Annotated in this window: 57 protein-coding genes (2 of these 57 cut by a window edge); 36 read left to right on the top strand and 21 right to left on the bottom strand. The window is 34.2% G+C overall.

The window, feature by feature from the left end; genetic code table 11:
• Nucleotides 1–19 carry the beginning of a M56 family metallopeptidase gene (locus LZQ00_RS00515; protein WP_234510910.1) on the bottom strand. 1,919 nt of this gene lie to the left of the window's left edge, so only the first 19 of its 1,938 coding nucleotides appear in the window; the start codon lies at nt 17–19; its stop codon lies beyond the left edge, outside the window.
• Between the two features lie 2 nt (nt 20–21).
• On the bottom strand, nt 22–387 hold the full coding sequence (locus LZQ00_RS00510; protein WP_234510908.1) for a BlaI/MecI/CopY family transcriptional regulator: 366 nt from the start codon (nt 385–387) through the stop codon (nt 22–24).
• Nucleotides 388–741: 354 nt separating this feature from the next.
• Here LZQ00_RS00510 and LZQ00_RS00505 point away from each other — a divergent pair, with 354 nt between their 5' ends.
• The 17 genes from LZQ00_RS00505 to LZQ00_RS00425 all read left to right on the top strand — a co-directional run bounded on the left by LZQ00_RS00505 (nt 742) and on the right by LZQ00_RS00425 (nt 18,754).
• Nucleotides 742–1,647, top strand: a complete 906-nt coding sequence (locus tag LZQ00_RS00505) for a LysR family transcriptional regulator (protein ID WP_234510906.1) — start codon at nt 742–744, stop codon at nt 1,645–1,647.
• Nucleotides 1,648–1,726: 79 nt separating this feature from the next.
• Entirely contained in the window at nt 1,727–2,707 is a 981-nt protein-coding gene (locus LZQ00_RS00500) for a c-type cytochrome (RefSeq protein WP_234510904.1), read from the top strand.
• A 4-nt stretch (nt 2,708–2,711) separates the two neighbouring features.
• The gene (locus LZQ00_RS00495) at nt 2,712–3,182 is read left to right on the top strand and encodes a DsrE family protein (RefSeq protein WP_234510902.1); all 471 of its coding nucleotides are present in this window, start codon (nt 2,712–2,714) and stop codon (nt 3,180–3,182) included.
• A gap of 11 nt (nt 3,183–3,193) precedes the next feature.
• A complete protein-coding gene (locus LZQ00_RS00490; RefSeq protein WP_234510900.1) occupies nt 3,194–4,111 on the top strand; it encodes a molybdate ABC transporter substrate-binding protein in 918 nt (305 codons plus the stop codon).
• Nucleotides 4,112–4,434: 323 nt separating this feature from the next.
• Complete coding sequence (locus tag LZQ00_RS00485) at nt 4,435–5,721, top strand: citrate synthase (protein WP_234510898.1); 1,287 nt, start codon at nt 4,435–4,437, stop codon at nt 5,719–5,721.
• Nucleotides 5,722–5,978: 257 nt separating this feature from the next.
• Nucleotides 5,979–7,052: a complex I subunit 1/NuoH family protein gene (locus LZQ00_RS00480; RefSeq protein WP_234510896.1), complete on the top strand. Its 1,074-nt coding sequence runs from the start codon at nt 5,979–5,981 to the stop codon at nt 7,050–7,052.
• 17 nt (nt 7,053–7,069) lie between these two features.
• On the top strand, nt 7,070–7,633 hold the full coding sequence (locus LZQ00_RS00475) for a NuoI/complex I 23 kDa subunit family protein (RefSeq protein WP_234510894.1): 564 nt from the start codon (nt 7,070–7,072) through the stop codon (nt 7,631–7,633).
• A 5-nt stretch (nt 7,634–7,638) separates the two neighbouring features.
• On the top strand, nt 7,639–8,181 hold the full coding sequence (locus LZQ00_RS00470; RefSeq protein ID WP_234510891.1) for an NADH-quinone oxidoreductase subunit J: 543 nt from the start codon (nt 7,639–7,641) through the stop codon (nt 8,179–8,181).
• Nucleotides 8,178–8,483 carry an NADH-quinone oxidoreductase subunit NuoK gene (nuoK, locus tag LZQ00_RS00465; protein WP_234510889.1) on the top strand — a complete coding sequence of 102 codons (306 nt, stop codon included), beginning with the start codon at nt 8,178–8,180 and terminating at the stop codon, nt 8,481–8,483. The genes LZQ00_RS00470 and nuoK overlap by 4 nt, the downstream gene beginning before the upstream one ends.
• Nucleotides 8,484–8,485: 2 nt before the next feature.
• Nucleotides 8,486–10,528 (top strand): NADH-quinone oxidoreductase subunit L, encoded by a 2,043-nt coding sequence (nuoL, locus tag LZQ00_RS00460; protein ID WP_234510887.1) that lies wholly within the window; start codon nt 8,486–8,488, stop codon nt 10,526–10,528.
• A 3-nt stretch (nt 10,529–10,531) separates the two neighbouring features.
• Complete coding sequence (locus LZQ00_RS00455; RefSeq protein ID WP_234510885.1) at nt 10,532–12,133, top strand: NuoM family protein; 1,602 nt, start codon at nt 10,532–10,534, stop codon at nt 12,131–12,133.
• Between the two features lie 4 nt (nt 12,134–12,137).
• Nucleotides 12,138–13,628, top strand: a complete 1,491-nt coding sequence (locus LZQ00_RS00450; RefSeq protein WP_234510883.1) for an NADH-quinone oxidoreductase subunit N — start codon at nt 12,138–12,140, stop codon at nt 13,626–13,628.
• A gap of 34 nt (nt 13,629–13,662) precedes the next feature.
• Nucleotides 13,663–14,268 (top strand): DUF4254 domain-containing protein, encoded by a 606-nt coding sequence (locus LZQ00_RS00445; RefSeq protein WP_234510881.1) that lies wholly within the window; start codon nt 13,663–13,665, stop codon nt 14,266–14,268.
• A complete protein-coding gene (locus LZQ00_RS00440; RefSeq protein WP_234510879.1) occupies nt 14,268–15,293 on the top strand; it encodes a glycosyltransferase family 9 protein in 1,026 nt (341 codons plus the stop codon). The genes LZQ00_RS00445 and LZQ00_RS00440 overlap by 1 nt, the downstream gene beginning before the upstream one ends.
• Nucleotides 15,294–16,535: a glycosyltransferase family 4 protein gene (locus tag LZQ00_RS00435; RefSeq protein WP_234510877.1), complete on the top strand. Its 1,242-nt coding sequence runs from the start codon at nt 15,294–15,296 to the stop codon at nt 16,533–16,535.
• Nucleotides 16,536–16,541: 6 nt separating this feature from the next.
• Complete coding sequence (locus tag LZQ00_RS00430) at nt 16,542–17,666, top strand: glycosyltransferase family 4 protein (RefSeq protein WP_234510875.1); 1,125 nt, start codon at nt 16,542–16,544, stop codon at nt 17,664–17,666.
• Entirely contained in the window at nt 17,663–18,754 is a 1,092-nt protein-coding gene (locus tag LZQ00_RS00425) for a glycosyltransferase (protein WP_234510873.1), read from the top strand. The genes LZQ00_RS00430 and LZQ00_RS00425 overlap by 4 nt, the downstream gene beginning before the upstream one ends.
• Nucleotides 18,755–18,757: 3 nt before the next feature.
• Here LZQ00_RS00425 and LZQ00_RS00420 read toward each other — a convergent pair whose 3' ends face one another.
• Nucleotides 18,758–19,513 (bottom strand): glycosyltransferase family 2 protein, encoded by a 756-nt coding sequence (locus tag LZQ00_RS00420; RefSeq protein WP_234510871.1) that lies wholly within the window; start codon nt 19,511–19,513, stop codon nt 18,758–18,760.
• A gap of 150 nt (nt 19,514–19,663) precedes the next feature.
• Here LZQ00_RS00420 and LZQ00_RS00415 point away from each other — a divergent pair, with 150 nt between their 5' ends.
• A complete protein-coding gene (locus LZQ00_RS00415; RefSeq protein WP_234510869.1) occupies nt 19,664–20,461 on the top strand; it encodes a glycosyltransferase family 2 protein in 798 nt (265 codons plus the stop codon).
• A gap of 26 nt (nt 20,462–20,487) precedes the next feature.
• Here LZQ00_RS00415 and LZQ00_RS00410 read toward each other — a convergent pair whose 3' ends face one another.
• From LZQ00_RS00410 to LZQ00_RS00395, 4 genes are all read right to left on the bottom strand, one after another.
• Nucleotides 20,488–21,657 carry a glycosyltransferase gene (locus LZQ00_RS00410; RefSeq protein ID WP_234510867.1) on the bottom strand — a complete coding sequence of 390 codons (1,170 nt, stop codon included), beginning with the start codon at nt 21,655–21,657 and terminating at the stop codon, nt 20,488–20,490.
• 17 nt (nt 21,658–21,674) lie between these two features.
• Nucleotides 21,675–22,919, bottom strand: a complete 1,245-nt coding sequence (locus tag LZQ00_RS00405; RefSeq protein ID WP_234510865.1) for a glycosyltransferase — start codon at nt 22,917–22,919, stop codon at nt 21,675–21,677.
• Complete coding sequence (locus tag LZQ00_RS00400; RefSeq protein ID WP_234510863.1) at nt 22,916–23,956, bottom strand: glycosyltransferase family A protein; 1,041 nt, start codon at nt 23,954–23,956, stop codon at nt 22,916–22,918. The genes LZQ00_RS00405 and LZQ00_RS00400 overlap by 4 nt, the downstream gene beginning before the upstream one ends.
• A gap of 68 nt (nt 23,957–24,024) precedes the next feature.
• A complete protein-coding gene (locus LZQ00_RS00395) occupies nt 24,025–25,257 on the bottom strand; it encodes a hypothetical protein (RefSeq protein ID WP_234510861.1) in 1,233 nt (410 codons plus the stop codon).
• Between the two features lie 214 nt (nt 25,258–25,471).
• On the opposite strand from LZQ00_RS00395, the gene LZQ00_RS00390 reads away from it, so the two are divergent.
• The 3 genes from LZQ00_RS00390 to LZQ00_RS00380 are packed head-to-tail and all read left to right on the top strand — an operon-like array spanning nt 25,472 to nt 28,515.
• On the top strand, nt 25,472–25,960 hold the full coding sequence (locus tag LZQ00_RS00390) for a SixA phosphatase family protein (RefSeq protein ID WP_234510859.1): 489 nt from the start codon (nt 25,472–25,474) through the stop codon (nt 25,958–25,960).
• A gap of 23 nt (nt 25,961–25,983) precedes the next feature.
• Complete coding sequence (locus tag LZQ00_RS00385) at nt 25,984–27,987, top strand: thioredoxin domain-containing protein (RefSeq protein ID WP_234510857.1); 2,004 nt, start codon at nt 25,984–25,986, stop codon at nt 27,985–27,987.
• Nucleotides 27,988–28,017: 30 nt separating this feature from the next.
• Nucleotides 28,018–28,515: a peptidylprolyl isomerase gene (locus tag LZQ00_RS00380; RefSeq protein ID WP_234510855.1), complete on the top strand. Its 498-nt coding sequence runs from the start codon at nt 28,018–28,020 to the stop codon at nt 28,513–28,515.
• A gap of 560 nt (nt 28,516–29,075) precedes the next feature.
• Here the strand turns inward: LZQ00_RS00380 and mnmD are convergent.
• Complete coding sequence (mnmD, locus tag LZQ00_RS00375; RefSeq protein WP_234510853.1) at nt 29,076–29,741, bottom strand: tRNA (5-methylaminomethyl-2-thiouridine)(34)-methyltransferase MnmD; 666 nt, start codon at nt 29,739–29,741, stop codon at nt 29,076–29,078.
• Nucleotides 29,742–29,796: 55 nt separating this feature from the next.
• Here mnmD and LZQ00_RS00370 point away from each other — a divergent pair, with 55 nt between their 5' ends.
• Nucleotides 29,797–31,047: a dicarboxylate/amino acid:cation symporter gene (locus LZQ00_RS00370; RefSeq protein ID WP_234510851.1), complete on the top strand. Its 1,251-nt coding sequence runs from the start codon at nt 29,797–29,799 to the stop codon at nt 31,045–31,047.
• Here LZQ00_RS00370 and LZQ00_RS00365 read toward each other — a convergent pair.
• Nucleotides 31,036–31,983 carry a lipid A deacylase LpxR family protein gene (locus LZQ00_RS00365; protein ID WP_234510849.1) on the bottom strand — a complete coding sequence of 316 codons (948 nt, stop codon included), beginning with the start codon at nt 31,981–31,983 and terminating at the stop codon, nt 31,036–31,038. The genes LZQ00_RS00370 and LZQ00_RS00365 overlap by 12 nt on opposite strands.
• Nucleotides 31,984–32,194: 211 nt before the next feature.
• Between LZQ00_RS00365 and LZQ00_RS00360 the strand changes: the two genes are divergently transcribed.
• The 4 genes from LZQ00_RS00360 (at nt 32,195) to LZQ00_RS00345 (ending at nt 37,641) form a co-directional block, all read left to right on the top strand.
• Complete coding sequence (locus LZQ00_RS00360; RefSeq protein WP_234510847.1) at nt 32,195–32,605, top strand: cytochrome c maturation protein CcmE; 411 nt, start codon at nt 32,195–32,197, stop codon at nt 32,603–32,605.
• Between the two features lie 21 nt (nt 32,606–32,626).
• Nucleotides 32,627–35,098 carry a heme lyase CcmF/NrfE family subunit gene (locus tag LZQ00_RS00355; RefSeq protein WP_234510845.1) on the top strand — a complete coding sequence of 824 codons (2,472 nt, stop codon included), beginning with the start codon at nt 32,627–32,629 and terminating at the stop codon, nt 35,096–35,098.
• Complete coding sequence (locus LZQ00_RS00350; RefSeq protein ID WP_234510843.1) at nt 35,098–35,862, top strand: Rossmann-like and DUF2520 domain-containing protein; 765 nt, start codon at nt 35,098–35,100, stop codon at nt 35,860–35,862. Before LZQ00_RS00355 ends, LZQ00_RS00350 begins: the two co-directional genes overlap by 1 nt.
• A 228-nt stretch (nt 35,863–36,090) precedes the next feature.
• Entirely contained in the window at nt 36,091–37,641 is a 1,551-nt protein-coding gene (locus tag LZQ00_RS00345; RefSeq protein WP_234510841.1) for an FMN-binding glutamate synthase family protein, read from the top strand.
• Between the two features lie 34 nt (nt 37,642–37,675).
• On the opposite strand, the gene LZQ00_RS00340 is transcribed toward LZQ00_RS00345, so the two are convergent.
• Entirely contained in the window at nt 37,676–38,122 is a 447-nt protein-coding gene (locus LZQ00_RS00340; RefSeq protein WP_234514833.1) for a MarR family winged helix-turn-helix transcriptional regulator, read from the bottom strand.
• 183 nt (nt 38,123–38,305) lie between these two features.
• Here LZQ00_RS00340 and LZQ00_RS00335 point away from each other — a divergent pair, with 183 nt between their 5' ends.
• Nucleotides 38,306–38,686, top strand: coding sequence for a hypothetical protein (locus LZQ00_RS00335; protein WP_234510839.1), 381 nt, complete (start codon nt 38,306–38,308; stop codon nt 38,684–38,686).
• A 4-nt stretch (nt 38,687–38,690) separates the two neighbouring features.
• On the opposite strand, the gene LZQ00_RS00330 is transcribed toward LZQ00_RS00335, so the two are convergent.
• Entirely contained in the window at nt 38,691–39,467 is a 777-nt protein-coding gene (locus LZQ00_RS00330) for an amidohydrolase (protein WP_234510837.1), read from the bottom strand.
• 89 nt (nt 39,468–39,556) lie between these two features.
• A complete protein-coding gene (locus LZQ00_RS00325; RefSeq protein WP_234510835.1) occupies nt 39,557–40,525 on the bottom strand; it encodes a polyprenyl synthetase family protein in 969 nt (322 codons plus the stop codon).
• 126 nt (nt 40,526–40,651) lie between these two features.
• On the opposite strand from LZQ00_RS00325, the gene LZQ00_RS00320 reads away from it, so the two are divergent.
• Together LZQ00_RS00320 and LZQ00_RS00315 are read left to right on the top strand one after the other, a co-directional pair.
• The gene (locus LZQ00_RS00320) at nt 40,652–41,821 is read left to right on the top strand and encodes a glycosyltransferase (RefSeq protein WP_234510833.1); all 1,170 of its coding nucleotides are present in this window, start codon (nt 40,652–40,654) and stop codon (nt 41,819–41,821) included.
• Nucleotide 41,822: 1 nt separating this feature from the next.
• Complete coding sequence (locus tag LZQ00_RS00315; RefSeq protein WP_234510831.1) at nt 41,823–42,152, top strand: metal-sulfur cluster assembly factor; 330 nt, start codon at nt 41,823–41,825, stop codon at nt 42,150–42,152.
• A 33-nt stretch (nt 42,153–42,185) separates the two neighbouring features.
• Here the strand turns inward: LZQ00_RS00315 and LZQ00_RS00310 are convergent, their stop codons facing one another.
• From LZQ00_RS00310 to LZQ00_RS00300, 3 genes are all read right to left on the bottom strand, one after another.
• The gene (locus LZQ00_RS00310) at nt 42,186–43,427 is read right to left on the bottom strand and encodes a cation:proton antiporter (RefSeq protein ID WP_234510829.1); all 1,242 of its coding nucleotides are present in this window, start codon (nt 43,425–43,427) and stop codon (nt 42,186–42,188) included.
• A gap of 23 nt (nt 43,428–43,450) precedes the next feature.
• Nucleotides 43,451–43,930, bottom strand: a complete 480-nt coding sequence (locus LZQ00_RS00305; protein WP_234510827.1) for a cation:proton antiporter regulatory subunit — start codon at nt 43,928–43,930, stop codon at nt 43,451–43,453.
• A 206-nt stretch (nt 43,931–44,136) separates the two neighbouring features.
• The gene (locus LZQ00_RS00300; protein ID WP_234510825.1) at nt 44,137–44,916 is read right to left on the bottom strand and encodes an MBL fold metallo-hydrolase; all 780 of its coding nucleotides are present in this window, start codon (nt 44,914–44,916) and stop codon (nt 44,137–44,139) included.
• A gap of 113 nt (nt 44,917–45,029) precedes the next feature.
• On the opposite strand from LZQ00_RS00300, the gene recJ reads away from it, so the two are divergent.
• The 3 genes from recJ to LZQ00_RS00285 are packed head-to-tail and all read left to right on the top strand — an operon-like array spanning nt 45,030 to nt 49,052.
• On the top strand, nt 45,030–46,730 hold the full coding sequence (recJ, locus tag LZQ00_RS00295; RefSeq protein ID WP_234510823.1) for a single-stranded-DNA-specific exonuclease RecJ: 1,701 nt from the start codon (nt 45,030–45,032) through the stop codon (nt 46,728–46,730).
• Between the two features lie 48 nt (nt 46,731–46,778).
• Nucleotides 46,779–47,519, top strand: a complete 741-nt coding sequence (gene lptB / locus LZQ00_RS00290; RefSeq protein WP_234510821.1) for an LPS export ABC transporter ATP-binding protein — start codon at nt 46,779–46,781, stop codon at nt 47,517–47,519.
• 18 nt (nt 47,520–47,537) lie between these two features.
• Nucleotides 47,538–49,052, top strand: a complete 1,515-nt coding sequence (locus LZQ00_RS00285; RefSeq protein WP_234510819.1) for a GH3 auxin-responsive promoter family protein — start codon at nt 47,538–47,540, stop codon at nt 49,050–49,052.
• A gap of 65 nt (nt 49,053–49,117) precedes the next feature.
• On the opposite strand, the gene LZQ00_RS00280 is transcribed toward LZQ00_RS00285, so the two are convergent.
• Nucleotides 49,118–49,264, bottom strand: coding sequence for a hypothetical protein (locus tag LZQ00_RS00280; RefSeq protein ID WP_234510817.1), 147 nt, complete (start codon nt 49,262–49,264; stop codon nt 49,118–49,120).
• Between the two features lie 384 nt (nt 49,265–49,648).
• On the opposite strand from LZQ00_RS00280, the gene LZQ00_RS00275 reads away from it, so the two are divergent.
• Entirely contained in the window at nt 49,649–50,719 is a 1,071-nt protein-coding gene (locus LZQ00_RS00275; RefSeq protein ID WP_234510815.1) for a branched-chain amino acid aminotransferase, read from the top strand.
• Between the two features lie 113 nt (nt 50,720–50,832).
• Here the strand turns inward: LZQ00_RS00275 and miaA are convergent, their stop codons facing one another.
• From miaA to LZQ00_RS00250, 5 genes are all read right to left on the bottom strand, one after another.
• Nucleotides 50,833–51,750, bottom strand: coding sequence for a tRNA (adenosine(37)-N6)-dimethylallyltransferase MiaA (gene miaA, locus LZQ00_RS00270; RefSeq protein WP_234510813.1), 918 nt, complete (start codon nt 51,748–51,750; stop codon nt 50,833–50,835).
• Nucleotides 51,750–52,334: a plasmid pRiA4b ORF-3 family protein gene (locus LZQ00_RS00265; RefSeq protein WP_234510811.1), complete on the bottom strand. Its 585-nt coding sequence runs from the start codon at nt 52,332–52,334 to the stop codon at nt 51,750–51,752. The genes miaA and LZQ00_RS00265 overlap by 1 nt, the downstream gene beginning before the upstream one ends.
• Nucleotides 52,335–52,408: 74 nt before the next feature.
• Nucleotides 52,409–53,839, bottom strand: a complete 1,431-nt coding sequence (locus LZQ00_RS00260) for a CCA tRNA nucleotidyltransferase (RefSeq protein ID WP_234510809.1) — start codon at nt 53,837–53,839, stop codon at nt 52,409–52,411.
• Between the two features lie 116 nt (nt 53,840–53,955).
• Nucleotides 53,956–55,011, bottom strand: coding sequence for a 4-hydroxythreonine-4-phosphate dehydrogenase PdxA (gene pdxA / locus LZQ00_RS00255; protein ID WP_234510807.1), 1,056 nt, complete (start codon nt 55,009–55,011; stop codon nt 53,956–53,958).
• A 69-nt stretch (nt 55,012–55,080) separates the two neighbouring features.
• Nucleotides 55,081–55,572 (bottom strand): GNAT family N-acetyltransferase, encoded by a 492-nt coding sequence (locus tag LZQ00_RS00250; RefSeq protein WP_234510805.1) that lies wholly within the window; start codon nt 55,570–55,572, stop codon nt 55,081–55,083.
• A 61-nt stretch (nt 55,573–55,633) separates the two neighbouring features.
• Between LZQ00_RS00250 and rsmA the strand changes: the two genes are divergently transcribed.
• The 3 genes in view from rsmA to LZQ00_RS00235 are tightly spaced (at most 14 nt apart) and all read left to right on the top strand, a layout consistent with a single transcriptional unit that may run on beyond the window.
• The gene (gene rsmA, locus LZQ00_RS00245) at nt 55,634–56,410 is read left to right on the top strand and encodes a 16S rRNA (adenine(1518)-N(6)/adenine(1519)-N(6))-dimethyltransferase RsmA (protein ID WP_234510803.1); all 777 of its coding nucleotides are present in this window, start codon (nt 55,634–55,636) and stop codon (nt 56,408–56,410) included.
• 14 nt (nt 56,411–56,424) lie between these two features.
• Nucleotides 56,425–57,582 (top strand): FAD-dependent oxidoreductase, encoded by a 1,158-nt coding sequence (locus LZQ00_RS00240; RefSeq protein WP_234510801.1) that lies wholly within the window; start codon nt 56,425–56,427, stop codon nt 57,580–57,582.
• Nucleotides 57,582–57,671 carry the 5' end (the start) of an NAD(P)-dependent oxidoreductase gene (locus tag LZQ00_RS00235; RefSeq protein WP_234510799.1) on the top strand. 840 nt of this gene lie beyond the right edge of the window, so 90 of the gene's 930 nt are visible here — the first part of the coding sequence; it begins with the start codon at nt 57,582–57,584; its stop codon lies beyond the right edge, outside the window. Before LZQ00_RS00240 ends, LZQ00_RS00235 begins: the two co-directional genes overlap by 1 nt.

Here is a 57,671-nt window from a genome sequence, read left to right as displayed (position 1 = left end):
AATTTAGGATATTTTCCATCGTTATTCGCTTTTATTGTCCTTAATCATTTGTACGATTTCTTCCAATTCAGATGCGGAGAGTTTTTCCTCTTTCACAAAAAAAGAAACCATGTCTTTATACGAATTCTTAAAATAATCACCAACAAAGGAATGCATAAATTTGTCCTTGTAGTTCTCCTCAGAAATCAATGGTTCATATCGGTTTGCATTGGCATACTTCACCGATTTTACAAATCCTTTTTTTTCTAGGTTTTTTACCGTAGAAGCCAAAGTTGTATACGGCATCTTCTCTCCTTTGATATTATCCAAAATTTCTTTTACAAAACATGCCTTAAGATTCCAAATGGCTTGCATTGCTTGTTCTTCTTGTGCGGTTAACTTTTCCATATCTGATTACTAAGCTACTATTTATACGCAATAATACGAAAAATTCGTAATAACAAAAGAAATTATTTTTATTTTTTGAAATGGAACTAAAAAACAATGCCACTTCATTAGAATAACATAAAGTTTTTCAAAACCATTGTATTTCTAAAAACCTAAAAAAGATGTTGTTTTATTCCATTTTAGAGCGCTATATATACTATTGTTCGGTAGTACTCATTCGAGCTGAGTCACGCTATTCCAAAAAATAATTATACCGCTTAGATTGTGACAATTTTGTTAACACAACAAAGCGCATCTATTTTTTAATAGATTTGATAATACTAGGTTTCAGTTACGCATTAAATTAGCTCTTGTATGGATTTCGATTTTAGGTTAAAAGTTTTTTATGTCGCGGCAAATACGCTCAACTTTACAAAGGCTGCATCCGAATTATTTATATCTCAACCCGCAGTCAGCAAAAATATTCAAGAAATAGAAAATTCGATTGGAACACCTTTATTCGAACGATTAGGAAATCGACTAGCACTTACTTCTGCAGGAAAGATGCTCTATCATCATGCCCAGATCATATTGGAACAATACAATCAAGCGACTTATGAGATTAATGAAATAATCGGAAAACAAAATGGTAACCTTTTTTTGGGGATAAGTACAACAATATCACAATATGTTATTCCAAAACTGTTAGTAGCGTTTAATTTCCAATTTCCGAAAAATGAGATAAGAGTAATTCAAGCAAACTCAAAGCGAGTGGAAGAACTCCTCATCAAGAATGAGATCCATCTGGGTATCACGGAGGGTTTACCAGACAATCGCTCACTAAAATTTACTCCTTATATAAAAGACGAAATTGTCTTGGTTACGAGAAGCGACAACCCTGAATTGGACAACGACAAATATATGATCAATGATCTATATAAAATACCTCTCGTCTTTAGAGAGACTGGTTCAGGAACACGTGATATCATTGACACCAAACTGAAAGAAGCCAGCATCTCCATACAACATTTAAATATAGTGATCACATTATCTTCCTCCGAAAGTATCAAACGTTATCTTAAATATAGCAACACAGCTGCTTTTCTATCCATTCATGCCATACAGGAGGAGCTTAAAAACCAGGAGCTTCAAATTATCGAATTAGAAAACTTGAGTATGGAAAGATATTTCTATATCACACACTTAGTTGGAGGATTAACGAGTTTGCCTCTCAAATTTATGAACTTCATACAACAACATAAAAGTAAAATCTATTCATAACTTTTCATTATAGGTGATAATAATTATGAATTATAACAGCGTGACATTATAGTCTACTTTTGTATAAAACCTAACGCTGATGGAAGAAGAATTGAAAAAAATTAGAAAGAGTAGCAATACCATTATACTAGTGACCTCTGTATTGTTATGTTTCATTGTTTTATCAGCTTACATTACCAATGGGTTACCTCGTAATATAGAGAAAATTGTCCCCAATAAAGAACAACTCATCACCCATGTAGATGATTTAAAATTGAGTCCTTTTACAGATAGCGAAGAAGATAAGCTTGCAAGTTATGGTGAGAAGCTAATCAAAGAAACGTACAATTATTTCTATGAAAAAAATGGTAACAAGATTGGTAATCACTTAGCATGTACAAATTGTCACCTCAATGGGGGAACGAAAGCTTTTGCTGCTCCTTATGTTGGACTTACGGGAGTTTTTCCAGTATATATTGGAAGAGAGGATAAAATTGAATCGTTGGAAGAGCGTATCAATGGTTGTTTTGAACGTAGTATGAACGGTAAAGCCATCGATGTAAACAGTATGGAAATGAGGGCAATTATCACCTATATCAAACACATTAGTAAGAATACTCCTACTGGAAAACGAATTGTAGGACAAGGTTTTGTCAAAGTAAAAACACCTAAACGAGCAGCTGATCCAAAAAGTGGTGCTATAGTTTTTCAACAGCAGTGTCAAAGTTGTCATGGACAACAAGGAGAAGGGAAAAAATTAGCAACCAATAAAGGTTATCAATATCCACCGCTATGGGGAAAGGACTCATACAATGATGGTGCTGGAATGGCACGAGTGCTTACTGCGATGCAGTTCATCAAAGGGAATATGCCCTTAGGTGCCACACATGATAATCCGATATTAACAGATGCTGAGGCTTATGATGTAGCAGCTTATATCAATTCTTTTTCAAGACCAATAAAAGCAAATAAAGAAAAGGATTATCCAAACTTGGCCAAGAAACCTAAGGATTCTCCTTATCCACCATTCCATGACAACATAAGTGCAATACAACATAAATACGGTCCCTTTAATTTTTAAAAAAATGAATAAAACAGTTATGATCATGATCCTTGCTTTATTAAGCATGGGAAAATTGTCCGCACAAACCCAAGAAGAGGCATTAATTAAAAATGCGGCGTTTCAAGGAGCAATTGCCGAGAAAAAATCTTATCACGCCATTTACCAATTGGATAGTAATGATCCAAAAACGATTGAAAAAGCGATCCGTAATATCAATAATGCCTTAGATGATCCTCGATTAAAAGGAAAATTACATATTGAGTTGATTGCTTTCTCAGGAGGAACTGAAGCCTTCTTAAAAAGCACTTCCAAATTTGAAGAACCGTTTAAAAAACTGATCAAAAGAGGTGTTCTTGTAGCACAATGTCTTAACTCATTAAAAGAACGAAATTTAACAAAAGAAGAGCTCTTTGACTTCATCGGTTATGTTCCAAGTGGTAATGGGGAACTTATTATACGTGCGCATCAAGGATGGAATATTGTAAAACCATAAGTTAAACTATCATGAAACGATTATTAAGAAGTATACTTGTACTATTAGTAGGAATAAATGCTGTACATGCACAAGATTATCAATTCCATCCACCATGGAACACTCCTCCTGAATCTGCTGTAAATTTTACAATTCCCGGGATCGATAATATCCCCGATCTTTATGGTGAAATTGAAAATCCACAATTGGTTATTTTCTTTGCGGGCAATCAGTTTATGGTAATTGATGATCTTATCAAAACTTTTAAAAAAGAATATCCGCAATACGAAAGGATATTTGTCGAAACATTGCCTCCAGGAATCTTGGCTAAACAGATACAAGGTGGATCATTAACAATCGGGAATCTCAAGATCACCCATACACCGGATGTTTACACCGCAGGTCAACGACGTATTACGGAAATGGGAGATTATTTTGATCAAACAATTACGTATGCAACAAACAAACTGACATTGATGGTGCCGAAAGGAAATCCAAAAAACATACAATCCTTAAGAGACTTACAACGTAAAGATGTACGTATCAGCATGCCCAATCCTGCTTGGGAAGGTGTAGGAGAACAAATAAAAACAGCTTATAGAAAAGTAGGTGGTGAAGAGCTTGTCCGTACGATTATGGAAGAAAAAGTCGCCGATAAAACAACTTATTTGACCAAAATACATCATCGAGAAAGCCCTTTACGTATATTGGAAGGACATGCAGATGTTGCTCCAGTATGGTATTCGGAAGCTGCATTTCAGAAAATGATTAATCATCCGATAGAAAGTATAACGATCCCAGATAACGAAAATATCACTGCAAAATACATGGCAGGGAAATTGAAAAAATCTAAAAATAAACAAGCAGGTATCGATTTCATGGCTTATTTACAATCGGAGTCTGCTCAAGATATCTACAAAAAATATGGGTTTGAAATCCCTAAAAAATAGCTTCGGTTTGTTTGTTATCAAATTCGAAACTTTATTCAAGAGAGATAACTTAGTTCCTAAGAATAAGTAGAGTAAGGTTTATCTTTCTTATTTGAATATCGTACTAAGGGATAAAAATACGAACAACAGGATAATTTTAATTTTTCAGTTAAGAGGAATCATTTGAATAAAAGAATGGCAATTATGAGTAAAAGAAATAGGTTTTAAACTAAAAAATAATATAAATAAAGCAATCATTATGGCATTATTATTACGAAAACTCTAGTATATTAGCTATCAATTTTATTACATTTGCATAAACACAAGATAACAGTAAGAAGCTTATGTCTGAAACAGCATCTATTATTTTAAATGGTTCGTCACACGAATTCCCAGTAATTACTGGTACAGAAAACGAAAAAGCAATTGACATCTCTAAACTGAGAGATCAATCTGGATATATTACTTTAGATCCAGGTTTTAAAAATACTGGGGCAGCGAAAAGTGCGATCACTTTTCTAGATGGTGAAACAGGCATTTTAAGATACAGAGGATATCCTATTGAACAATTAGCTGAAAAATCAACTTTCTTGGAAGTTGCTTATTTATTAATATATGGCGAGCTTCCGACAAAAGCAGTTTTAGAACAGTTCAGAACGGACATCAAATCGCAAATGATGATTCATGAAGACATGAAAAACTTCTTTGCTGGCTTTCCCTCACAAGCTCATCCAATGGGACAATTATCTTGTCTTGTTGGTGCTTTATCTGCATTCTATCCAGAATCTTTAAATCCGAATCCAACACAAGAAGAAGAAGATAAAACAATCGTCAATCTATTGGCTAAAATGCCAACAATTGTTTCTTGGATTCAAAAAAAATCATTAGGTCACCCTGTTGTTTATCCTAAAAAAGATTTGGGATACATTGATAACTTCTTAAATATGATTTTTGGAGAAGTGAATAATGAGAAAACGTTTGATCCAGTTGTGATTGATGCCATGCATAAATTATTGATTTTGCATGCAGATCATGAACAAAACTGTTCTACATCTACAGTTCGTATTGTAGGCTCATCAAACGCGAATCTATACGCATCGATCTCAGCAGGTATCAATGCGCTTTGGGGACCATTGCATGGTGGTGCTAACCAAGCTGTAATCGAAATGTTGGAAGCGATCAAAAATGATGGTGGAGATGCAGAGAAATATTTAGCGAAAGCTAAGGATAAAAACGATCCTTTCCGTTTAATGGGATTCGGACACCGTGTTTACAAAAACTTCGATCCTCGTGCTAAAATCATTAAAAAAGCATGTGATGACATCTTAGAAAAATTGGGTGTGAATGATCCTGTTTTAAATATTGCTAAAAAATTGGAAGAAGCAGCCCTAAATGATCAATATTTCATTGATAGAAAATTATATCCAAATGTTGATTTTTATTCTGGTATCATTTACAGAGCATTAGGATTTAACTCAGATATGTTTACGGTACTATTTGCATTAGGTCGTCTTCCAGGATGGATCGCACAATGGAAAGAAATGCGTGAAAACAAAGAGCCAATTGGTCGCCCAAGACAAGTATATACAGGGGCTACTATTCGTGATTACGTTGATATTTCGAAACGTTAATTTCTAAAAATATTTTTATTAAAAAGCATCTTTCGAGATGCTTTTTTTCTGAAAAACTATTTATTTTTTATTGCATATAAACAGCCTGTAATAAGTTTTCAATACGGTTGAAGTAAAAGTTTTCAGAAGGATTTTATTTCCATCAACAAAATGTCTATTAAATTAGTATATAATTTAATTTTCCTGCACTAAATTCATAGGTTTTCCTTAGATTTGCAGACAAGAATTCACTTATTGATAATCATTACAAATAAGATTTGTTAGATTTATTTATCCATATCCTTGTTCCCGTTGCTATTTTTATGTTTATAGCAATCTTTACCTTATTTGCGGTCTATGCAGAACGTAAAATAGCGGGATTCGTCCAAGATAGGTTAGGTCCTATGGAAACAGGAAAATATGGATCACTGCAAACAATCGCTGATATCTTAAAATTGTTGCAGAAGGAATTGATCACCCCCTTTTTAGCGGATAAGATTTTATTTCGAGTAGCGCCAATTGTCATTTTTGTTGCGATATTCACTGGTTTTTCTGTCATTCCTTGGTCTCATAACTTTATTCCTGTCAATACACACACTGGTCTATTTTTAATTATGGCAGTTGTATCGATTGACGCTATCGGTATTTTAATGGCAGGTTGGGGCTCTAACAACAAGTTTTCATTATTAGGCGCTATGCGTGCTATTGCACAAATGGTTTCCTATGAAATTCCTGTAGGTTTGACGTTAATCACAGCGGTCATGTTAACACAGTCATTAAATTTGAATGATATTGCAACCAATCAAGGTATATTAGCCACTGAAGAGATTAAATTCCTTGGAATATGGTCAATCAAAAATGTAGGGGGTGTATTGGCTTGGAATATTTTTCAGGCTCCTCATATGATTGTCACGTATATCATCTTTTTCATTGCAACACTAGCAGAGTGTAATCGTGCTCCATTTGATATTCCAGAAGCAGAGTCCGAGCTCGTTGGGGGTTTTCATACCGAGTACGGCGGTATACAATTTGCATTCTTCTTTCTTGCAGAATATGCCATGATGTTCTTGGTGTCAATGCTGGGTGTTGTTTTATTCCTAGGGGCGTGGAATACGCCTTTTCCAAATATAGGATCAATACGGTTAGCAGATTGGACAACTGGATTTGGCTGGGGAATATTTTGGACGTTTTTCAAATCTCTATTTTTAGTTGGCATTCAAATGTGGATTCGATGGACGTTGCCTCGTCTACGAGCGGATCAACTGATGAATTTATGTTGGAAGGTGTTAACTCCTCTCGCATTCCTATGCATGGCCATTTCTGCTATTTGGAGAATTTTAGTAATCACTTAATTTAGGTATAGATCAATATGGTATTCAAAATTGCTTTTCATGCACTTAAAACGGCCTTCAAAGGACTTTCTTTGACTGTGAAGCATTTATTTGGAGCCCAAAAAGCACGTCAAGAATTAGATATTACAAAAGATCATTATTTTGACAACCAAACTGGTATTGCTACAGTACAATATCCAAAAGTTAAAATGCCAATACCTGAAGTCGCGCGTTATCAACTGGATGTGGAAATCGATGATTGTATCGTATGTGATTTATGTGCAAAAGCCTGTCCGGTAGATTGTATCGCTATCGAAGCGATCAAATCTCCAGAAGTAATCGGAAAAACTTCTGATGGGAGTGTAAAAAGACTGTACCCAGCAAGGTTTGATATCGATATGGCAAAATGTATGTATTGCGGATTATGTACAGTTGTATGTCCTACAGAATGTATCACCATGACCGATCAATATGATCGTAGTTCAACAAAATTAACTGATCTAATTTATGGCTTCTCAGACATGACTGATGATCAAGTCGCACAACGAAAATCTGAATGGACAAAATTTCAAGCTGAAAAGGAGGCGGCAAAATTAAAATAATGACGATGGAATTATTTTTATTCTATGCTTTTTCTTTTTTAGCTATAGGTTCAGCTTTGCTAGTCGTGAGTCTAAAAAATATAGCTCGAGCCTTGTTTTTATTTTTTGTGCTTTTATTTGCGATGGCGGGTCTCTATTTGTTTGCTTTAGCAGATTTCGTAGCGATAACACAAATTATGGTGTATGTTGGAGGAGTTTTAATTCTGATGTTATTTGCCTTTATGCTATCTAATAAAGAATTGCTGCATGACTTACAACAAACAAGCGGGTCTTTATTTAGCTTACCAAGATGGCAGGTTATTCCAGTAGTTTTCTCTTTTTTGTGTATCCTATTGTTTGGGATACAAGAATGGCGAGCAACCACTCCAAGTTGGATGGCAACAGCTATTCAAAATAATACGGTGATTAAAAGTACAGATAACAATATTCATCAACTGGGTATTAAATTTATGACACAATATGTACTTCCTTTTGAAGTAATTTCCATCTTCTTAATGATGGCTTTGATTGGAGCTTCACACTTATCAAGAAAGGATTTACAAAAATGATAACACTAACACACTTTTTAGTTGTTTCAGCTTGTATCTTTTGTATTGGTCTGTACGCTGTGCTTGCAAAGAAGAATGCCATTATGATTTTAGTTGGTATTGAGTTAATGATTAACGCAGCTATTCTAAATTTTGTTGCTTTCGGAAAATATGATCAAGTCAATTATGGAGGACAGATATTCGCCTTGTTTGCTATTGTACTGGCAGCAGCAGCAGTAGCTGTCGGATTAGCGATTGTCTTAAATGTATATCGACATTACAAAACCATTAATCCAGATCAAATTCGTGAATTAAAAGATTAAAATTGAACTTTTCACTTGACATATCGCCGATTACAACTGCATTTTTAACTGTAGTGATGCCTTTATTGGCTTTTTTTTATCAAGCACTTGTTGGGAAAAAAGATCAATCTGGTCTTGTCGCAATAGGTGCTATTACCGTGAGTTTTATATGTGGCTTATTCACATTTCTGAGTATTTGGAATACGTTTCCTCAAACGGTAGAAATTGATTGGTTCAAAATAGGTAATACTACATTCACAATTGGCATACTGTTAAATAACCTAACCGCACTGATGTTATTGTTAGTTTCGACAATAGCTGTTCCTGTCCATATTTACTCCAAATCGTATATGCATGCGGATACAGGAGTACATCGTTATTGGATGTACTTGAGCTTATTCTGTTTTGCGATGTTAGGCTTAGTGATCATGAATAATTTGTTGGTCATGTATGTATTTTGGGAATTAGTGGGTTTTGCATCTTATTTATTGATTGGATTTTGGTTTACAAAAGATGCTGCTGTTCAAGCTAACAAAAAAGCGTTTTTAGTCAATAGAATCGGTGATCTAGGTTTCTTAATTGGAATAGCGATTGTTTATTCACAGTTTGGAACGCTAAATCTTGTACATTTATTTGAAACTGGAGGATTGCTGGCAAATACCACAATTGAAAATGGACTGTGGGTATCACCTCACAATAGCATGCCTGAGATATGGCTAACTATTGCTGGAATAGCATTTTTCTTAGGTGCAATGGCCAAATCAGCACAATTTCCACTGCACGTCTGGTTACCTGACGCCATGGAAGGTCCTACATCGGTATCCTCTCTAATTCACGCTGCGACGATGGTCGCTGCTGGTGTGTTCTTAATGAGTACAATATTCCCACTATTCAATGAAACAGTCTTGCTGTTTATTGCTATTATTGGAACCCTCACCGCAGTTACCGCAGCGTACTTTGCTCTAGCACAATACGACATCAAAAAAATCTTAGCTTTCTCGACAATTTCTCAATTGGGATACATGATGGTGGGGATTGGCATAGGTACTTGGGATGCCGCCATGTTTCATCTACTGACACATGCTTTCTTCAAATGTCTGTTGTTCTTATGTGCAGGTGCAGTTATTCACGAAATGGCTCACCTAAAAGAACATAGTCAAGGAGATTTTGATCCACAAGATGTTCGAAATATGGGAGGATTACGCACCTATATGCCTAAAACATTTATCTTAATGGCTTTGGCGTCTTTAGCACTCTCTGGTTTCCCATTGACTTCTGGTTATTTATCTAAAGATAGTATCATTATTTCAGCTTTTGAGTGGGCTTCGACCAAAGGTATGGCATTTCAAATCATCCCTATTCTACTGGTCCTAGTTAGTATCTTAACTTCCTTCTATATTGGAAGATTGATTTTTAAAACATTTTTGGGAGAATTGCGTATTCAGCATCTTATTGGACAACATGTTCATTTGAAAGAAGCTCCTAAAACAATGCTTTGGCCAATGTTTTTTTTAGGGATCTGTTGTTTCTTTCCATTATTTTCCATTAATCCTATCTCCTATCATGACTCTTGGATTATGGATGGCTTATTGGTCGCCTATCCGTACGAAACCAATCACATGGCACATATCGTGATTCCTATTCTATTGACAGTAGGCGCGTTATCTGTATGGGTATTGGGTTGGAAATGGTATGCCAAAGGTCAGTATCCATTAAATGAAAATAGCTTTGCTAACCACTTATCATTGCATCAGGGATATTTGAATCAATTTAATGAAAAAACTATTGTCTCTAGTATGCTGTGGATCAGCAAATTTGCTTATTGGATAGATCGGAATATCGTTGATGGATTTATACATCTATTTACTAAAATAATTCAAAATTTCGCTAGTCTGATTGACTGGCTGGATAAAAATATCGTTGACGGCATCGTAAATGCCGTGGCAAAAATCGCGTTTGCATTAGGAAATCTTGCGCGATCAGCACAAAATGGAAAACTGCAGACGTATCTATATTCTGTATTCCTGCTTGTTGTCGTTGGTTTAATTTATCTTTTATTGCGTTAGAAAATGCCTACACTATCCCTATTAATCTTTTTACCTTTACTAGCGACAGCAATTATACTCGCTCTTCCTAGTCGATACAAAGATTCTTATAAATATATTGCCCTTGCTATCACTGCCATACAATTTGTCCTCGCAGGAATAGCCTATTTTTCTTTTAATCCAAATGCAAAAGGTATCAATACCCTTGAAGGTTATCAATTGGTCGAACAATTATCTTGGATTCGTTTAGATTTGGGGAGTGTTGGGAAGTTAGAAATAGATTATCTGCTTGGTGTAGATGGGATTTCAATGCCTTTATTGGTCTTAAGTACGTTTGTCATGCTCATGGCAATTGGAGCTTCCTGGAATATGACGAAAAGTTTAAAAGGATACTTTGCCCTCCTCATGTTGTTAAACATGGCTGTTATTGGTATATTTTGCGCTTTAGATTTTTTCTTATTCTACCTGTTCTATGAAGTGATGTTACTTCCCTTATATTTCTTGATTGGCATTTGGGGAGGTGAACGCAGAGAGTATGCAGCGATGAAATTCTTTATATACACTCTGTTTGGATCGGTTTTTATGCTTTTGGTCATTGTGGGGTTATATTTTTCAGTCATCAATCCTGTAACAGGAGCGCATACCTTTAACATGATTTACATGATGAATCCAGCCAACTTTGTTGAAGGTTCAATATTTGCTTTGGATGGTTATCAGGAAATATTTGGCATATCTGCTCGATTGATTGGATTCATCGTACTGTTCTTCGCTTTTGCCATTAAAGTTCCAATCGTACCTCTTCATACTTGGTTACCCGATGCCCATGTGGAGGCTCCTACTCCTGTATCGATCATCCTTGCTGGTATTTTATTGAAAATTGGTGGGTATGGTATTATTCGGATCTGCTTCAGTATATTTCCCGATGCCGCTGCTGAATCGAATTGGTGGTTAGGTTTAATAGGTGTCGTGTCCATTTTATATGGTGCGTTTAATGCATTAGCTCAAAAAGATTTAAAACGGATGATTGCTTATTCTTCCGTCTCTCATATGGGATTTGTGTTATTGGGATTGGCGTCTTTCACCGCAGAAGGGATTTCAGGTGCAATGTTCCAAATGATCAGTCATGGGTTTTTATCTGCGGCCTTATTCTTCTTGGTAGGTGTTCTTTATGATCGTGTTCATGATCGGTATATCCCTCATTTCAGAGGGTTAGCGACAATTATGCCCAAATATACCGCCTATATCGCTATTGCGTTTTTTGCATCCTTAGGTTTACCTGGATTCTCGGCATTTATAGCGGAGGCATTTGTCATTATCGGGACATTCAATTCAGAGAGTCTGGGCACGGGTCTTCCCAGATGGATGGCGATTGCCGGATCTATTGGAATCCTGATGAGCGCTGCTTATTTACTTTGGACATTGCAACGTATGTTCTTTGGACAAACAAGATTAAAAGGAGGTGAAACATGGAGTACTGCCCTAGTGGATTTAACGGCAAGGGAACAGCTCATTTTATTCCCAACACTGGCACTTGCTTTAATTTTAGGCGTTTGTCCATCTTTAGTATTTCATCACATGAATACCAGCGTCTTAAATTTAGTTACTTTCATTCAACAGTATAACTAAGAAAATGTCAGAATTTGCGTCATCTATTTCTTCAATCCTGAACCATATTGTTCAAAGCATTCCTTTATTTAAACCGGAACTTGCTTTAATGATTGCTTTTGTCTGCAGTATTATCTGTAGTTTATTAATTGATAAGTTATGGCGCTATACTTCCTTTGCATGTACTATGATTGGTTTATTAACCAGTCTCTATTTTTTATTTGATCAATACAGCCATGTTGCTGACTTAACAGGTTTTTTTGAGATGATTAAAGTGGATAAGTTATCCATCTTATCCAGAATTATTCTATCTATCTCAACCTTATTGATTACAATCTTCATTCAGCAACGATTCTCGAAGCATACTCGTCCTATTGCAGATTTATATAGCGTCTTGTTAACCGCTACTTTAGGATTACATCTATTGACTTTAAGTAGCAATTGGTTATTAATTTTTATCGCGATTGAGACCCTTTCTATCAGCTCTTACATTATGGTAGGTTATTTTTCAAAAACAAAATTTGAAGCTGAAGCGGCTATGAAGTACGTACTCTTTGGGTCTATTTGTGCTGCTGTGATGCTGTATGGATTATCATTGATTTATGGCTTCACAGGAAACTTGAATTTTGACTCGGAACAGCATATACAGGGATTGATCGAAGCTCCTAAAATTATGATGAGCATTGCATTCTTATTCTTGCTAACAGGTATTGGATTTAAATTGAGCTTTGCTCCTTTTCATGTATGGAGTCCTGACGTTTACCAAGGTGCCCCGACTCCTATTACAGCCTATCTTTCAACAGCACCTAAGATTGGTGCTTTAGTTTTATTGTCTCGATTATTAACAAGTTGGGCCGCAAGTCCGTTTTATTATTCTGAATTCTTAATAATTGTTGTCCTAATTATCGCAATCGCGACAATGCTTATTGGAAATTTAGCGGCATTAATGCAAAAAGATGTCAAAAGAATGATGGCCTACTCATCTATTGGCCATACAGGTATACTCTTGATGGTTGCACTCGTCTATATTCAGAATGACACAGCTATTATGTTGTTCTATTTAGCGATCTATGCATTAATGAATATTGCAGTTTTCCTATTTATTGATCAGTTGGAGCAAAGTGTTGGTAGTACTTCTTTTGAATCTTATAAAGGCTTGGGAAAGAAATATCCCCTACTTTTTGTAAGCTTTTCAATCGTGTTGATCTCCTTGATAGGTCTACCACCTACAGCTGGATTCATAGGGAAACTTTTAGTTTTTTCAAAGGTATTTGAACAATATCAAGTGATGCAGGATTTACCATTACTTCTGCTATTGATCGTAGGTGCTCTAACTTCCGTAATCTCCTTATTCTTTTATTTCAAAATTCCATTGCAAGCCTTTTTAAGAGAAGCAGACACAATTATTGACCATACTAGGTTCAATAACTTACTCGTATATATTGCTGTTTCATTAAGTATCCTTGTCGTTCTATTAGGTCTATACCCAAGTTTACTATTGAATCTTTTAAAATAAAACTTTCTATTTCATTTATAATTATATTTGTACTATGATAAGTGCATTAGCTAACACTATTTTTCAACGTGCAATCGTGGATTATCACGTTACAAACGAAATTGATCATAAAATTCAAAATCCATTTGAATCGTCTTCATTAGAACATTTATTATATATGAAATGTTGGATTGATACTGTACAATGGCATATGGAAGATGTGGTAAGAAATCCTGAAATAGATCCAAAAGAAGGTTTACATTGGAAAAGACGTATTGATGAATCAAACCAACAACGTACAGATACAGTGGAGTTTATAGACAGCTATTATTTACTACAATTCCAAAATGTAACACCCTTAGCAGATGCCAAAATTAATACAGAAAGTCCTGCTTGGGCTATTGACCGTTTATCGATATTAGCGTTAAAAGTTTATCATATGGAGCAGGAAACGATGCGTCAGGATGCTGAACAAAGTCATATTGATGCTTGTCAAATTAAACTGAATATCTTGTTGGATCAGCGGATAGATCTATCCCAAAGCATTGATGAATTATTAGCAGATATTCAAACAGGTAAAAAATACATGAAAGTCTACAAACAGATGAAAATGTACAATGATCCTGCTTTAAATCCTGTCTTATATCAGGCATCCAAATAATGAAGTTACCTTCAAAAATAATTGTTACTCGTTTTTCTGCAATGGGGGATGTTGCTATGGTGGCATCTGTATTGAAGGATTTTGTACAACAATATCCGAACGTCTCCATAGTGATGGTGAGCCGTCCATTATTTCAAGCTTTTTTTGAAGGAATCCCAAATGTTCAATTTCACCCCTTTTACCCAAAAGATAAACATAAAGGGTTAAAAGGAATAATAGCACTAAAAAAAGAATTAACGGTTAAGCAGGCTGATGCTGTTGCAGATTTACACTTTAATTTGAGGTCAAGAGTTTTAGCCACACTTTTTAGATGCTCAGGTCTAAAAGTAAAACAACTTGATAAAGGGAGAAAAGAAAAGAAAGCCCTAACACGACAGCAAAATAGGATTTTAAAACAGTTGAAACCAACTGTTGAACGCTATGCAGATGTCTTTCGAGCATTGGGATTTGAATTTGAATTGCAGGAAAAGCTAAGACCGCTTCGGTTACCACTCCCGAATTTAGCTTATGCATTATTTGCTAATGATCAAAGTAAAAAGATCGGGATTTCACCGTTTGCACAACATCCCTATAAAGTTTTTCCTTTAGGAAAAATGCAGGATGTTATGCTATATTTATCACAAAACAATTATGATATTTATATTTTTGGAGGTGGAAAAATAGAACAAGATCAAGCAGAAAAATGGCAATCCTTATCTCCTAATATACATAGTACTATTGGGCGTTTCAAGTTAAAAGAAGAGCTTGCTATCATCTCGAATTTAGATTTGATGATTAGTATGGATTCATCAGGAATGCATTTAGCCTCTTTAATGGGTATTCGTTGCCTCTCTATTTGGGGAGCAACTCATCCTTTTGCTGGTTTTTTAGGGTATGGACAATCGATCGTAGACTGTGTTCAGGTGGATCATCCGCATAGACCAAATTCTATCTACGGGAATAAACCTTGTGATTGTGATGGGAAAGAGGCGATCGATTTAGTCACATCAGAAATGATTATTAGTAAAATCAATCAGATTTTTTAAATGGGAAAAATTGCATTTATAACCGTTCGATATGGACTAGATGTAACAGGGGGTGCTGAGTTTCATTGTCGAATGCTCGCCGAAAGACTTATACGGTATTATGATGTTGAAGTTTTGACGACTACCGTGAAAGACTATACTACTTTTATTCCCGAATCAAAAGAAGGTGATGATGAATTAAATGGTGTCAAAATTAAACGTTTTAATAATAATCCATTTGATAAAAACAGCTTTATCCAACTACAGAAGAGAACAAAGAAGGCTCGAAAAATTAGACGTTTAATTTATCGGTTGAAATTGTCCAATATAATCTTTCCTCTTTTTCCTATCTGGAATTATCAAAAAGAAATAGAATATAAGTTAATGAAAAATCATGGCTTTTATTCAGATAATTTACTTCATTATATTGAAGATCATCAGGAGGAATATGATGCATTGATTTTCTTAACTTATGAAAATGCCATTACACAATTTGGAGCGCTAATAGCTCCAGAAAAAACAATTTTGATACCTACTGCTCATTTAGAGAGTATGTTATTTCGAACCATCAATTCTCACTTATTCACGAAAGTAGGTTTCATCGCTTTTAATACGGATACAGAAAGGGAAATGTGCGCCCAAATATTTCAACAAAAATTAGCGAAAAATCAAGTAGTTTCTGTAGGTGTTGATATTACTCCTGTAAGTGAAAAAGAACTTCAGTTGGTAAAGCAAAAATATCCTGAACAATATCTACTCTTCTGTGGACGTATTGTTGAAGGAAAACTAAATAATTTTCTGGATTTTTTTATTACGTTTAAGCAAAAATATAAAACTGATCTCAAACTAATCCTTACCGGTGACCTGTTTATGCCAAAAGTAAATCACTCTGATATTATTTATACAGGTTTTGTTTCAGAATCAGAGAAAACAGCCTTAATACAAAATTCCTTTGCTGTTGTAAATCCTTCTATCTACGAGAGCCTTTCTCTAATAGCATTAGAAGCTTTATCTTTGGGCAAAATGGTCATCGCCAATAAAAAATGTAATGTGATGATTGAACATGAGCGAAAAAGTAATGGGGCTTTAATTTGCTACAAATCATCTCGTCATCTTCATGATATATTAGTGCACTTAATCAATAATCCAAAAATCGTAAAAGAGAAAGGATTTGAAGGAGTAAAGTATGTAGCAGAGAATTATCAATGGAATATCATCATTAACAAGCTAAGAGCTATTATTGAAAAGTTAAAATTGAAGTAAATTGTCATGTTAAGAATAGGATTTGATGCAAAACGTTTTTTTAACAATCAAACAGGCTTAGGAAATTATAGCCGAGATTTGATTCGGATATTACGTGCATTTCACCCTGAACAAGAATATTTATTGTATACACCTAAACTTGGAAAGCCTTTATATAATCAGCTTATTCCAAGTGATATCATAAGACAACCTGCTGGTTTTATTAACACGACTTTTAAAAGCTATTGGCGCTCCCATCGTATTATCAAAGATCTGGCTATAGATCATATTGATATTTATCATGGCCTTTCTGGAGAAATTCCATTCCATATACAGGATACAGGAATAAAATCTGTAGTGACTATACATGATTTAATTTTTATTCGTTTTCCAGAACTATATAAAAGAATTGATCGATCACTTTATCATAAGAAATTTAAATATGCTTGTGAATATGCAGATCAGATTGTCGCTATCAGCAATCAAACAAAGCTTGATATCGTAAACTTCTTTGGTATAGATGAAAATAAGGTTCAAGTCATTTATCAAGGTTGTCACGAATCGTTCAAATCAAATAAGACTGAACAGGAAAAAAAAGATTTAATTAAAAAATTAGGCTTACCGCAAGAATTTATCTTGAATGTTGGGACTATTGAGCCAAGAAAGAATGCATTATCTATTGTTAGGGCAATACAAAATATCGATATTCCCTTAGTTATTGTTGGAAAACAAACAGCTTATGCAAAAGAATTACAACAATTTATTGTAAAAAAAGGCATGGAAAATCGCGTTATCTTTTTGCAAGGATTATCCATGAACGAATTATCCTTACTCTATAGTATCGCAAAGATTTTTGTTTATCCATCAGTTTTTGAAGGTTTCGGAATACCGATTATTGAGGCTTTATATAGTAGAACTCCTGTTATCACAACAAATACTGGTGTATTTCCTGAGGCTGGTGGATCATCTTCATCTTATATTGAGCCACAAGATATCGAACAAATGAGTCACGCCATTGTGTCTATTTTAAATTCAGAGCAGACACAAAACGAAATGATTGAAAAAGGATGGGATTATGCACAGCGATTTAACGATGATATATTAGCTCATCAATGGATGAATCTATACACGCAATTAACTCCTGAAAAATGAAGATAGCTTTTTTTAATTCTATAAAGTCTTGGGGAGGAGGCGAGAAATGGCATTTTGATGCAGCAATACATTTTGCGAGCATTGGACATGACGTGTATTTTTTTGGTGATAACGATAGCAAGTTAAAAACGAAGTTAATCGCTTTTCCACACATCACTTATATCCCTGTATACTTAACGAATTTTAGTTTTTTAAATCCAGTGAAACGATGCTCGTTAACGGCTAAATTTCAGGAACTACAGATTGAAACTATTTTGATCAATAACCCAAAAGATCTTAAAATTGCAGCTTATGCTGCACATACAGCCAAAGTATCTCGTATTATTTACCGAAGGGGATCTGCTATTCCGATTAAAAACACTTTTTTGAATCAACGTATTTTTGGTCATTATGTGACCGATATATTAGCAAATTCACAAGCAACGAAAGAAACAATTCTGTCCAATAACCCGAAATTATTTCCAATAGAAAAGATTAAAGTTATTTACAACCCGATTGATATTGATCGATTTGATCAGTTGGAATATAAAAAAATTGTTCCCAATAGAAACAACGACGATCTCATTATTGGAAATCTCGCCAGGCTTGCTCCTCAAAAAAATCAAAAATTTTTAATCGATTTATCAGCAGAATTGTCTCGCCAAAATATTAGCCACAAAATTTATATTACGGGTAAAGGAGAATTGGAAAATGAATTGAAAACTTATAATCTTGAGAAAGGAACAGATAAAAATGTTCGTTTTTTAGGATTTACCGATTCGCCACGAAGCTTTTTAATTGATATCGATGTTTTTATTCTAAGTTCCCATTGGGAAGGATTTGGTTATGTTTTAGCAGAAGCATCCTTAGCAGAAAAACCAATCATTGCTTTTAATTGTAGTAGTAATCCAGAATTAGTAGTTGATGGGGTTACAGGTTTCTTAACCAATACAGATAGTATTCCACAGATTATAGAAAAAATAAAGATTTTAAAAAATCCTATTCTTAGAAACAAGATGGGGTTAGCTGGGAGAAAATTTGTGCTGGATTCTTTTGATGAAAAAAGCATTTATGGAAAATTAGAAGCTTATATCTTAGGCAAAGATTAGCTATTAACGAGCCTTTTTATAATATTCTCTTACTTTTAAACATTTTAAAAACACATAGTATGCTGAAAGTTTACTCCAATAATATCCTTCCACACCATTCAAAAAGTTTAGATTTAAAATATACTTTCGGAAAAATTGGAATTTTGGTTTAATTAAAACTTCTAGAATGGAATAATTCTTTCCTTTGCTATATGCTTTCTCAGCATTAATGTTCGTGTATTTATTCATTGTATTTACATATGCATCATAAGATGCATAACTATCATGCAGCATATAGCCATCTAATACCCCGATCTCTCCTTCATATTTTAATACTTCATGAACAATGTCCTTTGTAAATCTAACCTCCTCAGATACTAAACGTAATATTTTTCGAGCAGATTCATCTCCATATTTGAAAATTTTACCCATAAATACTTGTCGTCTTTTAATATAGTATGCTTTGAATTTAGATTCACTGCACAACACTTTCTGAATATTGGAGATTAATAAGTCATCCAGAACTTCATCTGCATCAACGGATAGTTTCCAAGTATATTGACATGCTTCTAAAGCCGATTGCTTTTGCTTTCCAAAACCTTCAAATTTTTGAAAAATAACTTTTGCGCCAAATTCCTTTGCTATTTCTACTGTACGATCAGTACTATATGAATCCAAAACTACAATTTCATCACACCAAGTCAGTTTTTTTAGCGTTTGTGCCAACTTGTTTTCTTCATTAAACGTAATAATAAAAGCGGAAATTTTTGCTTTAGGCATATTATTTGAAATATGAACAAATGTAGGTTTTAACCAATTAATTTACAATCAAAAATAAAATTTACATTTATTAACATTATAATTGTAACATAAACACGACATAAATCGTTCTTTAATAAAACAAGGAATAAAATTGTCCAAATAAACACTATGAACACGACTATTAGTTTAATCATTTCTACATATAATTGGCCTGAAGCATTAGCATTAGTATTGCAAAGTGTAACACAACAAAGTAGAATGCCCGATGAAATCATCATAGCTGATGATGGATCGGACAATAAGACTCGTGAACTAATTGCAGACTTTGAATCCGAATATAATCTTCCCATCAAACATATCTGGCATGAGGATAAAGGTTTTAGAAAATGTATCATTCTGAATAAAGCATTACAGGCGAGTATTGGTTCTTATATTATAGAAATAGACGGAGACATTATTATAAATAAACATTTTGTTGCAGATCATTTAAAGGCAGCTCAGAAAGGCTTTTTTGTACAAGGAAGTCGTGCGATGATAGGAGAAGCTAGATCCAAAAAGGTTTTAGAAACAAAACAATACAATCTGCACGCATTGTCAAATGGTATGCATACCCGTTTTAATGCCATTCGTTTTCCTTTATTATCAGGAATTTTTAAAACTAATCCAACAAGTTCTCACAATGTTAAAGGCTGTAATTTAGCTTTTTGGAAAGAAGATTATATCCATATCAATGGATATTTCAATGGTTTTGAAGGTTGGGGATGGGAAGATTATGAATTTGCTGAACGTATGATCAATTCAGGAATTAAAAAGAAAAGACTAAAATGGGCGGCAATCGGATTCCATATCTTTCATCCATTAAGTTGTAGGGCTAATTTTGCACCTAACGAATTGATTTATAGGGAAACCGTAAGAGAAAGAATAATCCGCAGGACTCCTGGATATAGTGAAGTACAGTACGGATAAAGTAAAAATATTCCAAATATAAAGTATCACTTTATATTTGGATGAAATGTATTATCTAGAAATTCGAGCTCTAAATTAGGGTGATGATGCTTTTCAAAGTAAACTTTTGCCTCTAAGCTATACTCTTGATAAAAGATCGGATCCTCCAGTAACTTCTTAATATTTTGGGCAAAATCCAATGGATCATTGGATATTAAACAACCGTTTTGGGATTTATTCACTAACCCATCCACACCTCTTCTAGTTGTCACGACCGGCAAGCCATAGGACAGGGCTTCTAATACTTTAATTTTAATCCCTGTTCCACTTAGCATAGGACATATAATGACCTTGCTATGTTGATAAAATTCATCTAAATCATCGACAACTCCTAATTTAATTAAATGATTTGCGTTCTGAATCTTTGAACAGATCTTACCGATAACAAATACCTCTGTACCCCCCAGTAATGGTAAAACTTGTTCAATAAACCAATTCATACTCTTAATATTATGATGATTATCACTTGCCACATATAAAATCGGGTACTTAACAGTGCTGTTTTCATTATTTTTTATTATCGGAGATGATACAGGAACTAGTTTGACATTCGCATTCGTAAATTGATCAAAAATATAGTGCTCCTCAGATGAATAAGTCCACACCTCATCATAAAGATTTAAAATATCAATTTCCTCTTGAAATGCTTGACCAAAATATTTTCTTTCTTCTGTAATCGAAGAAATCTTCTGTAAAGTTAGAAAATCATGTGTATCCAAAATACAGTATGTATTGGACCAATGTTCTATAACTCTTCCTTCCTTTGAATAGCTAATTAAAGCTATATCATATTTTCTTTCTTTTTGCAAAGTATCCAGCTCTGTTTTCAGATAAGGCGTGACTTCATCTATCTTTGCTTTCTTTCTAAATCTCTCAAGCAGTTTAGGAATTTTACTTTTAAAAAAATACTTAACCAAATTATCTTTTGGCATTTTTGTTAAAACAATTTTCAAATTAATCGTCGGAAATCTTTTGGAAAAATTCATTTTACTTTCTTCATCCCAATACAAATAAGAAACGAAATCTACGTCAAATGATTCCTTATTTCTTTCAAAATAATCAAGTAAATAATTAGTCCTTGTGAGATTTCCAGCTTTCGTTCCTAATGGATTATCGGGCATTAAATAAAGTATCCGCTTTTTCCTGTTATTTTCCATTGAATTTATTTTCAAATTTATTTAGCTGCCGCTATTTCATGTATAAATTGTTCCCACTCTTCAATAACTTTTTCTTCATCAAATTCGACTACTGATTTTTTAGCATTTCTACCTAGTTGGTCACGAAGAGTTGCATCTTTCATTAATTTCTCTAAAAATCTTCCCATTTCTTCCGTATCCTCTGCCAAAAATCCGTTTTCGCCATGTTTGATTAATTCATTCACACCAGAACAATTCTTAAAACCAAGAGTAGGTAAACCAACAGACATGGCCTCCGTTAATGATAATGGAAAACCTTCATATTTACTAGGAAAGATAAAAATATCAGCTTCTCTTAATTTTTGGATAGGAGTTTTTGTAAAGCCTTTTAAAAAGATTCGATCTTTTATATTATGAACAGCAATTTGTTTCTCTAATTGATGTAGATCTGGTCCAGTTCCCCATAATTCAAAATCCCAATTCACATATTTATGTGCAAGGTTTAAAAAGATTTCAATAGCGAGATGTTGTTGCTTACAAGCAGTATCCAATCGAGCTATATGAATAATTTTAAATCGATCTTTAGAGGCAAAATGATTAACTACTTCATCTGTATTGTTAGGAACAGGATTAGAAATAACGATACTCTTACCTTGAAAACTTTTTGGTAAATAAGTTCTATAGCTATCAAACAACAATTGGATCCCAGCTAATTTTTGAAATGAATCTGTTAGCAATTGAACTTCAAATGGTTTTCTTCCGCCAAAAATATTTGTATAATCATAATCTGGGCGTCCGTTTACTGAATCAATAATGGGAATAGAAATCTTATGATTATAAGTAATCTCAAGCAGTGAACCAATTGACATCGTAATGATGACATCAGGACTTACATCATCGATATAACTTTTCCAAGCTTTTGCGCGCTGTTGTAAATTATAAACGAATAACCCTTCTTCACCTTTCATTCTTTTTTTTAAAAAGAAATTATACGCTTTAGTATACTTTTTTTTAATCTTATAAAGGACCCACAAAAGCAAGTTTTTGCCTTTATAATTTATAATAGGAAGTAGTTCTTTTTGTGGAATAGTTGCGTTATAAATATTGCTTACTCTAATTTTTTCATCTAGTGGAAATACGGGTACACCAGTAGTATTTTCATTTGTAGCAATTTCAACTTGATGATCCTTATTAACAAAACTATTAGCAAGAAAAGAGCAAATTTTTTCTGTTCCTCCACTCCCATTAAGAAAGTACATATGTTGAATTAAAAGTACTTTCATAATCTATTATATTTCTTTCTGATTTGTGTACGTAATTTCCTTCTTATTTTAGAAAATGGAATAATTTTAATGAGTAACAATTGAAATTCTATTTTTCTTAATTTTCTAGTTTGATATCGCTTATAAAATTTATCAAAACTTTGAAAATTTTTGGCTATTAAAAAATATTGAAATAAGACACTTAACTCCCTTTTTTCTTTATTACTTAGAAATGGAAGTACATTTTCATCCATAAAAGTATTAATGAGTTCAAATAGCTGTTTTTTATGTGAGGCAGAAAATCGCATTTTTAGATAGCGAAATTCAAAAGGTTCATGTTCGATAAAAAGAGCTAAATGAAAAGCCTGTGAACGATAAAGATTATGTTTGGTATAAAAGTCTTTTAATATAGAAAACCATTTAGGGATTTGAAGTAAAACTTTTTCGCTGTTCTGATCGATTATAACATGATTTTGATTATCATGCTGGCGATAATTATAAATTCCATTTGGGTTTAAACCAACTTGAGTGGTTAACGCTAATAATTGATGGGAAAATAAACCGTCTTCACAGGGTTGTATACCTTCTGGAAATCTAATGTCAGGATATTTCTTAAGAAAATCCATTTTTAGAAACATTGCACAGGTGGGCAGCGCCATTACATGATGAGAACGAGAACAATAATGTTCACCTATTACCACAATATCATTTTTATTGATTAGGGCTATTTCAAGTGTTTCTTTCAAAAAATTTACTCCAATTGTATCATCAGCATCCAAAAAAAACACATAAGATCCAGTGGCTTGAGCTAATCCATTATTTCTAGCAACAGACACGCCAGAATTACTCTGCTCAAAATAATATACATTATCGTATTGATGGGTATAATTTTGACAAATTTCTGCAGATCTATCCGTACTTCCGTCATTCACCAGGATTAATTCAAAATATGGATAGCTTTGCTGGAAGACACTCTGAATGGCTTCATCAAGAAACAATTCTTGGTTATAAATTGGAATTATAACGGATATGATTATTTCATTTGACTGCAAAAACATACTTTATCTTATATTAACAACTAAACAATAAAGGTAAGTAATTGAAATAACCAACTGAAATGATAAATTTATTTCCAGGATTTATCAATCTTATCCTTATTTAATAAAAACTCTTTGTATCTAAACTCTCCTGATTTAGTTGCAATCATTGCTCCCATATGAATGATCTTTTCATCACTATTCATCGGAAATATAGCAGATCGATAAGCATTATGCTCAAGAATAGCTTTTGGACAAACCTTATAATGAAGTCCATCTTTTGAATAAGCAATATAAAGTGCTTCGGAAGTATATTTCTTAACATCTCCTATTGCTAGACATAAAAAATAATATCCATCCACGTAGCTAGCTTGGATATGCCAAGGTGAATAAGCAGGATTTAGCGCTAACCATGGTTTGTTTGCAAAATGAACAATCTTACTCTGTTTGAAGTAATCAAAATTCAACCCATCATTAGAAGTTCTTCTTATTACATAAGACCCATCTTTGCCTTTAAAATTTTTCTTCCCTAAATTCAATTCTACTTCATAACTTATAAATTCGTTTCCATTGTGAATAAAAGAGGGAGATAAAACATGATTATTCTGAGGGGTAAAGGGGGGATTACTCGTAAATGCTATTCCTATTCGCGACCAATTTACACCATCTACAGAAGTTTGTTGCACAATAGTTCGGTGTGCATTCGTCTCTAGCTTTTTAAGGTTTGAAGTATTTTTTTCAGCTCTTTTTTTAAGTGCTTGTGCCGAAATAAAACTACCTCTGTAGTATAGGTAAAATTTATTATTTACATATACCCAATCCACGTCCGACCAAAAACCTTGTATCGGATCTTGATTATTTTCCTTTAAACTTTCTTGTGGATAAGGAGCATTCATGATTGGGTTAATTAAACCTGGTGGAGTTGACCAGGTTATTCCATCATTTGAAACAACTATGCTCGGGTTTTCATACCGTTTAGAATTTTGTGTGGTGCCAACCGCACCAAAGTAGGGTGTAAATACCATCCAATATTTAAATCCATGAAAGCCGTTGGCAAAATAAAGTACATCTGGATGACAATAGCTATGATTGTCATTGGCAATATCTAAGAAAAAGTTTGCATCCTTAAGTCCTGAAAAATTTGCATTAGCATTAATATGTATATTAACGTTGTCTTTTACATCATCAAAAGCTACAGAATCTAACGGTTTAACGCTCGATTCAAAATTTTCGGGATCCTGAGCATAGAAACTTTCATCTGTTCGGTTACAAGAAATCAGTAAACTTCCTAGGCATAAAACTGCAAGTATGTTTTTAAACATAAAAAAATATAACGGTTAATTAAAAATCATTCTGGTCAATTAGTACAAGACAGCTTATACTTAGTTATATATCTTCATAGAGAGAAATAACTTACTGTAGGGTATGGCATAACATTACTTTTTCAGATGTCAAAAGTATATTTTTTATATTAATTTTTCCTACATCTTGAACGAAATTAAAGTCAATTTGCTACATTTATATGAACTATTTTCTATGATGAGCAAGAACCTCTACATCGTCCGTCATGCTAAAGCGGAACAGTCACTTTCCAAAAAAGATTTTGATCGTATATTAATTGATAAAGGGATAGAACGAGCTACACGAATTTCCAAACAATTAGCATTAGACTTTAAAGCTGAGCATACAACATTATGTATTTCCTCCCCCGCGAAAAGAGCTTATCAAACAGCTGAAATCTTTATTGAAGCGATCAAATATCCAAAAATTGGTTTAGTCAAAGAAGAGTCGCTTTACGAAGCCTCTTATTTGGATATATTGAAAGTAATCAATCAAATACCAACACAGATCCAAACGGCGTTTATTTTTGGACACAATCCTGGGCTATCCGATTTTGTCGAATATGTCAGCAATACATCAATCTATTTAAAAACATCTCAAGTCGTGCAGCTTTTATTGGATGATGATTTTGATTTTAACAGTTTAACAGCCAACAGTGCAAGCCTTGTTCGTTCTATAATTTAATTCGTTTTCGTATCTTAGTGGTTATGGCAAATCAATTGCAATTTGAAAATTCTCCTTATCTGAAACAACATGCACATAATCCTGTACATTGGATGCCATGGGGAGAAGAAGCATTAAAAAAAGCTCAAGAGGAGAATAAACTCATCATTGTCAGTATTGGTTATTCTGCCTGTCACTGGTGTCATGTTATGGAACGAGAGAGTTTTGAGAATGAGGTGATCGCTCAAACGATGAACAAGCTGTACGTTCCGATTAAAATTGATCGGGAAGAAAGGCCTGATATCGACCAAGTATACATGACTGCTGTTCAATTGATGACAAATGCTGGAGGCTGGCCATTAAACTGTATCTGTCTACCAGACGGAAGACCTATCTATGGAGGTACGTACTTTAAAGCGCATGATTGGCAAAATGTGTTAATCCAAATTGCTCGTATGTGGGAAGAGCAACCCCAAGTTACGTTAGAATATGCTGACAAATTGACAAGAGGTATTCAACAAAGCGAGCGATTACCAATAAATACAATTCCAGATCAATATCATATTACAGATTTATCCGATATCGTAGAACCTTGGAAGGAGCTGTTTGATCAAAAAGATGGCGGATATCATCGAAGTCCAAAATTTCCATTACCGAATAATTGGCTTTTTTTACTTCGCTATGCTGTACTTGCTCAAGATATCGAAATATTAAACCATGTACACTTTAGTTTACAAAAAATAGCTTCTGGAGGCATTTATGACCATGTCGGAGGTGGATTTGCCCGTTATTCTGTCGATAGCGAATGGCATATTCCACATTTTGAAAAAATGTTATATGATAATGGACAACTCATTTCTCTTTATGCTGAAGCTTATCAGCAACAGGCAAATCCATTATACAAACGAGTTGTGGAAGAAACAATCGCATGGGCAAAACGTGAAATGCTTGCTCCAAATAATGGATTCTATTCTGCATTAGATGCTGATAGTGAAGGTGTAGAAGGTAAATTTTACTCCTTTGATCTATCCGAAATTCAATCGGTTTTAGGTGATGATGCTGATTTATTTATTTCTTATTTCAATATAACGGCATCGGGCAATTGGGAACATGAAAATACCAATGTTTTAAAATGTGCTATTGATGCTGATGACATGGCAAAGGAAGCTGGTTATCAGGATGAAGAATGGGAAATGTACCTGCAATCCATCAAGAAAAAGCTATTTGATTACAGAGAAAAGCGTATTCATCCAGGTCTTGATCATAAACAATTGACGACATGGAATGCGCTTCTTTTAAAAGGGCTTATTGATGCTTATCGTGTTTTTGACAAACAAGAATATTTAGATTTAGCTTTAAAAAATGCCGATTTTATACGAGAGCAATTAGTTTTAGAAGACAACAGTATGCTTCATCAACCGCGAGATACGAATCGCAGTATTCCAGGTTTTTTAGATGATTATGCTTTTACAATAGAAGCATTTATCACATTGTACGAAGCTACGTTTGAAGAAAAATGGTTATCCAGGGCAAAAGCCCTAACGGATAAAGCAATCGAATTGTTTTACGATAGCGAAGAAAAGACTTTCTTTTATAGTGCATCAACTGCAGAGAAATTAATTGCCCGTAAAAGTGAAATCATGGATAATGTCATTCCGTCATCTACTTCAACGTTATGTCGCCAGTTAAAAAAAATAGGATTACTTCTTGATAATGAAAGCTATACAACGATTTCAGATCAAATATTTGCAAATGTATTTCCACAAATGAAGACATATGGTTCTGCTTATTCAAATTGGGCAATATTATTGTTAGAAGAATTATATGGATGTAATGAAATCGCATTGACAGGTAAAGATGCATTGGCATTTCGAAAGGAATTGGACCAACATTATATACCAAATAAAATTGTATTAGGTGGAACTAAGAGCAGTCTACCGTTGTTATTAAATAGACAAGATTTAAAATCAAAAGCATACCTTTGTCGAAATAAAACATGTAGTCTGCCACAGAATACGATTGCAGAACTTATTAAAATAATAGAATAATAACGGGACAAATCCCAAAAATCAAAACAAATGGCAATAGTAACGAATGACGTAGTAGCGTTAACTTACAAACTTCACACAATCGAAAACGGAGAGAAAGTATTCGTAGAAGAAACAACAAAAGAAAATCCTTTAGACTTTTTATATGGTGTTGGCATGATGCTACCTAAGTTTGAAGAAAATATCGCTCATTTAAATGTCGGTGAAACTACTGCATTTGAATTATCTGCAGCAGATGCATATGGCGAAAAAGATGAGCGCGCTGTTGCTCAATTACCTGCTGATATGTTTAAAGAAACAGGCTTACCTCCTATAGGTGAAGTTATCCCTTTACAAGATAATCAAGGTAATCAATTCCGCGCTGTAGTAGTAGAGGTAACTCCAGAAGCCGTTGTTGCAGATTTAAACCACCCAATGGCAGGAAAACCATTGCATTTCGAAATTGAAATCTTAAATGTTCGTCCTGCAACAGAAGAAGAGTTATCCCATGGTCACTCTCATGGTGTTGATGGAACACAAGGTCACTAATATTGATTATAATTAACAAAAGGACGCAGTTTTATGACTGCGTCCTTTTTTATTTTCAATAAAATTGCTTTCTACAATCCTGTAGCTACAGATAAAAAATTATTGCCCTCCAGCGGTCTTCTACAAACCAAAGTCCTTCTAAGTCCATGAAAGTCCGTACAAGTGCCAACAATATTCGGTACTACTTCGTTTGTACTACGATATATCTCCCGTTGTGCCTTGTCCAACGTGCAATATATATTCAATATATTTTCAAAAATTAAGTCGACAAGAGTCTAAGCTCACCCTAAGTTGAATCAGGTCAGTTTTAAAATATCTCCTAATCCTATTTAAATAATAGTTGGTCAGTGGTAACCCTATATCCCTCTTTTATGCGTATCACAGATAGCCATCTGGGTATATGGGTATGAATGCAATATGTTTAACCTGTCAACTATTTGTGTCAAGCATATTCAATGATGGTTCTTCTCGAAGAAACGTCTTTGACACGCTTTTACAACGCTTAATCCCTGCTTATGCACTGCTTTACCCCTATCTGGGAACAAAATACAATGATAAGTTTAAATTTTAGTTGCCCGCAGCATTTCCCTTTTCCCTGGTGCTCCTGGAACTTTTTCTATCTGAAAACCTAAGGCCTTCATACTCCTTTTTAAATTTCCTGTAATCGCATAGGTTACAAATACAGCCCCTGATTTCATAAATTTAGCAACATGTGCTAAAGCTTCATCAGACCACATCTCCGGTTGATGAATAGTTGCAAACGCATCAAAATATACAATATCAAATCTTTTGTCACTATCAAAATCCATCAATAACGTATGATCGATATGCAATTTTACTTTTGCATTGATAGAAGTATCTTCTTTGAATGCCTGTTGATAATTTGAGATGTAATCATTCCAATTGTCTCTAGAGATAAAATCATCATATCCGGTTTTTTGGACCGTTTCCAATGATAAAGGGAATCCTTCTATTCCGAGATAATCAATCTGTATTTTCTGATCATTAGTATAGGCTAAAGTTTGAATAAAGTTTAAGCCTGTACCAAAGCCTATTTCCAAAATAGCAATTTCATCTTGATCATATTGGTGAAAGAAATGATCTAATCCCATCTTGATAAAAACATGCTTGCTCTCCTGAACAGCTCCATGTTTGGAGTGATAACATTCTCCTATTTGTTCATTAAACAACGTTTTTGAACCATCCCTAGTCATAATAAATTCCATTTCACGAATATTTTAGACAAAAATAAAATAAAAAACAGCTATTTTAGCGATTACAATGGCGTATTCAACCAATATATTTTTCAAAAATTATGGAAGTATCCTATTACTTCTTCTAGGTATCGTATTCGGAAGTATTTTAGGTATTTATTTACCTGATATTGTTCAATATATAAAACCTATAGGGGATGTTTTCCTCAACCTACTATTTGTATCTGTTATTCCTTTGGTTTTCTTTGCCATATCATCGTCGGTTGCCAATATTGAAGGAAACAATCAACTAGGAAAGATCATTGGAACGATGTCTGTCGTATTCATTATGGGAGTTCTCATAGCAGCTTGCATGACAATAGGTATTCTTTATCTTTTTCCATTAGACCCTCCGCATATCCCTCAGGTACATGAAGCATTAGAAAATAATCCCAAAGACACTTGGGGAGATAAAATGGTTCGATTTATCACTGTTACTGAATTTTCAAATTTACTATCAAGACAAAATATGTTAGCCCTTGTCATATTTTCTTTTTTGGTAGGTATTGCTACTCGAAAATCTAGTGCTGTTGCTCAGCCATTTCTTTCCTTTTTAAATGGAGGAAATGAAGTCATGAAAAATCTGCTTATTTTAATTATGAAATTAGCACCTGTTGGACTAGGGGCTTACTTCGCCTACCAGGTAAGTGATCTTGGCCCCCAGCTTTTTGGATTCTATGCCAAACCTTTAGGTCTATACTATGCATTTGGCACCATCTATTTCTTTTTGGCTTTCAGTCTGTTTGCATTTATTTCAGCTGGGAAACATGGGGTTACGAGTTATTGGAGAAATAATATTCTGCCTTCGCTTACAGCTCTTGGAACCTGCAGTAGCTTGGCCACAATGCCCGCCAATCTACTTGCTGCAAAAAAGATTGGCATTCCTGATCCAATTGCGAATGTAGTGATTCCACTAGGAACAACCCTCCATAAGCAGGGGTCTAGTATTTCTTCTATCTTCAAAATTTATGTTGCTTTCTTACTCATTGGTCGTGATTTTTTTGATCCATCTACGCTAATTATTTCACTGGGTATTACTTTATTAGCGAGTATAGTTGCAGGAGGAATTCCGAATGGAGGATATATAGGAGAGATGTTAATGATATCTGTACTCGGATTACCCATTGAGGCTGTACCAGCAGTCATGATTATTGGCACGCTCGTTGACCCCTTAGCGACCATGTTGAATGCTACAGGTGATACAGTAGCAAGTATGTTAGTCTCTAAATTCACAGGTAATACATTCGATAAATCGATCGATAACTCGCTAGAATCTTAATCCATAAAAAATACTACCATATTGATGTGTCTTATAAAGCATCTTGCGTTCTTCTGTTGATTGAAAAATATAAGATAATCCAAATGAAGATTTTTTGTTTGCTACCATACATCCAATTTTATGATTGACAATTACATTTTCGATCTGATATAGCTCTTTTATGGGATCACGTTTTCCTAAACCACCTTGTAGAGTAGCATTATAGAGATGAAAATTAACTGAGGGTGTATAATAAAGAAATAATTCTTTACTGTTTGATTGACTATTGACATGCCCTTTAGTAAAAACAGATTGATCAAAAGAGCGTAGATACCCCCATCGAATAGGTACACTAAACCCTGTATTTGTATGATTCATTCCTAAGGTAGCTGATCCAATAGCAGAGATTTCAAAATTCTTATTCTTTGATCTATAAAATAGTTTTTGATACTTGATACCCACATCTACACCTAATTCATTTGAAATCTGGTCTTTCCAACCTGACACATGATACATGTTAAAAATATCATGTATAACTTCCTGAACTTTTTCTCCTTGTGCAAGAGGACCGACCTGTCCAAGTTCGACTTTCAAACTCCATACCTGATCATTTTTATGATATTGATTGAATTCGCCTGATACATATAAATAGCCAGCAAAGGGTCTATCCCATTTAATTTTTTGATCCAGCTTTAGATCTACCCCATTATACATCTTTTGGCCAAATTCGATATCCAGTATACGATTTTTCACTTTCGTAGTATCCAATTTTAACCCTATCCGGTAGTTGATATTGATACCATTTGTATAATATCGATCTTGGGCTGTAAATAGATAAACATCATTATCATTTTGAAGAACAATCTCATGATTAGAAACTTTTGTCTGTGAACGAACAGATTGGACAATAAAAACAGTCAAAAATATAGTGGTAATACCATACACAAATATTTTCATTCCATTCAATTGGTTGTAAAAAATTAAGATGTAAACTAAATTACAGATATTAATTCAGATTTAATGGATTAGCGAAGAAATCACGAAGCTATTTTGCAAGCAACAATTATTTATTTAGAAAGATTACAAATAAAGAACAAAAGTTGCAAATTTAGTTACTTCGCCAATCTATTTGTAATTTTGTATTCGATAAAGTGTTAAAAGTCAAAAAATGAAAAAAAGTTCCATTATTCTAATCGTTATCATTGCTGTTGCAATTGCTATGATTCTTGTCATATATACAGATTCAAGTACCTACTCAACTTTTACTGAAGCGAAGGAAAAAAAGACTGAACTGTATGTGGTCGGTGTATTAAATAAACAAAAAGCTTTGCATTATGATCCAAAAACGAATGCTAATCATTTTTCATTTTTCATGTATGACAACGATAGTACGGAATGTCAAATTGTTTTTAATGGTTCAAAGCCACAAGATATTGAACGTTCTGAACAAATTGTATTAACAGGAAAAATGGATGGAAATGTTTTCCACGCGACAAAGATTTTGATGAAATGTCCTTCAAAATATAATCAAGATCAGGTAGAGGTTATTGAAACTAACGCTACTGCATTCAATAACTAAAAATATAAAATCACCAAATAAATGGATGTAAACTTCGTAGGTGAAAACCTATTACCTGGAAAAATAGGACAGTTTTTTGTTATTCTTTCATTCGGAACAGCATTATTATCTTTTATAAGTTATTATTTTGCTACTGTCAATAAAAATAAAGAAGATAAGTCTTGGTTAATAATTGCCCGAATTGCTTTTTGGATAAATACCATTTCAATTATAGCTATCGGCGTAATTTTATTCTACATTATACACAATCATTTATTTGAATATCACTATGCTTGGGCGCATAGTTCAAAAGCATTACCTACACATTATATCATTTCCAGTTTCTGGGAAGGCCAAGAGGGTAGCTTTTTGTTATGGATGTTTTGGCAAAGTGTGTTGGGGTCGGTTTTATTTTTTAAAGCAAAAGATTGGGAAAGCCCTGTCATGACCTTCATCATGTTGTGTCAGGTCTTTTTAGCATCAATGATCGTTGGGGTTCAAATTTTTGGATTTCATTTTGGTAGCTCTCCTTTTATTTTACTGAGAGATGCTATCCAGGCGCCAATATTTAGTAAACCCGACTACTTATCTTTAATTCCTGATGGAAATGGATTAAATCCTTTATTACAAAATTATTGGATGGTGATTCATCCCCCGACCCTATTTTTAGGATTTGCATCCATGGTGGTTCCCTTTGCTTATGCTGCAGCAGGTTTATGGACAAAACGCTATAAAGAATGGATAACACTAGGATTACCATGGGCACTTTTTGCTGTAATGGTATTGGGAGCTGGTATCATCATGGGCTCATTTTGGGCGTATGAAGCACTTAACTTTGGTGGATTTTGGGCATGGGATCCTGTTGAAAATGCATCTATTATTCCTTGGTTTACTTTGATTGCAGCTGTTCACGTAATGATTGCCAATAAAAATTCAGGGCATTCTTACTTCACTGCTACATTTTTAGCTTTAATCAGTTTTGTATTGGTAATCTATGCATCATACTTAACCAGAAGTGGTATTCTCGGCGAAACATCTGTACACGCTTTTACTGATTTAGGATTAAATGTCCAATTAATTGCGTTCAATGTGGTATTTTTTGTTATTACCATTGTTCTACTGGTGGTTCGTAAAAAACATATGCCCAGTACTCAAAAAGAAGAAGATATCTATTCTCGAGAGTTTTGGTTATTTATTGGAGCATTGGTGTTAACAGTTGCTTGTGTTCAGATAATCGCATCAACTTCTATTCCTGTTTATAATGCCATCTTCGGAACTAAGATTGCTCCTCCATTAGATCCAGTTAAACATTATAATAGATGGCAATCGGGCTTTGCTGTTATTATTATGATTTTGACTTCAATCACACAATTCTTAAAGTACAAGAAGACTGATCCAAAGAAATTTTTTGCCTCTACTATCGCATCACTAATTGTAGCCGTTATATTGACCGCTGCGGTTTCGTATATTACGAAAACATATACCAACTTAATTTTTATCTTAATTACGTTCTCTTCTATATTTTGCATATTAGCGAATATCCGTGTATTAGCTGGCGCTGTAAAGGGAAAATGGAAATTGGCAGGTTCAGCTGTGGCGCATATTGGTTTTGGTTTATTGTTAATTGGTGCAATGATAGCAGCATCAACTAATGAGGTAATTTCGATCAACAATACTGGCTATATTGCTGTATCTGGATTCGATAAAGTGGAAAAACCAGGCGACAATCTATTCTTAACCGAAGGAGAACCTGTCCAAATGGGTGAATACCGAATCACTTATGTAGGAGATAGTGTTGCTGAACCAAATGTTTTCTATAAAATCAAATATGAAAGTATTGATGAGGAAAGTGGAAAAGCTAAAAGTTCATTTGTTCTTATGCCTTTCGCTCAAAATAACCCAAAAATGGGTGGGCTGATTGGTACTCCTGCAACCAAACATTACATTACCCATGATATTTATACGTTAATTACAGCAGCAGCTTCAGATTTACAAGCCAAAAATGCAAATATTCCTGCAGATAAAAAGACTGGTTTTGAAGATTATGAAGAACCTGCCACTTATGAAGTCAATGTAGGAGATACTCTTCGTTATCGTAATGGCTTTTTTGTAATTGAAAGTGTCAATAAAAATGCGCATCTAGAAAATATCCCTAAAGGAGAAAAAGATGTTATTGTAGGTTTGAAAATCAAAGTCATAGCTTCTGATAAAAAAGAATATAACGTAGAGCCTGTCTTCCTAATAAAAGATGGTACTTCTTATGATTTCAATAAAGATGTCAATGATCAGGGATTACGTTTCCGTTTTTCCAACATCTTGCCTAAAAAAGACAAATTGGAAATCATGGTTTATCAAAAACCATTACCTGAGAAAAAATGGATTGTATTCAAAGCGATTAAGTTCCCTTACATTAATTTTTTCTGGTGTGGTACAATTATCATGACAATTGGATTCTTTATGTCTATCTTTAAAAGAAATAAGGAAATAAAACGATTAGATCAAAAGCAAAGCTAATGAACATTGTTATCTTAGGAAGTGGGAACATAGCAACACATTTTGCTCATAACTTCTATAATAAAGGTCACAAAATAGTACAAATATTCAGTCAACAAAAGGTCAATGCGCAAGCATTGGCCTTTGTTGTAAATGCAGAAGCAATTAATCAAATTTCCGCTATAAATCCAGACGCTGACTTATATATCATCGCGATTAGTGATCAAGCTATATTAGCGATAATAGAAAAGCTTCCTGACACTTTGAATGGCATTGTTATACATTGCTCTGGAGCGACTGACATACAAGTATTAAATAAATTCAAACGGTATGGTATCATTTATCCCCCTCAATCCATTTCCAAAAATCAAGATTCAGATTTTAGTTTGATACCCTTCTGTATTGAGGGAGACAACTCGATAACTTTTAATATCTTATTTAATCTTATACAAGAAATAGCTCCTAAGTCTATTGCTTGCACTTCATATCAAAGGCTTGCCATTCATGTCGCATCTGTATTTTCAAATAACTTTGCGAACGCACTCTTTCAAATCAGTTATGATCTTTTATTTCAAAACGATCTACCTTTTGATTTGATTCGTCCTATTATATTGGAAACTGCTCTAAAAGTCCAATCCAAGCTGCCAAAGGATGTTCAAACTGGCCCAGCAATAAGAAATGACGAAATCACGATAAAAAAGCATTTGGATTTTATCAGTGATCAGGAGAATTGGAAACAAATCTATCAACTATTATCACAAGAGATTGTAAAAAGAAAAAACTAAATATCATTTCCTTAGTAAGTTTTTAAAACTATCTCATTCCTGCCAATAATTTTCTTTTGAAAAAGGAACTTAGTACTTTTGCTCTACAAAAAATTGAATATTGGTTCAATAATTGAATACATATAAATATTGAAAGATAAGGGATTTATCTTGTATAATTTTATCACAGATGATTAATCTCGATTAGCTAATTTTTATTAAATAAGAGTCTAAAATACTATTTAAATTATGACCGTTAGAAAATTAATTCTTGGTACCATGATCGTAATCAATTTGATTATTATCTCCTTTGGTCTTATTTTTACTCCACAATGGTTTTGGTTGCTTGTTATACCAATGCCTCTTTTATTTGTTGCTCTATATCATAGTTTCCAACACAAACATGCTATCTTAAGGAACTATCCTTTAGTGGGATATTTCCGTTATTTCTTTGAGTCTATTCGTCCAGAATTACGTCAATATTTCTGGGAGTCTGACACAGATGGCCGTCCTTTCAATAGAAGACAACGGTCTATCGTATATCAACGTGCCAAAAATCAAAGGGAAACTGTGGCATTTGGTATGCAAACAGATCCTCAAGCTGTAGGTAATGAATGGGCTGCTCATTCTGTTTTTCCTTGTCATATAGAGAGTCATGACTTAAGAACCACTGTTGGTAACGAATCTTGTAAACATCCTTATAGCTTAAGTGTATTCAATATTTCAGCTATGAGTTATGGCGCTTTAAGTAAAACAGCTATTACAGCTTTAAATAAAGGAGCGCAATTACAAAATTTTGCACACAATACAGGAGAAGGTGGTATTAGCGATTACCACAACAGTGGGGGGGATTTAATTTGGCAAGTAGGTACCGGATATTTTGGATGTAGAACACATGATGGCAAATTTGATGCTGAGCTATATAGAGAGAAGACTTCACGCGCCAATGTAAAAATGATTGAGTTGAAATTATCTCAAGGAGCTAAGCCTGGTCATGGTGGTATACTTCCTGCTGCTAAAAACACACCTGAGGTTGCTGCAATTCGTCACGTCATTCCTGGTACAGATGTTATGTCACCGCCCGCACACAGTGCATTTTCTAATCCAATTGAAATGATGGAATTTATTCACAAAATGAAAGAATTGAGTGATTTCAAACCTGTAGGATTTAAAATGTGTATCGGTGACAAGCAAGAGTTTATAGACATTTGTCGTGCGATGCAAACTACTCAAATATTTCCAGATTTTATTTCTATTGATGGATCTGAGGGGGGAACGGGTGCTGCGCCATTAGAATTTACAGATAATTTAGGAATGCCTTTGTATGATGCTTTAGCATTTGTAACCAAGACCTTGATTGCATTTGGATTAAAAAGACATATCAAATTATTAGTATCGAGTAGAATTGTTACTGGGTTTGACTTATTGAAAGTAATTGCCCTTGGAGCAGATGCTTGTTATAGCGCAAGGGGAATGATGTTTGCTTTAGGATGTATCCAAGCACTCAAATGTAACGAAGATGTTTGTCCTGTTGGAGTTGCTACACAACAACCTCATTTATATAAAGGATTAGATGTGAATGATAAATATGTACGTGTTGCTCAATTTCATCGTAATACTTTACGTGCTACTGTCGAAATCATGGAAGCTTGCGGTTTTAAAACCTTAGCAGATGTTAATGCTGATAAATTCTTCCGAAAAGTAGATGCTGTCAATACGCTAAGCTTTCAAGAAATTTATTTTGGAAGGGAAGGCAAGCTAATCGAAAGTCACACAGACTTTGAAGCTAGAGTATTTTAAAATAAGAAAGGTCCTTTAAATTAAAGGACCTTTCTTATTTTCTTAAATTACAAATCACTTGCTGCAAAGTTAATTGAGCCATATCAATAGACTCAGAACATACGCCATCTAAAGCTTCTGCAATAGTTTTATTCGCCTGCTGCATCCCCATTTCCTTCAGTTTTCGAGCAGCCTTAGTTAAATAAATCAAATTAGACCTACGATCTTCTTTATCATTTACCCGAATCACTAAATTTAATTTTTCCAAATTGTTAATTAATCTCGTAATGCTAGGTTTGTCTCTAAAAGTTCGAGTAGCTAACTCTTGTTGTGTCAGTCCTTCTTCTTGCCATAAATTGTACAGAATACTCCATTGTTCAGCCGTAATATTGATTCCCACATCCTTTAAATTACGCTGCATCCTACGCGATATTGCCGTAGTTGCTTTACCTGTTAGAAAATCATAGAATTCTACTTTTCCAATTAAATCTTCATTTAGCATAATAATCAAAGTCTTTTTTTAGGTTATAGTATATGAAACCTTTTTTAACCAAAGAAGATATTTACTTCGTATAAATAATAAAATTAACTATGAGTCTTTGGTTAAAATAAGATTATGTTCATAAATATATAACTTTACATGGTATAACAAAAATTTATGTGATATTTTTATTATCTTCATCATATGGAAAAGTTAATACCGTTATTAATTGGATTAGCCATTTTTGGTTATAAATCTTACCAAAATTATATCAAGGAACAAGAGGCTGCACTAAAAAGAAAAAAAACAATCTTGCCTCCTATTAGTCCTGTACAAAGAACTTCTCCTGTACCCAAAATAGAAAACAAAAAGAATCATGTAGATATTCCACCACCTTTTTATGCTGAAAAAATAAAAGAAACGAATGAGATTCAACGTTTTAAACAAGAGAGAGAAGAACATCGTTTAGCTTTAAGTAAAAAAGCAAAATCGATGCATACTGATCAAGAAAAAAGCATAGCTGATGATTTTGACCTTAGAAAAGCAGTTATTATGTCTATCATACTAGATAGACCCTATCAATAAGCGACTATTCTATTGTAAAAGAATCTGCGTCTTGTAAAAATGGGAAAGTTTCTCGGGCTTCTTGAAGATCTTTGGGGTGAATGGTAAAAGTATACAAGTCTTCATCTTCAGGTTTATAATAAACCACATCTCCTAAAGGTGAGATACACATAGATCCTCCAGAATAATAAATATCATTTCCATCATGTCCTACACGGTTTACCCCAATAACAAAAGCTTGATTTTCAATCGCTCGAGCAGGAATTAAAGTACGCCAATGAGAAGAGCGCTTATCAGGCCAATTGGCCGTGTAAACAAGTAAATCATAAGCACTATTTACGTTTCTAGACCATACTGGGAATCTTAAATCATAACAAACCATTGGACAGATTTTCCAACCTCTAATATTAACTATAATACGTTCATATCCAGCGGTAAAATATTCATTTTCTTTCGCCATCGCAAATAAATGACGTTTATCATATTTCACATAGGTTCCATCTGGAGACATCCACACAAACCGATTAAAATACTTTCCGTTTTCAGTAATAATTAAAGATCCAGCAATAACACAATTTAAGTCATGAGACATTTGAAATAACCATTGCATGGTTTTTCCATCTGATGTTTCGGCACATTTCTCCACATTATTTGTGAATCCAGTGTTAAACATTTCAGGTAAGATAATGAGATCCGTTTTTTCTCTCAGATTTGATAGTTTAAGAGCAAGATTGCTCAAGTTTTTATCAACGTTTTCCCAAAAAAGGTATGCTTGAAAGATTGTTACTTTTAACGGTTCCATTTATAGTTGTTTCGTAAGTATATGATGAATTAGATCTACAAATTAAGAAATTTTTATTAAATAAAGACAATTTTACAAATATAGATTTGTTATTGCTCTCTAATGAGTAGTTGATTCGACAATGTTATTAACGCTTCTTTTTTATCATTTGGTATACTAAGAGCAGATAATCTTTCAAATGCTTTTTGCGTAAAATCATCTTTCAATTGATCTGCTAATATCTTAACATCATATTTACGATATAGATCTAATATACCTTCCAACTTATTCGGATTATTCGCTGTTGTAGCGTTTAATAATTCTTGAAGAATCTGCTTGTCTTCTTCTACAATAAGTTCCATTAATTTGACTAAAAGATAGGTCTTCTTGTTGATCAAAATATCACCACCTATTTGTTTACCGAAGGTTTCAGGATTACCATATGCGTCTAATACATCATCTTGAAGTTGAAAAGCTATTCCAATATTTTCACCAAACTCGTAAATCAGTTTTTGATCTTCAAGACTAGCATTTGCTAATATAGCTCCCATCTGTAATGCTCCGCCTAATAATACAGAAGTTTTCAACCTGATCATTTCGATATATTGAAACATGGTAATATGATCTGCCTGCTCATAATCCATATCCATTTGTTGTCCTTCACATACTTCGATTGCTATTCGGTTAAACGTTTTCAGCAAATCGGAGATATAGATAGGTGGACAGTTTGCTAATTCGACATAAGCTTTCACTAATAAACCATCACCAGAAAGAATAGCAACATTCAAATCCCATTTCTCATGAACTGTTTCCTTTCCTCTCCGCAATGGCGCTTTATCCATAACATCATCATGTATGAGTGAGAAATTATGAAAAAACTCAATAGACTTTGCGGCAGGAACAGCATCTGTAATATCTTTAATCCCAAACATTTCAGCAGCCATTAAAGTTAAAGCAGGTCTGATACGTTTCCCTCCCAGACTTAAAAAGTAACGAATTGGATCATACAAATTGGAAGGTTGATTCGGAAATTGACTGTTTTGAATCGAGTCAAAGATTAGTTTCTGTAAATGCTGCATAGTCTTTAGTCATCATCTCCTAATGATACGCGAAGATAAGAATTATAAAAACAATCTTTTGATAAGTACTATTGAAAACGGTTTAATTCATGCAAAATAGTACATTTGTAAAAAAAGCGACTTTTCATGCGCATTCTTATCATCCATACTTTCTATCAGAACCCAGGGGGTGAAGACACTGTTTTTCAGCAAGAGAGTGAATTACTTGCTATAGATAATGATGTCTTAACCTTAACTTTTCAAAATAAAAAAGGATGGAAAGGTGCTTTGCAAACACTTTTTTCTTTTTGGAATTTAGCGGCAGCATATCGTGTAAGGGATACGATTAAAGAATTTAAACCAGAGGTCATCCATATCCACAATACGCATTATGCAAGTGGTCCTATTATTTTGAGATCTATTCATAATATGGGGATTCCTTTAGTTATGACGCTTCACAATTTTCGCCTTATTTGCCCTTCAGCAATTCTGTATCATGATCACGAATTATTTTTAGCTAGCATTCAGGAAAAATTTCCTTGGACAGCCGTAAAAAAGAAAGTCATGGATCATTCTACTATCAAAACCTTCATTTTAGCATTGAACTATTGGTTTCATCGCAAAATAGGAACATGGAATAGCGTCAACCGTTATATTACCTTATCAAGTTTTGCAAAAAAATTATTTACAAGCTCTACTTTAACTATTGATCCAAATAAATTCGTCATCAAACCTAATTTTACTTTTCCTATCGACATGTCTTCATTGTCTTTTGAAGATTATTTTATTTACATTGGTAGACTCACAGAAGAAAAAGGAATATTAAACTTGTTAGAAGCATTTGCTAAAGTGGATTACAAAATCCTGATCATAGGTGACGGTGAATTGAAGCAGTCTGTTCAGCATGCGGCACAACAACATACGAATATTCACTATTTAGGTTTCAAATCACGTGAAGATATTATCCCTTTAGTAGAAAAGGCAGAAGCATTAATTGTTCCATCGCTATGGTTTGAAGGAATGCCAATGACTATCTTAGAAGCTTTTTCTGTTGGTACTCCTGTTATAGGAAGTGATATTGGAGCATTAAGTGAACTGATTCTTCCAAACAGAACAGGTCTATTATTTAATCCACAGCATGTGGAAAGTATGTTAACAACGTTGACTTGTTGGAAAAACTATAGTCAGCAAGAAAAATTTAACATTAGACAAACAACAAAAGAATTCTATTTTAGTAATTTTACACCTACAGAAAATAAAAAGCAATTATTACAAATATATCAGGAAGCAATTCATGATAAAAAGAAAATATCATAACATGAGTATTATAATTCTAGATAAATTAAATATTGCAGCAAGCATCCAAGAGGCTCTAGAAACAGTCTATGACCCAGAATTAAAACCGGCGAACATCGTTGATTTAGGGTTGGTGTATGAAATTATCACAAAAGAAAATGGCACTGCAAAAATCGTAATGACATTAACTGCTCCGGGTTGTCCTGTTGCAGGTCAAATTATGGACGAAGTGCAAAGCAAAGTTGCGGCGCTTCCTGGCGTAACGGAAGCTCTTGTTGAGTTAACATTTGATCCGCCATGGACAAAAGATATGATGAGTGAAGAAGCAAAATTGGAATTAGGCTTTCTATAAAAAAAGCGAACTTATAATATAAATTCGCTTTTTTTATAATGATTGTCCAGATTCTAAATCACTGAGTCGTTTGATTACTTTGGGTTTGATGTCATCTTTCCCGAAGAGTTTGGTCCAAATATTTCTTGATTCTTTTGTCAGAAGTGGTGATACAATAGATAGAATCAATACATAAACAACAACGAATGATTGAATAACAGGTAACAGGTTACCTGCTTTTCCAATGTTTGCCATAATGATCGAGAACTCTCCTCTTGCTGATAAGGTAAAGCCAATATCAAAAGCTGTTTTGTTCTTCATTCCGGAGAATTTCGCAGCAAAGTAACCTGATGCTAAATTTCCAAAGACGGTAATGATTGCTGCTATAGAAGCCCACATTACTGCACCTCCTAAAGACAAAACATCTATAGATAACCCAAAACTAAAGAAAAACATCGCTCCGAAAAAGTCTTTGTAAGGCAAAACCATCCCCTCTATTTTCTTGATATATTGAGAGTCAGCTAAAACTAAACCCGCCATCAAAGCTCCAATTGCTTCTGCAACATGTATCGTTTCCGAAAAACCAGCTGTTATAAATAACAGAGCAAAGATGAGTAGAATAAATAATTCAGATGATTTAACCTGCAATAACTTATCAATCGCAGGCACCAATTTTCTTCCCAAAATTAAAAATGTTAATATAAATCCCAACGCAAGTAATGAAGTACCAGCAACGGTCCAAAATGAACTACTTCCTGTCAGAATCAATCCAGAAAGAAATGAAATATGCATAGCAATGAATAGATCATCAAACATAATCATGCCCATGATCACTTCAGTCTCCGGATTAGCTGTACGCTTCAAATCTGTCAATACTTTAGCCACGATAGCGGTAGAAGAACTCGTCATAATACCACATAATACCATCATCTCTTTAAAAGGAAGATCCATCATCCATCCAATCAACAGACCTGCAATGAAATTGAGTAGGACATAAATTGTTCCACCAGTTACGATTGCCTTACCTGATTTGATTAACCGACCTACAGAAAATTCAAGGCCTAAATAAAACAAAAGAAACAAAACGCCCAAACGCCCCATAAAATCAATGAAGGGTTTGCTCTCTGTAAATGTAAGATCAATATGACCGATTTGTGGAGCATGTTGACCCAACACCATACCTATTAATATAAAAAATGGAATGACAGAAAATTTGAGCTTATTGGCAATTAAGCCAACAAATGCAACCAATCCAATAGCAATTCCAATTTCTAAAATAAGTGTCTGTGATGGCATATAAATTTCTTTTGCTTACAATTCTATAACAGTATTTCTTTTAATAATTTAATATTATTTTTCTTGCCTGCGATAACTAAAGTTGTTCCTGAACTAATGACATAGTCGGGACCTGGATTAATCACCGTGTTATCTCCTAGAATACCAGCAATGATAGATGCTCCTGTACGTTGACGCACTTCCAATTCGCCAATAGTTTTATTGACTCCTTCGCTTTTACCTTCAACTTTGTACCATTCAATCCTTAAATCATCTAAAGCAACTTCCATTGTCTCTAAAGCTTTAGGCTTATAAGACAACCCTCCAATAATTCCAGCAACCTGCCTAGATTCCTCATCACTTAAAGTCATGACACAACGAGACTCACTCTCCTCTTCATCATAACGATACAATTCTCTTCGACCATCGTCATGTATCACCACGACCATATTGTCTCCAGCTTCAGTTTCAATTTGGTATTTCTTTCCTATACCAATAAGATCCGACTCTCTTACAATAGACATATTTTTTTACTTTAGATAAAACTTAATTTTTCAATAGTTGACGTAAAAGGCACACTTAGCAGCCTACTACAAATTTAGCTAAAAATTCAGTCAAATAAGAATTATTCTGCCCTTCTCATCGGTTTAACAGAAACCTATAATACAATTTAAGAACGGATATTAAAAAAAATGGCTGCCCGATGTTATTCCTGAGCAGCCGTTCTTTGCTATTTAGCTTCGATAAGTTTATAACTTCCATCTGTCCGTAAAGCTGGCTTTCCTACCGCAATACTTTTAGAATGATAAAAGAGGTAAATCCAATCTTTTGGAGCACCTTCTTCCCAATATTCCTGACGTAGTTCTTTGCATCGACGACCATCATAGTCATATTTTGCAATATAATTATGAAAGATCTCTTCAGGCTCAGGTAATACATCTCCCCCAAAGAAATAATGTTCTCCTCCTGTTTCAATATGAAAAGCTTGATGATTTCGGGTATGTCCTCCATTCAAATTAAAACTAATCTCATGATTAACAATACCATCTCCTTCTACCAAATGCAAATTACCACTCCGTTGGACCACATCAAAAATATCGGTACGATAAGAATCATTATTTCCTGAATAAGCGTCTTCCCACTCACCTCGTTGTACGATATATTCTGCCTCAGGAAATGCGATCCTTGCAACTCCATCAACAAAGACAACCATTCCTCCTGCATGATCTTTATGCAAATGCGACATCAACACGTATTTGACATCCTTAGGCTCATAGCCTCTTTTTTTAATATTTTTATAAATCAATAATTCGCCATCTTCAGCTGTTAAACCTAACCCTGTATCACATAAAACTAGCCCATCGCTTGTTTCAATCAGAAATGGATGAACGTGAATAAACATTGAGGCAGGTCGATCTTTAGCATTATGAATAGCAGGATCAAAAGGAACAAATTTTTTCGAAGCATCAACTGAAAACGAGCCTTCAAATAAGGAATATGCTTGTATCATCTTTAATTTATTGGAAACTTGAGTGTTATATACTCCCTCATGATTAGCCTATTCTATAATTAGGTTAGTCAAGGGACAAAACGTATATTTACACATAATTATGATGCAAAGATATGCAAAAAAGGTGGGTACTAAAATCTAAAAGTGAGGTCAAAAAAGTCAATAAATTACGCGATGAGCTTGGTATTAATCCAATACTAGCAGAATTATTAGTCAGTAGAAATATTGAGACTTTTGAGGCTTCTAAACACTTCTTTAGACCATCTTTAGATCAGTTGCACAATCCATTCTTAATGCAAGATATGGAAAAAGCTATTGCAAGAATTACAACAGCAATTGGTCAAAATGAGAAAATTCTAATTTATGGAGACTACGATGTAGACGGAACTACAGCGGTTGCTGTAGTCTACAGTTTTTTTAGAGAATTTCACTCACGCATCGAGTTTTATATCCCCAATCGTTATGCAGAAGGTTATGGTATCTCTACTCAAGGAATCGACTATGCACATGAAAATGGTTTTTCTTTAATTATTGCACTTGATTGTGGCATCAAGGAAAATGATAAAATCGAATACGCAAACTCAAAAAACATTGATTTTATTATTGGAGATCACCACCTTCCTGGAGATGAGCTTCCTCAGGCATGTGCTGTTTTGGATCCGAAAAGAAAGGACTGTACGTATCCTTATAAAGAATTGTCGGGATGTGGCATCGGTTTTAAGCTTATTCAAGCATTCATACTAAAAAATGATATGTCGCTTGATGTCTGTTATCAATATCTAGATTTGGTAGCAGTCAGTATTGCATCTGACATCGTTCCTATTACAGGTGAAAATAGAATTCTTACCCACTTTGGTCTTATAAAATTAAATACTAATCCTTGTTGCGGTCTTCAGGCATTAATTGACTTGTCAACCAATAAAACAAAGACATTCACTGTAAATGATATTGTTTTTCAAATTGGACCTCGTATCAATGCTTCTGGTCGAATTGATCATGCTAAAGATGCTGTAAAATTATTGATTTCGAAATCATTGCAAGAAGCAAAAGATTTTAGTATTAATATCGATGATCAAAATAATGTACGAAAGGATTTTGATCTTAGAATAACGGAAGAGGCATTGTCTATTATTGATGAAGATGAGACACTGAGAATGCGAAAATCAACGGTTCTCTATAAATCAGATTGGCACAAAGGTGTTATTGGTATTGTTGCTTCCAGACTAACGGAAAGGTATTATCGACCGACCATCATTCTTACTGAAACGAATGGTCATATTGCAGGTTCCTGTCGGTCGGTAATTGGTTTTGATTTATATGAAGCTTTAAGTGAATGTAGTGATTTACTTGATCAATTTGGAGGTCATAAATATGCTGCAGGTTTGACAATGCAAGTGGATAACATCAAATTGTTCCAAGATCGTTTTGAACAAGTGGTAACTAAATTAATCAAGCCTGAAATGTTAACGCAAGAAATCTTGATTGACACAAAGCTTCACCTGAATGATATTGATGCCAGATTCTATCGTATTCTAAGTCAATTCGAACCCTTTGGCCCACAGAACGAAAGTCCTATTTTTTTAAGTCAAAAAGTAAGCTTAATAGGAGTATCTTATTTAGTAGGCTCCAATCATTTAAAAATGACTGTTAAACAAGAAAATTCAGCTTCTTTTGATTGTATTGGTTTTGGTCTTGCAGAACATATTCAAATTATCAATTGTGGAAAACCTTTTGACATATGTTATAGTATAGAGGAAAATGTGTGGCGAGGCAAAAAGAATTTACAATTAAACATAAAAGGGATTCGATATTAATATATTTGCAATAATCAGATTGTTGTCTTGAGTTAAAATACTAATCAAATGATACTAAGAGCAGAGCATCTCATCAAAAAATACAAACAACGCACTGTTGTTAACGATGTTTCTTTCCAAGTAGAGCAAGGAGAAATTGTTGGTCTTTTGGGGCCAAACGGAGCTGGAAAGACAACTTCTTTTTATATGATCGTCGGCTTAATAAAGCCAAATGAAGGTCATGTTTATTTGGATGATCAAGAAATTACACAAGATGCCATGTATCAGCGTGCGCAAAAAGGCATTGGTTATCTTGCTCAGGAAGCCTCCGTTTTTAGAAAACTCTCTGTAGAACACAATATTCTAGCTGTATTAGAGATTCATTATCCTAACAAGAAGGAACGTTTAGAAAAATTAGAAGAGCTATTATCTGAATTCAGTTTACACCGTGTACGCAAGAACAGAGGTGACTTATTATCTGGAGGAGAACGCCGTCGTACAGAAATTGCACGAGCTTTGGCAGCAAACCCTGCTTTCATTTTATTAGATGAACCATTTGCGGGGGTCGATCCAATTGCTGTTGAGGAAATTCAAACAATTGTCGCAAAACTAAAGACACGCAACATTGGTATTCTGATTACTGATCATAATGTACAAGAAACGCTATCGATTACTGACAGAGCATATTTATTGACAGAGGGGAAAATCATGTTAGCAGGAACACCTGAAGAGATTGCAAGTAATGAAATGGCACGTAAATTCTACTTAGGTCAACATTTCGAACTCCGTCGAAAAAAGATAAATATCTAACGTTCACCCCAACTTTATATGGCAATATTAGATTCTCTATTAACTTGGTTCATGAAGAAAAGAATTCATCAAATTGAATTGTTTATGAAATATCCGCATGATGTACAAGAAGAATGGTTTCAAAGTTTAATATCATCATCAGAAGCGACAGAATGGGGAAAAAAATACGACTATAATAGCATTTTAACACCTGAAGAATTTAAAAATAGAGTTCCAATACAAGATTATAACTCTTTAAAACCTTATATAGACCGCATGATCAAAGGCGAGCAAAATATTTTGTGGCCTTCCGATATCAAATGGTTCGCGAAATCTTCAGGAACGACTTCAGATCGCAGTAAATTTATACCTGTAAGTGAGGAGTCGTTAACAGAATGTCACTTTCAGGGAGGCAAAGATATGTTGACCATCTATTTCAATAACAAACCGGAAAGTCAAATTTTCAGTGGGAAATCGGTGGTATTAGGTGGTAGTTCTCAAATTAATAGTTTCAGTTCTGATTCTTATTATGGAGATTTATCTTCTATTCTTTTACGAAATTTACCCTTTTGGGCTGAATTTAAAAGAACTCCAAATTTAGAAGTTACTTTGTTACCTGATTTTGAAGAGAAGATAGAAAAAGTAGCCCATATAACCATTCATGAAAATGTAACCAACCTAGCTGGTGTACCAACTTGGAATATTGTATTGGCAAAGAGAATCTTAGAAATAACGGGGAAAGATAATTTGCTTGAAGTTTGGCCAAACTTAGAGTTTTACACACATGGGGGTGTAAGTTTTAAACCCTATCGCGAACAATTTAAAAAGTTGATTCCTTCAGAAAAGATGTATTATTTAGAAAATTATAATGCATCGGAGGGATACTTTGCTCTTCAAGATTTATCAGATTCTGATGAGTTATTATTAATGCTTGATTACGGTATTTATTACGAATTTCTACCCATGGAAAATCTTTACGATGAAAATCCAAAAACTTTGGGATTACATGAGGTCGAGTTAAATAAAAACTATGCATTAATCATTTCGACAAATGCTGGTTTGTGGCGATATATGATTGGTGATACGATTAAATTTGTAACGCTATCTCCATATCGTATTCAAATTACAGGACGAACAAAACAATTTATTAATACGTTTGGAGAAGAATTGATCGTCGATAATGCGGAAGATGCCATAAAAAAAGCTAGTGATATCACACATGCGATTGTAAAAGATTATACTGCAGGTCCAATTTATTTTAAAGAAGGCGAAGCTGGAGCTCATGAGTGGGTCATAGAATTTGAACAACAGCCTGATAATTTTGAAACTTTCTGTAAGTTATTGGATGAAGCTTTAAGGGAGATTAATTCGGATTACGATGCCAAACGGTATAAAAATATGGCTTTACAGTTTCCTGTTATTCACAATGCTCCTAAAGATACCTTCTTTGCATGGATGAAATCAAAAGGTAAATTAGGTGGGCAAAATAAAGTTCCAAGATTATCAAACAATCGAGATTACTTAGATCCAATTCTAGAAATTATAAAAAAATAGGAGAGATTTTATAACCTCTCCTTGTCCTTTCGAGTACTTGTCTAATTGAAAAAATATGAAAGTACTTACGGTTTGATAGCTGTTTTATAAAGAAAAACAAGAAATCCTAAAATAAAATTTAGCGAAAATCCTCTTTCTTTCACAGCAGTCATTTGATCAAACTCTAATTCATCTTTTTCCAATGCATTGTTTTTACTGTTTAGATCCTGCATGGTTTCATTCGTTTAATTTGTTTATTACTGAATATGTGATTAGAAACGTTAGCGCCTAAAAAATCAATTGTCTTTATGACAAGTGACGACTGTGCATAAACCAAATAACATGCCACATCATAATTTTCACATTAATTCATATAAATTTAATATTAACGAAATCTAAATCTCATAATCCATGCTAAAAATGCTTCTAAACAGCCAGTTAGATTTATATAGCAAGTAAAAAAATGTCTATAAAAAAAAGCGTTGCATCCTAAAAAATGGACATTTTTACTATAACATAATAAAAATGATTGAATCAGAATAAATTCTGATAAACAGGAGTTTTTTGCTTCAAATTCACAGTTTTTTTCATACTTTAGCATATATAATTAAAATATAATGAGCGCGACAGAAAATTATTCAATTCGCGTAGAGCCCACAAAACAATCGAGACTCTCGCAAGTAGATTTTAACAATCTAAAATTTGGAAAAATATTATCCGACCATATGTTGGTCGCCAATTATGAAAATGGAGCATGGACAGATGTCAGCATTGTTCCTTATGGTGATATTAATATTAGTCCATCCATGTCAGCACTTCATTATGGACAAGCTATTTTTGAAGGAATAAAAGCTTATAAATTTCAAGATGGCACCATCAGTATTTTCCGTCCTGAAAAAAATTGGGAAAGATTCAACAAATCCGCGGCTCGTTTGGAAATGCCAGAGGTTCCTGAAGAAATCTTTTTAGAAGGTTTAAAAGAATTATTAGCAACAGATAGTAGCTGGATTCCAAATGCCCCTGGAACTTCCTTATATATACGCCCTTTTATGTTTGGTACTGAAGCAGCTTTAGGTGTTCATCCTTCAGTTTCTTATAAATTTATTATCATCACAAGCCCAGTAGGTGCTTATTATAGTACTCCTTTAAAATTAAAGGTTGAGACGCACTACACACGTGCTGCAGAGGGTGGTGTAGGTTTCTCTAAAAATGCAGGTAACTATGCATTATCTTTGTACCCTACACGTTTAGCAAACGATGAAGGTTTTGATCAATTAATGTGGACAGATGCATCAGAACATCAGTACATTGAGGAGGCTGGAACAGCTAACTTAATCTTCCGCATTGGTGACTGTATTATCACTCCTCATGGAGATACGATATTACATGGCGTAACACGTCGTACAATTATGGAACTTGCAGAAAGCTGGGGATATAAAACAGAGCAACGTAAGGTTTCAGTAAAAGAATTAATTGATGGTATTAAAGCGGGTATTGTTACAGATGCATTTGCAGCTGGTACTGCTGCTACGTTAACACCTATAGCAACAATTGGTTATGAAGGTGAACTGTTCCAATTACCATCAGTTGATAGTCGTGATTTTTCTAAAAAAGTGCTAACGTACTTGGATGATCTTCGTTATGGAAGAATTCCAGATGAATTTGGTTGGAATATGCTTGTAAAATAAAAATTACATCACCATAAATAAAAAGCGCTGGATTAAATATATTTAATCCAGCGCTTTTTATTTATATAATAAACCAAATCCACAAAATGGTTGAATAGCTCTATACCTTACATTTAAACCTGCGATTGAATATAATCTATAATACCTAGCTGATCTTTAGGATCAAACCATTGTGTATCTCCGCCTTTTTTAAACCAAGTCAATTGTCTTTTGGCATATCTTCTTGAATTTTGTTTGATTTTCGCAACCGCATCTTCCCAAGAAATATAACCATCTAAAAAATCAAATAACTCAGAATAGCCAACAGTCATGAGAGCGGGTTTATTTTTATATTTGAGCAACGATTTTACTTCCTCCAATAAACCTTCTTTCAGCATCATATCTACACGCAAATTGATACGATTATATAATGCCTCTCGATCCATGTTCAATCCAATACTTATGATATCAAAAGATCTGTTTGCTTTCGTATTTTGAAGAAAACTAGAAAAGGGTAAACCTGTCGTTTCAAAAACCTCCAAAGCACGAATAACGCGTTGTACATTTGAACTATCCACTTGTTTATAATAAACTGGATCTACTGTTTTCAAATATTCTTGAAGAGGTATGATTCCCTCATTTTCGAATCTTTGGTTTAACTGTTCCCGGGTTTTAGGCAACGCTTTTGGCAGGTTATCTAATCCTTCACATACTGCCCGAACAAATAAACCGGAACCACCCACCATGATCATTATTTCTTTCGTTTGGAATAAGGTTTTAATTTTTTCCAATGCATCTCTTTCAAAATCGCCCGCTGAATAATCTTCTTCAATAGAATGAGAATCAATAAAATGATGAGGAGCAAGACTTAACTCAGATTTAGTCGGTTTAGCTGTACCAATACTCATTTCACGATAGAATTGTCTTGAATCTGCAGAGATGATCTCTGTATCAAAATATTGAGCAAGCTGAATCGCCATAGCAGTTTTCCCTACAGCTGTAGGACCTACTATGGCGATTAAAGTTTTTTTATTATTGAGGGTATTTAACATTAATATTCGTCAAACGAACCATTATTCTCTTCTTCAGGTTTCTCTTCCTCCTCATCATCTCCATCGAACAAATCAAACTCTTCGTCATCATCAACTCCATATTGTGTTTCATCAACCAATACCTCATCTTCGTCGTCATCGTCTAATGGATCAACAACAGGAAAATTAGCTGCAGCCAAAGATTTAGGGGCGACACCAATTGATTTAAAAACAATCGGATAATCCTTACCTTCCTCTTCTTTCAAAATTTTAACCAGTTCCACATGAAATTCATAGGGACTGTCAAAATTATAGATATAATAAAATTTTTGATGGGGATCATCGATAAACTTACTTAAACGCACATTTTCCATCAATAAAACACCGTCTGAAACTTTACGAGTAGTTGGTAAAAGAGCAATTTCAGTTCCTTTTTTCCACTGATCGTTACTTACATAAAAGGAAGATGTACGCTCAAATTCGTAAGCAGTTGTCTTATGAATAGCATGATGTAATTCTAAAAAAGTTTGTTTAGAGAGCATATCAATCTCTCTATATACATCCTCATAATCTTCAAAAGTGACTCTAAATCTATAAATAGCCATTTCTAATATTAGTTTGTTTATTAAAAATAATGGACCTCAATTGAATTGAGGCGTTTAAAATTACATTTTTTTTATTAAAATGTAGGACTCAAATCCCATGCCTTTCTAACGGTCAATCCCATGTCTTGTGCTTTGTTGACCATAAAATGATACGCTTCAACTTTTGAGTTCGGGATTTCACCTTCTAAAATTGCTTCTCTAATTGCATTTTTTATTTTTCCCACTTCACGCCCAGGACTGATACCGAATATCTCCATGATATCTTCTCCAGTAATTGGAGGTTGCCAGTTTCTAATTTGATCCCGCTCTTCTACGTCTTTTAGTTTTTGCTTAACTAATTCAAAATTTTGACGGTATTTTTTCTTTTTATATTCGTTTTTTGTCGTTACATCAGCATGACACAATTGCATCAAAGCATCAATATCGTCACCAGCCTCAAACAATAACCGACGTACAGCAGAATCGGTAACAATATCCTGTGCCAGCACGATTGGTCTTAAATGTAGTAAAACTAATTTTTGAACAAACTTCATTTTCTCATTCAGAGGAAGTTTCAATTCTGAAAATAATTTAGGAACCATACGAGCTCCTTTATCTTCATGTCCATGGAAAGTCCAACCTAATTTCTTATCAAATCGCTTTGTCGCAGGTTTTGCAATATCATGCATGATTGCAGCCCATCGTAACCAAAGATTTTCGGTTGTTTCACACACATTATCCAAAACTTCCAATGTATGATAGAAGTTATCTTTATGACCTTTTCCATCGATGATCTCTACTCCATACAAATTTTGCATGGCTGGAAAAACCAACGCTAACAGACCTGTATCAAATAAATATTTGAAACCAATAGAAGGTTTTTTAGACAAAATTATTTTATTGAGCTCATCAATGATACGTTCTTTGGAAATAATACGAATACGATCTTTGGTATCAGTAATCGCTTGAATAGCCTTGGAATCAATTTTAAAATTCAACTGTGTAGCGAAACGAATGGCACGCATCATACGTAAAGGATCATCAGAAAAGGTCAAAATAGGATCTAATGGTGTACGTATCGTTCTCAATGTTAAATCATTTACGCCATCAAATGGATCCAACAATTCGCCATAATTATCTTTATTGAGAGAATATGCCATAGCATTGATGGTAAAATCGCGACGATTTTGATCATCTTCCAAAGTACCATCTTCAACGATTGGTTTTCTAGAATCTCTACGATAAGATTCTTTTCGAGCACCTACAAACTCTACATTCAATCCTTCAAAAACTAACATCGCTGTTCCAAAACTTTTATAAACAGCGACTTTTGTTTTCAATTTATCTCCCAGCTGAGTAGCAAATTCAATTCCACTTCCTACAACAACAATATCCACATCATTTTTAAAAGGCCGTCCCATAATATGGTCGCGCACATAACCGCCAATGACGTAGCACTCCGTATTTGTTTTTTCGGCTAACTCTTTAATGATTGGGAAAATAGGATGTTGTAAATTATCACTCATAGCATGAATCTAGGTCTTTAAAAAAACACTAGGATGCAAAAGTAAGGAAATTATTATAAAATAGACATTAGTCTGATGATATAAGCACATGAGACTAATGAATTCAGCGACCGTTTTTAGTCGCGATCTCTAGAAAGCTTACGAAAAGCTAATGGATTTTGAGACAATTCAGCTTGTTCGCGACGATGTTTTACAATATGAACAGCTTGAAATATAGCCTCCATAAATGATTCATGAGCCGCTAAATTTTTACCTGCGATATCGTAACCTGTTCCATGATCTGGAGAAGTACGTACAATTGGAAGACCTGCTGTAAAATTCACTCCGTTACGGTTTGCAATATGTTTAAAAGGAATCAACCCCTGATCATGATACATCGCCAATACAGCGTCAAACTTTTCATAAGCACGGTTTGCAAAAAAACCGTCAGCAGGATAAGGTCCAAAGCATAGTATTCCTTTTTCATTCGCCTTTTCTATCGCTGGTCGAATGACAGTATCGTCTTCAATACCGATAACTCCGTTATCTCCTGCATGAGGATTAAGACCTAAAACAGCTATTTTGGGCTTTTGAATCCAAAAATCCTTTTTAAGACTTGTATTCATCAATTCCAATTTATTCAAAATTGCTTCTTCAGTAACATGTTCTGGAACATCCTTAACAGGAATATGTCCTGTCACAACACCAACACGCAATTCATCACAGATCATAAACATCAATACATCAGCTGCATTTGTTTTCTCTTGTAGATATTCTGTATGTCCAGGGAAGTGAAAGCCTTCTTGTTGTATATTATGTTTATTAATTGGAGCAGTTACAAGCGCATCAATTTTCCCTGCATTCAGATCTTCAACAGCTTTTTCTAGTGAAATAAAAGCATACTTACCTCCTATTTCATTTTCCTCTCCTAAAGTAATTTTGACATCCTCTTGCCAACAATTAATCATATTTGCACGTTTAGGATTTGCCTGTTCAGGATCGTTAATGACATTAAAACTAAAATCGTTAACGCCTAATGCTTTTCTATGAAAAGACGCAACTTTTGTATTACCATAAACAATCGGTGTAAAAAATTCTAAAACACGATTGTCTAATAAGGATTTTATGATCACTTCCAATCCAATACCATTGATGTCTCCTACTGTAATACCTATTTTTAATTTGTCAGCCATAGTAAAAATGAAATTATTGATTCAAAAGTAATTAAAATTATATGAAATAGTCAAGCATCAAAGGAAATATCAAATTCGCTTAAATAGCATATGTTGTAAGCCATATCTTCCTTCCTTAAACCTACCTGTATCGATATAGCCTATATGCAAATATAAATGATAAGCTTTCATATTATTTGTATTAACGGTTAATACAATCTCATTTATTCCTGGAAATAATGTTTTCACAAAAGAATTCAATAAGAGTAGCGCTTGCTTTGCAATTCCTTTACCCTGAAAGTCAGGGTTTATAGATAGTCCTCGCAATAAAATAGAGAAAGGATTAGCTGTTACCAACAGGTGATCAGCAGTTTTATCCAATACAAAAAAACCAACTGGCTCCTGTCTATAAAGAATTGTTATAGGAAATTTATTTTTATTATTTAGTATTTCGTCAACTACAATGTTTTGATAAACACTTTTGGTAAACTGACTTTGTATTTCATCCAATGGATAAGTCAATTTTTCAAAATGCTTATCTTCATATGTTATAAGAGATACTCCAGATAAATTCGTATTCATTTTATTCGCATTTTTATTATCCTATCCAAGTTAGCTATATTTGTAGGAAACACAATCATATATGAGTACGGTAAGAGCTAAAAAGCATTTGGGACAGCATTTTTTAAATGATAAAAATGCAGCACAAAAAATAGTCGATGCATTGGATCCCAAATTGGGGTTTACGCAAGTACTAGAAGTGGGTCCTGGAATGGGTGTTCTTTCTGACTTTCTTTTACAAAAAGAATCCTACGAAACGTGGATGATTGACGTGGATGATGAATCTATTGAATTTTTGGCAGACAAATATCCTCAATTGGAAAACCGTTTGATACATGGTGACTTTCTAACCTTAGATTTTTCTCAACATTTTGGCGATAAAATAGCCATTATTGGCAATTTTCCTTATAACATCTCTTCTCAGATTTTATTTAAAATATTGGATGAACGCAATCGTGTTGTGCAGATGACAGGGATGTTCCAAAAAGAGGTTGCAGAACGTTGTACAGCGAAAGCTGGAAGTAAAGAGTATGGAATCTTGAGTGTTTTTTTACAAGCTTACTATCATGTAGAATACTTATTTACGGTGAAAGCAGGTGCTTTTAATCCGCCTCCAAAAGTACTTTCTGGAGTGATCCGTATGACCAGAAATGACCGTGATGTATTAGCTTGTGATGAAAAACTATTTTGGAGAGTTGTGAAAGCAGCATTCAATCAAAGACGAAAAACATTAAGAAACTCACTATCTGCAGTTGTCACGAAAGACAAAATGTCTGATAATCCATTATATGAATTAAGAGCTGAACGCCTGACAGTAAATGATTTCATTGTATTAACGAATGAAATTGCGAATGTATAATTAAATTTTAATTCATGAAATCCTTTACCATCATTGGAGGTGGTGTTGCAGGTTTAACTGCTGCAATCGCTCTCCATCAAATTGGTTTACAAGTATGTGTTTTTGAAAGTGCTAAACTACTGAAAGGTATTGGTGCTGGATTTGGTCTAGCCGCAAATGCCATGCAAGCATTGGAGTATTTAGATCTAAAATCTGGGGTTGTTCCCTTAGGACATTATTTAGAAACCTACAATATTCTAGATGAGAAAGGAAATATTCTTGCAGCACCAGATACCAACACCATCAGTGCCCAATATAATCAAGATAATTTTGCAATACATCGAGCAGATCTCCATCAATTCTTATTGCAACGGATTGATCCAAATTCCTTACACTTAGGAAAAAGAGCATTCAAAGTAGAACAGAATGCGCAGGGAATTAGCATCTTCTTTGAAGATGGAACTGTCCATCAAACCAACTACCTGATCATTGCTGACGGAGTCAAATCTCAATTAAGACAGTCTTTACTTCCACATTCAAAACCCAGATATTCTGGATATACCTGCTGGCGAGCGACTATCGATAATGCTAGTGTTCAACTCAAAATAGGGTCTGAGACCTGGGGAAGTAAAGGACGATTTGGTATGACCCCTTTAGTAGGAAACAAAATCTACTGGTATGCATGTATTAACGCAGAATCAAATAGCAAAAAATATAGCCAGTATACCATTAAAGATTTACAGGAAAACTTTGCTTCCTATCATGCACCAATTGGAACGATTTTACAAGAAACAAAAGACGAACAGCTCATTTGGAATGATATTATTGATATCAAACCCTTAGAGAAATTGGCTTTGGGGAATATCCTCTTCATCGGAGATGCTGGACATGCTACGACTCCGAATATGGGACAAGGCGCTTGTCAAGCGATAGAAGATGTTGCGGTTTTGGTCGATGAGCTAAAGAAAACCTCCGACGTACCTTTGGCTTTCCAACATTTTGAAAAAAGAAGATTAGCAAGGACACGCTATATTACGGAAACATCATGGTCCATAGGAAAAATAGCACAATGGGAGAACCCACTATGTATTGCCACTCGAAATGCATTCATGAAGATGTTACCTGAAAAAATTAAACAGTATAAATTAAAAACACTTTTAAGTGTTGATTTTATGACAATCAATAATCCGTGATGAAAACTAAAATATTAATCGTTGATGATGCTCATGCTATTCTGATGCAAAAATTAGCCGTTGCTGGAATCTCATTTGATTATAAACCA

This window comes from Sphingobacterium sp. SRCM116780 (assembly GCF_021442025.1).
Classification (GTDB): Bacteria; Bacteroidota; Bacteroidia; order Sphingobacteriales; family Sphingobacteriaceae; genus Sphingobacterium.
The sequence above is the reverse complement of the archived record's forward strand: the minus strand, read 5'-3'. Positions and strand labels throughout refer to the sequence as shown.

Bases quoted from the DNA above. Each gene is read 5' to 3' on its own strand.
- LZQ00_RS00510 (WP_234510908.1), bottom strand. From the start codon at position 387: ATGGAAAAGTTAACCGCACAAGAAGAACAAGCAATGCAAGCCATTTGG.
- LZQ00_RS00505 (WP_234510906.1), top strand. From the start codon at position 742: ATGGATTTCGATTTTAGGTTAAAAGTTTTTTATGTCGCGGCAAATACG.
- LZQ00_RS00500 (WP_234510904.1), top strand. From the start codon at position 1,727: ATGGAAGAAGAATTGAAAAAAATTAGAAAGAGTAGCAATACCATTATA.
- LZQ00_RS00495 (WP_234510902.1), top strand. From the start codon at position 2,712: ATGAATAAAACAGTTATGATCATGATCCTTGCTTTATTAAGCATGGGA.
- LZQ00_RS00490 (WP_234510900.1), top strand. From the start codon at position 3,194: ATGAAACGATTATTAAGAAGTATACTTGTACTATTAGTAGGAATAAAT.
- LZQ00_RS00485 (WP_234510898.1), top strand. From the start codon at position 4,435: ATGTCTGAAACAGCATCTATTATTTTAAATGGTTCGTCACACGAATTC.
- LZQ00_RS00475 (WP_234510894.1), top strand. From the start codon at position 7,070: ATGGTATTCAAAATTGCTTTTCATGCACTTAAAACGGCCTTCAAAGGA.
- LZQ00_RS00470 (WP_234510891.1), top strand. From the start codon at position 7,639: ATGGAATTATTTTTATTCTATGCTTTTTCTTTTTTAGCTATAGGTTCA.
- nuoK (WP_234510889.1), top strand. From the start codon at position 8,178: ATGATAACACTAACACACTTTTTAGTTGTTTCAGCTTGTATCTTTTGT.
- LZQ00_RS00455 (WP_234510885.1), top strand. From the start codon at position 10,532: ATGCCTACACTATCCCTATTAATCTTTTTACCTTTACTAGCGACAGCA.
- LZQ00_RS00450 (WP_234510883.1), top strand. From the start codon at position 12,138: ATGTCAGAATTTGCGTCATCTATTTCTTCAATCCTGAACCATATTGTT.
- LZQ00_RS00445 (WP_234510881.1), top strand. From the start codon at position 13,663: ATGATAAGTGCATTAGCTAACACTATTTTTCAACGTGCAATCGTGGAT.
- LZQ00_RS00440 (WP_234510879.1), top strand. From the start codon at position 14,268: ATGAAGTTACCTTCAAAAATAATTGTTACTCGTTTTTCTGCAATGGGG.
- LZQ00_RS00435 (WP_234510877.1), top strand. From the start codon at position 15,294: ATGGGAAAAATTGCATTTATAACCGTTCGATATGGACTAGATGTAACA.
- LZQ00_RS00430 (WP_234510875.1), top strand. From the start codon at position 16,542: ATGTTAAGAATAGGATTTGATGCAAAACGTTTTTTTAACAATCAAACA.
- LZQ00_RS00425 (WP_234510873.1), top strand. From the start codon at position 17,663: ATGAAGATAGCTTTTTTTAATTCTATAAAGTCTTGGGGAGGAGGCGAG.
- LZQ00_RS00420 (WP_234510871.1), bottom strand. From the start codon at position 19,513: ATGCCTAAAGCAAAAATTTCCGCTTTTATTATTACGTTTAATGAAGAA.
- LZQ00_RS00415 (WP_234510869.1), top strand. From the start codon at position 19,664: ATGAACACGACTATTAGTTTAATCATTTCTACATATAATTGGCCTGAA.
- LZQ00_RS00410 (WP_234510867.1), bottom strand. From the start codon at position 21,657: ATGGAAAATAACAGGAAAAAGCGGATACTTTATTTAATGCCCGATAAT.
- LZQ00_RS00405 (WP_234510865.1), bottom strand. From the start codon at position 22,919: ATGAAAGTACTTTTAATTCAACATATGTACTTTCTTAATGGGAGTGGA.
- LZQ00_RS00400 (WP_234510863.1), bottom strand. From the start codon at position 23,956: ATGTTTTTGCAGTCAAATGAAATAATCATATCCGTTATAATTCCAATT.
- LZQ00_RS00395 (WP_234510861.1), bottom strand. From the start codon at position 25,257: ATGTTTAAAAACATACTTGCAGTTTTATGCCTAGGAAGTTTACTGATT.
- LZQ00_RS00390 (WP_234510859.1), top strand. From the start codon at position 25,472: ATGATGAGCAAGAACCTCTACATCGTCCGTCATGCTAAAGCGGAACAG.
- LZQ00_RS00385 (WP_234510857.1), top strand. From the start codon at position 25,984: ATGGCAAATCAATTGCAATTTGAAAATTCTCCTTATCTGAAACAACAT.
- LZQ00_RS00380 (WP_234510855.1), top strand. From the start codon at position 28,018: ATGGCAATAGTAACGAATGACGTAGTAGCGTTAACTTACAAACTTCAC.
- mnmD (WP_234510853.1), bottom strand. From the start codon at position 29,741: ATGGAATTTATTATGACTAGGGATGGTTCAAAAACGTTGTTTAATGAA.
- LZQ00_RS00370 (WP_234510851.1), top strand. From the start codon at position 29,797: ATGGCGTATTCAACCAATATATTTTTCAAAAATTATGGAAGTATCCTA.
- LZQ00_RS00365 (WP_234510849.1), bottom strand. From the start codon at position 31,983: ATGAAAATATTTGTGTATGGTATTACCACTATATTTTTGACTGTTTTT.
- LZQ00_RS00360 (WP_234510847.1), top strand. From the start codon at position 32,195: ATGAAAAAAAGTTCCATTATTCTAATCGTTATCATTGCTGTTGCAATT.
- LZQ00_RS00355 (WP_234510845.1), top strand. From the start codon at position 32,627: ATGGATGTAAACTTCGTAGGTGAAAACCTATTACCTGGAAAAATAGGA.
- LZQ00_RS00350 (WP_234510843.1), top strand. From the start codon at position 35,098: ATGAACATTGTTATCTTAGGAAGTGGGAACATAGCAACACATTTTGCT.
- LZQ00_RS00345 (WP_234510841.1), top strand. From the start codon at position 36,091: ATGACCGTTAGAAAATTAATTCTTGGTACCATGATCGTAATCAATTTG.
- LZQ00_RS00340 (WP_234514833.1), bottom strand. From the start codon at position 38,122: ATGCTAAATGAAGATTTAATTGGAAAAGTAGAATTCTATGATTTTCTA.
- LZQ00_RS00335 (WP_234510839.1), top strand. From the start codon at position 38,306: ATGGAAAAGTTAATACCGTTATTAATTGGATTAGCCATTTTTGGTTAT.
- LZQ00_RS00330 (WP_234510837.1), bottom strand. From the start codon at position 39,467: ATGGAACCGTTAAAAGTAACAATCTTTCAAGCATACCTTTTTTGGGAA.
- LZQ00_RS00325 (WP_234510835.1), bottom strand. From the start codon at position 40,525: ATGCAGCATTTACAGAAACTAATCTTTGACTCGATTCAAAACAGTCAA.
- LZQ00_RS00320 (WP_234510833.1), top strand. From the start codon at position 40,652: ATGCGCATTCTTATCATCCATACTTTCTATCAGAACCCAGGGGGTGAA.
- LZQ00_RS00315 (WP_234510831.1), top strand. From the start codon at position 41,823: ATGAGTATTATAATTCTAGATAAATTAAATATTGCAGCAAGCATCCAA.
- LZQ00_RS00310 (WP_234510829.1), bottom strand. From the start codon at position 43,427: ATGCCATCACAGACACTTATTTTAGAAATTGGAATTGCTATTGGATTG.
- LZQ00_RS00305 (WP_234510827.1), bottom strand. From the start codon at position 43,930: ATGTCTATTGTAAGAGAGTCGGATCTTATTGGTATAGGAAAGAAATAC.
- LZQ00_RS00300 (WP_234510825.1), bottom strand. From the start codon at position 44,916: ATGATACAAGCATATTCCTTATTTGAAGGCTCGTTTTCAGTTGATGCT.
- recJ (WP_234510823.1), top strand. From the start codon at position 45,030: ATGCAAAAAAGGTGGGTACTAAAATCTAAAAGTGAGGTCAAAAAAGTC.
- lptB (WP_234510821.1), top strand. From the start codon at position 46,779: ATGATACTAAGAGCAGAGCATCTCATCAAAAAATACAAACAACGCACT.
- LZQ00_RS00285 (WP_234510819.1), top strand. From the start codon at position 47,538: ATGGCAATATTAGATTCTCTATTAACTTGGTTCATGAAGAAAAGAATT.
- LZQ00_RS00280 (WP_234510817.1), bottom strand. From the start codon at position 49,264: ATGCAGGATCTAAACAGTAAAAACAATGCATTGGAAAAAGATGAATTA.
- LZQ00_RS00275 (WP_234510815.1), top strand. From the start codon at position 49,649: ATGAGCGCGACAGAAAATTATTCAATTCGCGTAGAGCCCACAAAACAA.
- miaA (WP_234510813.1), bottom strand. From the start codon at position 51,750: ATGTTAAATACCCTCAATAATAAAAAAACTTTAATCGCCATAGTAGGT.
- LZQ00_RS00265 (WP_234510811.1), bottom strand. From the start codon at position 52,334: ATGGCTATTTATAGATTTAGAGTCACTTTTGAAGATTATGAGGATGTA.
- LZQ00_RS00260 (WP_234510809.1), bottom strand. From the start codon at position 53,839: ATGAGTGATAATTTACAACATCCTATTTTCCCAATCATTAAAGAGTTA.
- pdxA (WP_234510807.1), bottom strand. From the start codon at position 55,011: ATGGCTGACAAATTAAAAATAGGTATTACAGTAGGAGACATCAATGGT.
- LZQ00_RS00250 (WP_234510805.1), bottom strand. From the start codon at position 55,572: ATGAATACGAATTTATCTGGAGTATCTCTTATAACATATGAAGATAAG.
- rsmA (WP_234510803.1), top strand. From the start codon at position 55,634: ATGAGTACGGTAAGAGCTAAAAAGCATTTGGGACAGCATTTTTTAAAT.
- LZQ00_RS00240 (WP_234510801.1), top strand. From the start codon at position 56,425: ATGAAATCCTTTACCATCATTGGAGGTGGTGTTGCAGGTTTAACTGCT.